Raw genomic sequence first — 55,836 nt, 5'->3', positions numbered from 1 at the left:
TGCTGGAGGGATTGTTGGCTCCAAATTTGCTATAAAAAAAGGGAGCGGGTATGTTCGTGCTCTTTTCATTACGGTAACTTGTTTATTGTTAGCGAAAAATCTGTATGACTATATTCAGTAAGTAATCAAAGGACGTAGAAAAGGTCAAGATTACATAAAATATAAGAAGAAATTAGGAGGAAATTCTTTTTAACATTTTTTAGATGCTACCTTATTTGAAGATAGCATCTAAAAAAGTCTTATTAAAAAGGAGAATCTAAGTGAAAAGAATATAAACTCATATTTTTCTATGTAAAATTTCATTTGTTTTGTTTACATAATATCTTTACAATCATTTGATAAAATATATGTAACTGCATATTGTGAGGGTGGATGGTTATCCCTTCTTTCTATTCGGAAGGAAAGGAGGTGATAATATGGAGTTTTTGTTTGACCTTGTAAAAGAGTTTGTCAAAGCGACTATGCGCGAAGTTTCAGCGTATTTTTTGCGGAAGCAACTTCTGGATAAGGACAACAAAAAACCCACTCCGCGCCGTCACAAGCAAAAGGGTGGGTTCCGCAAAAAGAAATAGCTTATAATAACCACCACCCTAAGCGGTAGCAGTTAAGGAAGAGATGTTAGCGCATCTCTTCTTTTTATTATATGCCATTTTATTTGATGTCATACTTATATAGTATTCTACGGAAAATATATCATATTCCTATTTTGTGGTCAATTTGATCCCGCTTTAACGGGCAGTAAGACCCCCACCTCAAAATTCAGTGGAAGCAAAGAAGTTAGGTGGGGGTCGGGCTGTCCGTTAAAGTCCGATTGGTGAGGGCTGATTAAAGTTTCACTTTATTGCATGATTGAAAAGGTGTAGTCTTATTCCTTTTCAAACTGAAAAATATCCCGATTAATGAGTTGGTGGAGGTACCTATCCATTTCAGCAGCAGAAACTTTTCTTTCATTTTGAAACCACCATGCGCTTAATGAATTGATTGCCCCAGAATAAAATTCAATGATTAAATCATTTGGTATCGTATGGTTTTTGCAAAGTTGATTTAATGCTTCTATTTCTTGTTTTCTCGTTTCGTGACTTAAATAATGTGTACGGGTAATAAATTGTTCATCAGACATTTGCATTTCTAATATTTTACCGAGTTCTTCATGATGTAGGAATTGTTCCATTACTTGAAATGGTTTACTTAATCGATCTGAAACCGGTATTTCAGCAATCATCTTGCCGTATCGTTTAAATCCAAATGTTAATAAAGCATCTTTATCTTCAAAGTGTTTATAAAAGGTTGTTCGGTGTACCATAGCGCGGTCACATATTTGGTTAATCGTAATCGTACTATATTTCTGTTTTGATTGCGTCATTAATTCAAATAAGGAATCCCACAGTAATTTATGTGTACGTCTAATACGTAAATCAAGTTGTTTTTCATTATCATTCATCTACAATTCTCCTTTTTTGTAGATTAAATATACAGTGGTTGAAAATTGATTCTCCCTTTTTAATCTACATATGTATATTATATTACATGTGTTTAGGTATATTTAAAGTTTTTTAAGTAAGAAACAGGAGGAGAATCTGTAAATGAATATGACAACTAAGAGCCCAGCAAGTGGCAAAGTTGATACTTCTAATATGAAACATACCCCTATTTTAATTGCATTACTTTTAGGGGCAATGGTTGCATTATTAAATGAAACATTACTTGGTAATGCGTTAACGGTATTAATGAAAGAATTTGATGTAACAGCTTCAACAATTCAATGGCTTTCTACAGCTTACATGTTAGTAGTTGGTGTTTTAGTCCCAATTACAGCGTTACTTCAGCAATGGCTCACAACGAGACAAATGTTTTTGATCGCTATGGTAACGTTTTTAGCTGGTACATTAATTGCGGGATTTGCGCCGACATTTTCCGTTTTATTAGTCGGCCGTATCGTCCAAGCGGTAGCGACAGGGTTAATTTCACCGTTATTAATGAATACGATTTTAATTATTTGTCCGCCTGAAAAACGTGGTGCGACAATGGGATTAATCGCACTTGTGATGATGGCAGCTCCAGCAATTGGTCCTACATTATCCGGAGTAATCGTAGACTCACTAAATTGGCGCTGGTTATTCTATATTGTTATTCCTGTCGTGATCATTTCCATTATGATTGGAATGAAGTACATTCAAAATGTTTCAGAGTTAACAAGGCCAAAAGTAGATTATCCATCTATCCTTTTATCGACATTAGGATTTGGCGGACTTGTGTATAGCTTTAGTGCATCAGGTGACTTAGGATGGTCTGATGCGAAAGTGTATGGCACTTTACTTGTTGGGCTTATCTCATTATGTATTTTTGTCGTTCGACAATTAAAAATTGAGAATCCAATTTTAGAATTACGCGCATTTAAAGTTCCGATGTTTACATTATCAGTTGGATTAATTGTCATTGTGATGATGTCGTTATTTTCAACGATGACTTTATTACCGATGTTCCTGCAAACAGTTTTACTCGTTACAGCGTTTAAGTCAGGGATCATTATGCTTCCGGGAAGTATTATTAGCGCTATAATGGGACCGATTGCAGGTAAACTATTTGATAAATTTAGTCCGAAAGTTATTATCGTTCCCGGCATTGTGTTAGTAGGGATTGCAATGTTCTTATTTAAAGGCATTACTCCTGATACATCAATGGTACAAATTATTGTTATGCATAGCGTATTAATGGTTGGACTCATGTTTGTCATGACAGCACAAACATACGGTTTAAATCAATTAACACCAGATTTATATCCACACGGAACAGCACTGTTTAATACGTTGCAACAAGTAGCTGGCGCAATTGGTACGGCTATCTTTATTTCGAAAATGTCTTCAGGAACTGCTAGCTATATGGAAAGCTCCGCAAATCCAATGGATCCAGTAGAGAAGTTAAACGGTTTAACTTCAGGATTCCAAGGTGCATTTACACTTGGGTTAGTCTTTATAATTGTTGCATTTATCGTCTCGTTATTCTTAAAAGAAGAGAAAGAAGGAGTAAAGGAAGCGAGAGTTTTACAGAACGAACATTAAGGTTTATAAAAAAGACATCTTTCCCTAGAAAAGATGTCTTTTTTATATTTTTTTCGTAACACTTGTTTTGGTTGGCTTCATACATAAGAATTGGTATGTACAATAATTATCCTTTTTGAGAATAAGGATGCAAAGCCGTACTAATAACCAATAGTTCACCAGATGATTTAGTGACATCGTATATAGATCCTGTTATGAGAATAGGCATAGTCATGATTGTCAAATTGTTATATTGGTATTAAATGATTTATACGTTTTTTATAGTAAAAATTAGAGACACTTCAATAAAGAGGAATTAAATATGGTATTCTTTAGTTAAGATATGTAAACGAAGACGGGGGAAATGAAGATGGATAAGAAGCTAAAGTATTGGCTAGCATCTATTATAGGGGGAGTAGTACTTGCAACTGGTATGACTTATGGAATATTACAGTTTGCTGAAGTCCCGCTTGAGAGTGAGGACCATGTTTTTGCAGAGGTTAATAAAGAAGACATACTATCGAATGAAGCAGAAGTGAAAGGTTCAAATGCACAACTTCACATTACAGTAACTTCTACTGAAGAAGAAGTTATTTCAGCTACGCATAGTATGACTCATCAAAAAGTAAAAGCGTGTGAAGGAAAGGGTGCAACCCCTATGTCCAAAAAGAATGCAGAGAAAGTAAGAAACATTCTAAACGGAAACAATTTCAAGAATAAAGAAGAGCTATTAGAAATTACTGAAAGATGGGCAAATAGAGATTTTAGTAAAATTTTAGAAGAACATAACTATTTTATTAAACTTCAAGGTGGCAAGATAGGTGAAGCTACAGTAATGGATAAGATAGACGAGAAAGTATTCTGTTCCAATACTTTCGGTGATGATGTAACGGCCGCATTAGTTAAATCAGGAGATCTTCAAGCGCTGTAAGGTGTTTTTTCTTTAATATAAAGAAAGCCTCAAGTATTCATATACTTGAGGCTTTTCCAATGGAAAGATAGGAATGATCCGAATTCCTTACATTAAGAACAAAGTGGAATTACTCCTAAACCAATTAATAAAGCTGCAGCAACTGCTGGAATTGGTACAGGAATTTGAATACCTTCTACAAATAAGAAATACTGACCACTTACTATTTTAAAACAAACTAATTGCATGGCTATTCCTCCCTTCTTTTAAAATTAATACATTATATTAGTTTATCTATTTATTTTTATAGTTAAATTATTCATTTTTAAAAATATAGTTAATATGTAAATAGTTTTCGAAAGGACCTGCTCAATCAATACGAAAAAACATAAGATGAAACGAATCCATTAAAATACATGAGTGAACCTTAGTTTTCCCCTCTTATCTAAAGGAGGAACTATTATGGGCTATGGTGGTAGTTGTGGCGGTTGTGGCTTTTCTGGAGGCTTTGCTTTATTAGTTGTGTTATTCATTTTATTAATCATCGTTGGAGCTTCTTGCTTCTGCTAAAAACTATTGGAAAAGACACTCATATAGAGTGTCTTTTCTTTCGTGCAAAATGATTCTTGATAATATCCAACTGTATATAGTATACGGTATATTTTTTCCTCATTAGACATATAAAAATGTTGGAGGGATGTTATGAAACTAGTAGGGAAGCACATTTATATTCGGTTTTATAAAACTGCTGATGCTAACGAGTTAGCTAACTTACATATTAGAAATCGCGAATTTTTTCAACGAGTTTGCCCGTTGCTCCCAGAAGTTTTTTATAAAGAAATACAGTAAAGAGCTAAATACTAATAGTTAATTTATGTTTTCTTTGGATGAGTATCTCGATAGTGAGGAGATACTCATCTTTTCTTATGAGGGATTCAACTTCTTTGTTTATAATACTTCGAATGTATACTTTTATTTTATATTTTGAGAGTATCAGAAGATTTGGTGTGAACTCAATGTTTAAGGTAATTTAAAAGTTTACTTTCAAGAATAACAAAAAAAGCGTCCTATATTAAGAGGACTTTTTTTCTATTTCCCTTATTTTTTTCCGCAACTGTTTGCCAAGTGAACATGCTCATTAAAAATGTTGTTGTTAATTTGTTTTTCATATTTCTTTAATTCTTCATTGATTTTACTGCCAGTTTTACTTTCAAAACTTTTCTCTAATTCTGCTGCTATATCTCTTAGACTTGTTTGTAATTCATGAAATGCCCCTATGTTTTTTTGAAGAGCATATGTATCTTCTTTTATAATATCTATTGATTTAAACCCTACTTCTGTTTTTAACATCATACGTTGCATTTCTCTTTCAATCTGTTTTTTAGCAGCTTGTAACTCCTCAACAACCTGATTCGCTAAATCTCCTGTAACACTTTCGATTTGCTTTTCTATCTTTTTAATTTCCCCCATAAAATCCATCATATAATTATCTCCTTATCTAAACTGAAAATTCCCCGCTAATTGATTATCTTTATCCCTAAGTGAATTTGCTGCATCACTAATTTCATCCCCAAATCTACTTAAACTTTTTTGTTCTTTTCTTAAAAGATGAATTAATTCTTCTGCTAGGTTTGCGTCATGGAAATAGTCATTTCCACCTTTTCTAATTTTAGCAATTTGTGAGATGGCTTCATCTACTTCGTGTTCTTCTAATAAATGATATCTTCCACCTGGCCCTGTTTCATGTTTTAATTGATTTTTTAACTTTTGAACTGCTTCAGCTTCGTTTCTTTGAAACTCTTCTATATTTTTTGCGATATCTGATAATCGATTGCTGAGTGTTTGAATTTTTTTTGCTTGTCTTATAATGTCTTCAGGTTCTAATTTTAATATGGGACTTCCATTTGAATGAAAGGATCCCCTAAATGTATCTCTGCCGTGTCCGTCCATAGTTAAACGTGTAAAAAGTCCTTGTTTTGTATCGTTCTGTCTCACTGTGTATTGCTTACCAATTAGAGGTGCACCGAATTGAGTGTGGTTACCAATCGGGTCATTTTCATGTGTATAATCAGTTGCTTTATTGTCCATTTTCCCTTCATCTACTCGTCTTTTTGCTTCAGGACTTAGTATACGATAGGGATTCGGTGCAGCCCATGTAGTTGCATAACAATCTAATTCTGCAGCGATAAGGTCTGCTTCTGCACCACCTTTACTATGTCCAGTGGTATGAAGAGAAGAAGGGTTATATTTTGCTACGATGTCATTTTTTGTCCATTTTAATCCAGTATCAAATGATGTTTCAGAATCAGGTTTTATAGTTTGACTGTTACTTGGAGTAATTACTTTAGAATGTGTTTTAATTCCAAACGTAATCTGATCGATATCTGTTTCGAAATCTGCTAATTGGTTAGGCTCTGTCCCACGAAATGCTAGAATTATCTCATCATAATGTGTTGCATTTTCATCATATTTGTCTGCTGGTACTACCGCGATAGCTTCTAATCCATTTTTTACTTTTTGAGAATCTGCATCTATTGATTCTATTACTCTCCATGTTTTTCCATTATTAGTTGTTATTAGTTTACCTTTTTCTAAAACTTGGTCATCATAAACTTGATCTGATAGTTCGAAATAATCTTCATCTGTTGCAATGGGATTCCTTTTAAATTCATTCATATGTTTCTCAACTCGTTTCATGGTATATTTTAACTATATTTAAATACAAGGGGATTTTAAATGAAAAAGAAATTGGTAATTATTTTATCCATTATTTGTATTATAGCAGGAGGTTATTTTACTATGGAATACTTAAAACAAAAAGACGAAGAGGAAAAGTTTTGGAAAGTGCAAGAAGCACGAGTAGAAAAGTATATTCGTTATAATATTCAGGATGTAAAATCTATTACGTTTACAGAAAAGAGTGTAAGTCCTATGGGAGTCCCAAGATTAAAAGGTTATATAAATAATAATAAAGAATTAGATTTCATAGCTCGTATAAGTACAACTGAAAACTTTGAAGATAAGTTTACATGTTCTGGAGAACTATATGATAACTACATGAAAAAACCAGCAAAGTCCGTATCTGAAATTGAAAAAGAGGAGAAGGAAAAGAAACAAGATTAGTTTTTGCACTACTCTTATTTTCTGTATCCCATTTTAAGAAGAATACATTGGTAGACTTTTTATAAGGAGATTTCCAATGAAGAAAGTAATGATTTTGGTTGTATCTGCTGTGATACTCATAGCAGGAGGGTATTTTACAATGGAATACTTAAAACAAAAAGAAAAAGAAGAAAAGTTTTGGAAAACACAAGAAACAAGAGTAGAAAAATATATTCATTACAATATTAAAGATGTGAAATCTATTACGTTTACAAAACAAGAGTTGAATCCGATGGGAATCCCTACTATAAAAGGATATATAAATGGTGATCAAGAATTGTGGTTTGTAGCAAGTATTAGTACCACAGAGAATTTTGAAGATCATTTTGGATGTTCTGGAGAACTATATGATAACTACATGAAAAAACCAGCAAAATCGGTATCTAAAATTGAAAAAGAAGAGAAAGCAAAAAACCAAGAGTAGTTCTTGCAACTACTCTTGGTTTCTGTACCCTATTTTAGAAAGAGCATATGTTAACTAGCTTTGAATATAAGGGGATTTCCAATGAAGAAAGTAATGATCTTGGTTGTATCTGCTATAGTGCTCATAGCAGGAGGATATTTTACTATGGAATACTTAAAACAAAAAGAAAAAGAAGAAAAGTTTTGGAAGGCACAAGAGGCACGAGTAGAAAAGTATATTCATTACAATATTCAAGATGTAAAATCGATTACATTTAAAGAACACAGTGTAAGTCCAATGGGTGTTCCCAGATTAAAAGGTTATATAAACAATAATGAAGAATTGTATTTTATAGCTTATATTAGTACTACAGAAAATTTCGAAGATGATTTCACACGTTCTGGAGAACTTGGAAAACTAATAAAAAACCCTAAAAAATCGGTATCTGAAATTGAAAAAGAAGAGAAGGAAAAAAAACAAGAGTAGTCTTTGCGATTACTCTTGTTTTTTATTATAGAAAAATAAAATATTTGAAAGTTTTTAACAATGGATTATAATATATTTAGTAAAATTAACCAAATACGTATTTTACTCATTATGTACTAAAGGGGAGATAAAAATGGCAGGGCAAATTCGTATGTCACCAGAGGAGCTTAAATCGAAAGCGGCTCGATATGGACAAAGTGCAAATCAAATTGAAGACATTTTACGTCAACTACAAAACTTACAAAATGAATTAAGAGGAGAATGGGAAGGACGTGCTTTTGAAGGTTTTGATCAACAGTTCAATCAATTAAAGCCAAAAGTACAAAACTTTGCACAGCTATTACAAGAAATTAATATGCAGCTTAATAAAACTGCAGAGGCCGTTGCTTCTCATGATGAAGAATTATCACGTAATTTCGGTTTGAAATAAGAAATTTTGTTATTTTTACATAAAATTCTTGGAAAATGATAGAAAGTAGACTAGTATTCATAAGTTTACATTCGAAGATACATAATAAAAAACAGTAGTGATTCTGAAGTGCACCCCAATTGTTAGACTATGTCTAACAATTGGGGTGCACTTCAGAAAATAGGTGGGCTTTTTAATGCAGAAAAAAAGACACCCAAAGGTGTCTTCTGACTTGAATTAACATTTTAGACCGGACGGTTCGGTCTAAAATAGGGTTAAGATATTAACAAATTAATTTTCTTAATATTCACCTGTAGCATATTCTCTCTTATTCTTTTAGTTAAAAATAATAAATAGCAATCACTGCTAGCGAATTATTAATCATGTGCATTATAATTCCCACATATAAACGCCCGGTTAACTTATAAGTACAACCTAAACCAATTCCCAAAAGGAAATATGGAATTGTTTCTAAAGAAAGAAGACTAACATGCATACCTGCAAAAATAGCTGAAGAAACAAGTACACCTAACCAGGAATTTTTAAAAATTCCATGCTGTATAACACCACGATAGACAATTTCTTCACCAATGGGTGCTACTAGAGCAATAGAAAATGCGAAGACTAAAATGGGTAACGTTACTTGGCTTTCTAATTCAACTTGATTAGATGACTGAAAACTTATAAAGTCTGCTAGTAACAGCGGTAGGGATTTACATACTACAGTTAGTACTAGACCTAAAAGTAAGCTTTTTGGCAAACTCATCGTAAAATTATTTTGATTTGTAAAAGGCTCTTTAGATCTACGATAATAAAAATAAATTATTAGAACAACTAACAAATCAATTGCGTCAAACGAAATGCTCATCCCGCCAAACTGTTCATCACTAATGAAATAAACTAGTGCGATAAGTTGCTTTAAAATCATATAAAACACAAAAATCCCTAACGATATTGCCGACATTTTATTGAATCGACATTGTTTTTTTAATATACCAAACACAAAAAATCCTCCTTGAAATAATTTTAATTCGTAGAACATGATAACAAAGTCTAACTTCTTTTGCACTACTTATATAATAAAAATACAATTTAAATATATCTAAATTATATAATATCAACTTAGGAATATTTAAATAAATGGTAATAGGGGTTACCATTTACTACACCTACGGAAATAGGCGTGCTTTCTATTCATAAAGAAAAGACACCCTAAGGAGCCTTCCTCCGACTTGAATCATCTTAATTTAAATAATATGGGGCCCGCTAACATATTAAAAAGTACACATTTACGAATCATGTCTGGACCAACTCTATCAATTTGCTATACTTATATTTGGAAGTTTTATACATATAAGTGAAGGAAGGAAATTAGTTGGGGCAAGTACGTGTTGATCCAGATAAAATGGAAGAGAATTTTTCACAGACAGAAAATATGAGCCGAATGATTATGTATGGGGAACTGTTTCTACAGTTGTAGGTGGCACTCCTAAAGTTATTGGTCGAGTATTTGGTAAATATGGAGAGTTAGAGCAAAAAGCGAAGGATTTAGGGAAAGTATCAAAGGTAACTGAAGAGATTGGATGGAGTATGCCAAGAGGTGGCGGCGTCATTGATGGGCGTAAGTATACTGAACATGCGCTTGAAAGAATGGCACCTGATACAATTCAGGTTCGAGCAGAACTTACAAAACGAGCACGTGAGCGAGCTGAAAGAAAAGGGTATACATTCGGATCAGATAAATACATGGAAGAATTAAAAAAGTTGATCCTCAAGGAATGACTCCAAATGTAGTTGAAGATATTATAAAAACGGGCACTCGCAAACCAGGAGACAATCCTGGTACTTGGAAATACGTTAGAGACGAAGGCTACGTAGTTATAAATGATAAAGGTGACGTTATCACAGTTGTTCCCGCAAAGAAAAAAGAATAGAATGAATAGCATAGTAAGTAATCTATGACAAAAAGGTTGAGGAATATTGGATATTAAACATGATAAGTATGAGTTACTAGAAATTTTCGAAAGCGAACCAGAAGATTACTATATTCCAGGTGCAGGTGCGTATCGATATAGTAAAATTGATAAACTTGGATTTGAACTGGTTATGAATATGTTCTATTATGATGCAACAGTTGAATTAATAATGCTATACGAAGACAAACGTATCATAGAAACCAAGATGGAATCAGTGAAAGAAATATATACTCGTAATGATTCACTATACATTATAGGTACAGAAGAAAAGAAAAAAATCGAAGTAAAATTCAAGCCACATTTTACAGTTACAATAAATGAGTTTTAAAAACTTGAAATCAATGTTCGTAAATATTCTGAACATGCTTTAGAAAGAATGGCTCCGGATACAATACAAGTTCGAGCTGAATTAGAGGCACATGCCAAAAGTAGAGGGCTTGTACGTAGTACACAGAAATTTAAAGAATTTGTTAATCCTAGAGGTATCACAACTTCTGTAGTAGATTTTCTGTGCCTTTCCATTAGAAAATCAAGACTGATATAAAAAATGAGTAGAAAAAACAAGGCTCTTACTTCGTGGATACCGCTACAAAGTAAGAGCCTTGTTTCATTATATTTGTTCATACAGTTTTCCTTGGAGTCTTCTGTTTTCATCCTTCAATCGCTTATTCTTTATCAATTTTTCGAACAGGTTGCTCCCAAAAGTTTTTTATACAAAATAACATCAAAAAATACGTCTTGAACAAGTATGAAAAAAGAAAGCTGAAGGGCAAGTAATCCTTTTGGAATCTTTTTAAGAGAAAATGATAAACTGATCGGAGACATTTCATTAACTCAAATTGTTAGGGGAGACCTCCAAAGCTGTTATACGGGATTTACTTTAGATAAGGAGCATAATGCTAAGGGCTATACAATAGAGGCTCTTCAACTTGTTGTAGATTTCGCTTTTAGGAAATTAAAGCTACATAGAATGGAATCAGGAGCAATGCTTGATAATATAGCATCTATTCGTGTATTAGAAAAAGTCCTACATAAGGGGACTTTTTCTAATACATATAGATTAAAATAATAATAGAAATTTTTTATTTTTTTCCACAACTATTAATTAAATCATATTGTTTAGAAATCATTTCATTTCGAATTTGATTGAGATGTTTATGTAATGTTTCTTTTATTGCACTACCTGTTTTGCTTTCAAAACTTTTGTTTAATTCAATTCCTTGTTCAGATAAACTTTTGCATACATCATGAAATGCTTCTTTATTTTTTTGAATGGCATGTTTTTGGCTTGCTACTATGCTATTTGTTTTGAATGCTACATCAGTTTTTAAAAGTGATTGTTGCAGTTCTTTTTCTAATTGCTTTTTAACAGCTTGCAACTCATCTATAATAGTTCCAACTGCACCAACTGTAGCTTTCTCTATTTCTTTCTCTATTTTTTGAATTTCCCCTATAAAATCCATCATATTATCTCGCCGCCAGTCCTTCAAAATTTGTTCCTAATTGATTATCTTTATCTCGTAATGAATTAGCTGCATAAGCAATATCATCTCCAAAATGAATCAATTCTTTTTGTTTTTTCCGTAAAAGATGAATTAGTTCTTCTGCTAGTTGTATATCATGAAAATAGTCTTTTCCGTTTTGGGATATTTTCGCAACCTCTCTAATTGCTTCATCTACTTCATGTTCTTCTAACAGATGATATTTTCCTCCAGGGCCTGTCTCATGCTTCAATTGACTCTTTAATTTCGCAACTTCCTCTTCTTCTTGTTGTTGGAATATTTCTATATTTCTAATAATATCAGATAATATATCGCTTATTTTTTGTATCTCTTTTGCATGACGAATGATATCATCTGGTTCTAATTCTAGTCGAACACTACCATTATTGTGGAACATTTCTAGAAATGTTGACATTGGATGTTGTCCCATAAATACAGCCGCGAGAATACTATCTGTTCCATTACTTTTTGTTGTAAATTGTTTACCAATCATAGGTGCTCCAAATTGATTGAAATTTCCTACAGCATCTTCTTTATGAGTATAATCTACTACTTTATTTTCCATTACGCCTTCATCTACTCGTTTTTTTGCTTTATCACTTAGTAATCTATAAATATTTGGTGCAGCATATGTTGTTGCATAACAATTCATTTCTGCTGCTACATATTGAGCCTCCGCAGCACCTTTACTATGTCCGGTAGTGTGAATAGATGTAGGATTATATTTTTTCTGTGAATTCTAATGCACTATCAAATGATGTCGGAGCTTTTCCGCCTGCTACACCAAGGTTCTTTTTCTGTCCAAGTGTAATTTGAACTATATCTGTGGTTTTATCTCCATCGAATCTATCAAATTCAGTACCACGGAATGCAATGATTACATCGTCATACTGTTTTTTACCAGGCTTATACTTATCTGCAGGTACTACAGCGATTGCTTGTAATCCATTTTTTACTTTTGTTTTATCTGCATCAAATGTTTCTATAACTTTCCATTCTTGACCATTAGATCCTTTGATTTTTGCCTCTTCGTGCAAAAAATCTTTATTATAAACGTTATCTGATAGTTTGAAATAATCTTCATCTGTCGCAATTGGATTCTTTTTAAATTCACTCATATGTCTCAACTCATTTCATGGTATATTTTAACTATATTCAAATACAAGGGGATTTTAAATGAAAAAGAAATTGGTAATTGTTTTATCCATTATTTGTATTATAGCAGGAGGATATTTTACTATGGAATATTTAAAACAAAAAGAAATTGAAGAAAAGTTTTGGAACGAGCAAAAAGAACGAGTAGAAAAGTATATTCACTATAATATTAAAGATGTAAAATCGATTACATTTAGAGAACATAAGGTAAGTCCAATGGGCGTTCCTCATATAAGAGGTTATATAAATGGTGATAAGGGATTATGGTTTGATGCTGGTATAGGTACTACGGAAAATTTTGAAGATGATTTTGGATGTTCTGGGGAATTAGATAAACTTATAAAAAAACCTGATAAGTCGGTATCTGAAATTGAAAAAGAAGAGAAGGAAAAGAAACAAGAGTAGTCTTTGTACTATTCTTGTCTTCTCTATCCCATTTTTAAGAAGAATGCATTGGTAAGTTTTTTATAAGGAGATTTTCAATGAAGAAAGTAATGATTTTGGTTGTATCTGCTGTGGTGATCATAGCAGGAGGATATTTTACTATGGAATACTTAAAACAAAAAGAAAAAGAAGAAGAGTTTTGGAAAGTACAAGAGGCACGAGTAGAAAAGTATATTCACTATAATATTAAAGATGTAAAATCGATTACATTTACAGAAAATAAGATAAGTCCAATGGGAGTTCCTCATATAAAAGGTTATATAAATAATAATAAAGAATTAGATTTTATAGCTAGTATAAGTACAACTGAAAACTTTGAAGACAAATTTACGCGTTCTGGAGAATTAGATGAAATGATAAAAAAACCTGCAAAATCTGTATCTGAAATCGAAAAAGAAGAGAAAGAAAAAAAACAAGAGTAGTCTTTGCGCTACTCTTATTTTCTGTATCCCATTTTAAGAAGAATACATTGGTAGGCTTTTTATAAGGAGATTTCCAATGAAGAAAGTAATGATTTTGGTTGTATCTGCTTTGGTACTCATAGCAGGAGGATATTTTACTATAGAATACTTAAAACAAAAAGAAAAAGAAGAAAAGTTTTGGAATGAACAAAAAGAACGGGTAGAAAAATATATTCACTATAATATTAAAGATGTAAAATCGATTACATTTACAAAAAATGATGTAAGTCCAATGGGAATTCCTTCTGTAGAAGGATATATAAATAATGATAAGGAATTATGGTTTGATGCAAGTATAAGTACTACAGATAAATTTGAGGATAAGTTTGGTTGTTCTGGGGAATTAGATAAAATGATTAAAAAACCAGCAAAATCTGTATCTGAAATTGAAAAAGAAGAGAAGGAAAAGAAACAAGAGTAGTCTCTTTAACTACTCTTGTTTCTTTATTCTAGGGGTACCGCCCATCACTGTTAAGCTCACAGAACAGGTTGCTCCTAAAATGAACTTCATTGCTATAAAAGACTCTAATTTTTCGTTTTGGGGCAAATATTATATAAAATAATAGCTATCTCTGAATCACTAGTTTCAAAAAAGCCTTCACGCAATGATGATTGCATGAAGGCTTTTGATGTTTTCTTATTTTTTTGTCTCGTTAACCCATGTAATAATGTCCTGGATGACGTATTCGGGAACGTTAGCAGGGATTTCGTATTCACTAGGAAGACTTAATTCACCGTCACCCTCCGTGAAGAAATGATTCAATTTCGGGTATTTTTTGAACTGAACATTCCCGCGGTTTGAAAGTCCTTTCTGCCATTTTGTATATTCATCTTTTACTGTTACTTGATAATCGCGTGCTCCTTGCAAAATGAGTAAAGGCTCTTTTCGTGATTTTGCTTCTTCAACTGGACGCCACCTAGAAACATCATACATAAAATGAGGTGACCCCAAATTGTAGCCAGCTGGAGGATGGTCAGGATTGAAAGCAGGATCCTGGATAAAAGCGACTTGTCTTTTTAATTCATCGATTACTTCCTTTGACTCCCCAAGGTATTGATACTGATCAATGGCAATGTCAGTCAAAGGCCGTGCAGGTGGTGCGAGTAAGATACTTCCTCGGACAAGTGAGGAAGGCGCTTTGCTCAGTATACGTGGCATTGTACCGGCTCCTAGACTATGTCCAAGAATGAAAATATTATTTGGATCAATGCCTTCCTGCTGCACTGCTGATTTTGCTGCATAGATAGCATCATCTGTAGTATCACGATCTAACGTAACAGGTTCTGCACTCATCTTTAATGCATGTTCTAGGGTACGTTTTTCATAGCGCAACACTGCAATTCCGTTGGATGAAAGTCCTACTGCGATGTCTCGTAAGATTTTTGTTCCCATGTATGTGCTGTCGCGATCATGGATGCCAGCACCATGAACAAGAACAACTACGGGCAGCTTTTCACCAGGCTTATGTTTCGGAACTGTTAATGTCGCTGGTAACGGATAGGTAGAATTTCCAATGACGATTTCACGTTCTTGATAGGAGTCAGGTTGATCATAGCTAGGATGGGGGATGGTAAAAGATTCCTCGGGTGGCCTTTCTCCAATTTCATCTACTTTCCCGCCAGGTGTGAATTTAAGAAGTAGCGGTATGGTAGTTCCTTCGGTAGCTGCTGGAATTTCTACCGTCTGATGGACCAAGTTTCTTTTTTTTATCACGGGGGTTTCCATGCTTTTAATCCCGCTCCAGCCACTTTTTGTCCACCAGTTTTGTAATGTGGTTGCTGTAAACTTGGATTGAAAAGCAGCAGACGTCAACTGTAGTGCCTCTGCATACTTACCTTTCTGGAGATATTCAAAAAATAATGATGTACGCTCCGTTAAAGAGACTAGTTTCTTTTCAGCAGATTGTTCTTCATGTGTATCTGCGTGAATAGTTGTTGTAAGCGGGAAAGATGAAACGCCTAAAGAAAAGAGTAGGGTAAAGGTAAGGACTGATTTTTGTATTTTCTTTTTTTTATTCATGTTTCAACCTCCAATATGTGATGGTACAAAACAGGTATGGTAATTAGAATTCTGGTGCGAAAACTTCAAAATATTTGCAAGCAATCTCCAAAACTTGGACATACTCATATTATTATTCTAAAAAAATGTAGATTTCTTCTCTTGTTACATGCATATTAATCCCAGAAATAATCTTTCTTCCTTCACTTTATATTTTGATTATACGAAGCAAAGCTCTCGTTTTTCTTACTTGATACTTACAAATTCCTTAAGTAGAGGATATTTTAAAATTTTGGCTGTATGAATATGTAGCGGTACTCCTATGTTAAGAGATAGCTTAAGGAATGAGGATTATATTGTTTTTATAAAGAGTTGATGTTATGTTTGTTTTGTAATATATGGTGTTTTATGCATGTAGGAGGATTTATTGAAGAAATTATTAATATTGTTTTTATTAGCTACATTTTGTCTACAGATTACAGGATGTTCTAATAATATGGGTACACTAAGGGAGAAGTCTAAAACTTTAACGACTGTGAAGTTTAAACGCATCAATAAAGGGTGGTACAAACATATGTAATAGTTTGTATCACCCTTTGTTGATGTTAAAAGTCATAAGAAAAAGGTTATAGATATTTTTCATAAAGAAAAGACACCCATATAAGAGTGTCCTTTCTAATAGTTTTTTAGCAGAAGCAACTGCATCCGATAATGATTAATAGTATAAAGAGTACAACAAGCAAAGCAAATCCTCCAGCAAAACCACAGCCTTCTCCGCAACTACCACCATAGCCCATAATAGTTCCTCCTTTAGGTAAGAGGATTAAAACTAAGGGCCATTCATGTATTTTAACGGGTTCACTTTACTTTATGTTTTTAAGAATGAATGGAGTAGGTCCTTTTGAAAATAAAGAAAAGCCCCCCTAAAGTGCCTTCCTTCAACTTGAACCATCTAATTTTAATAATATATTGGACTCCCATCCGAATACTATTTTACTATGTTAATTTTTTTGTTCATTGAGGGGTACCGCCACATTGCTATCAAGCTAAGGCTAAGAAAGGTCAGTTTCAGAAGGGATTTTTTCTTATTCTAAAAACCAGTGCAAATCATTGGGGATTCTGCATATCAAATAAATCCTAACGGGTTTCATTTTTAAAATTAAGCGGCTTAATTATCAGACATGGTCCAATTGTAAACGACACCTAATATATTAAAGACTGTTTTCTCCCTGTATCGATGGGGATTTTCGTCCGTTTCGCTGTAAGAGTTTCAGCAGGCGAAGAAAAATATTTGAAAATCTAATATTTTTTAGAATCGTAACCTTTATAGGTGGCGTTGTATTAGTAAATTCATGATAGCTATAATAAAAATTTTTAAACAATACCAATTAATTTTGTATTTTAAAATTAATACTTGCAAATCCAATACGCCTCGTATACAATCTGTATACGTAATGTATACGAATTGTATACGAATTGTATACAAAATGTAACGAGAGGTGAAAATGATGGCAGAAACATATCGTAAAGCTAAGGTATTAAAATTTCTAGACAAATTACGTGAAATGAAAGAGATGAATATAAAATATTCACAAATGTATTTGATAAACTTAAAAGAATTAATTCCTCATATGGAGAATGATATGTTTTTTCTGGAAAATGTAGAAGAAATAGAAGATATTTTAGAAAATCTACAGTTTAAGAAAGAGGAAGAAAATATTGTTTTATTAAGAGAGCAACTCATGTTTTTTAAGGAAGCAACTAATGCTATAACAACAATTAAAGATATCAATATTATTTTAGAAGAAGCTGGAGAGTTTTTTGACTTAGATATTCCTGAAAGAAAAGTGAAATCTGGAATGGTAAATTACAAAATTCAATCCATTGATCCAATGGATATGACTGGTATTAAAAAGCAATATTATATTATGTTAGGGGAAATTGGTGTATCATACCCTGATGGAACAGGCGATGAAGAATTTGTAGCGGCTGCAAATAAAGTATTTCTGGAGTATGTTACACATAATGATATTACAAAAGTAGATGATGGTTTTATTGTTTCGCTACCGGTATTTGCTTCTCATCAAGTGATAAAAGATTTAACGAATGCAGATTTAACAGTTCTTGCAATGATTCCTATAAAAGAAAAAGAATAAGAAGTCATAGAAAATAAGTTAATGGCTGAATTGAAAAATCAAGTATTAGAGAGTTTAGAGGAAATATGTGAAACCGATATAATAAAAGAAAATCCATAAAAAGCTTTGAATTTCTTGAGCAAATAGTTATAATTCATCAAATACAGAAATAGACATACAAAAATACCATCCTTTCCTATGATTCTACAGAAAGAATAGCGTATTTTTTATTTTAGGGGGATTTTTGAAGAAGGAATTAATACAATATGTAAAAATACTCTGCTATCTAGTGAACAGTTTTATACTTTCCTAATAATAGTCAAATAAATGGATGATACTATACTTATATAATCATTATCAGGAGAATCTGCAGATTTGCAGATTCTTTTTTATTTTATCGAAAGTAAACTTTTAGCCAGCAGTTTATTTTCATACTATTAATTTTTATACGTATTTGGTGAAAAATCAAGGAGCTGCAAAAAAATACTATACCGAAATTTAGTTCGGTAATAGTAACGTGCATATAAAAGATCCCACTTTGGTATATCTCCGAAAGAGTCATAAAAATCTATGTTTTTTTAATTCAGTTGCAAACTACAAAACTTCTTTTGAAAGAAATGTACATACAAATTATATTTTATTCCATAACTCTCTAACTTTTGTTCATGGTAGTCTGATATTGAAAAAATATAATATTTGGTACGACATCACTTTGTTTTTTTATAAAGTTTTGTAATTAAACTATAATATTGTATTTTTTTTGTATTATTGAAATTAGTAATAATAAAATGTATTATTGAAAAGCACAATTTATAATTCAAGTAATCAGGACTATGCGCCCATTATAATTTGAACATTCAGAAATTATAATATTGTCTAAAAACGAGGTGAGATTCATAGAAACAGTACATATTAAATGGTATGGAATGTATAGTATAAATGATTTTTATAATAGGGAAGAAGCTTCTAAGAAGGGGATATTTGCAATCTCTAGAGTATGTGCTAAGAGTGTAACATTGCTATATATAGGACAAACCAAAAGAAGCTTTATACAAAAGATAAGGGAACTTAATAAGGAGTGGCCTTTCGATGAGAGCGAATTAAAGATTACATTAGGAATAATAGAATTTCCTAGTGGTGAAATTTACTCTGAAAAGAAGGTAAAAGAGATAAAATCCCTTTTGATTTTACGACATACCCCATTAGAAAACGAAACATCTTTATTATACTATAGAGGGAAATTTAATTTAAAAATTATAAATAAGGGAAGAAGAGGTTTAATTGTTAAAAAGCTTTCTACAGGAGATCTAATATGGACATAATTGGAATCACCTTTGAATAAAATTGAAGGTTTCTTAAGTGCAGAAGCTTATCAATTTTTAATGTATTAAACTATTTTGAATAACATATGTCAGATACTTGAAAAAACACAAATTTTATTATGATATGAAATCCTGTATGGAAAGTGTAGTTTATTTCTATTGTTTAATAAAAATATTAAGAATTTTAGGGATAATACATAAAGAGTAGAGGAGAAAGTAAACACGGAGGTTTGAAGAATGGGACAAGTAAGCAGATTTCAAGAAAAACAACAGAATCGTCGTCAAAAGGCAATTTTTAATATTGCATTTACTTTGGTATTAGTGACAGTTGGTATAGTGACATACCAATTGTTTACCCCTTCTAATACATCAACGAAAGCAATTGCTCAAGAAAAGAAAGTAAAAAAGATAGAAGAGAAGAAAAATGAAGATAAAGAAACAGCAAAGATAGAAGAGAAGAAAGCTGAAGATAAAGAAACAGCAAAGATAGAAGAGAAGAAAAATGAAGATAAAGAGGCAGCAAAGATAGAAGAGAAGAAAAATGAAGATAAAGAGGCAGCAAAGATAGAAGAAAAGAAAAATGAAGATAAAGAGGCAGCACAGCTAGAAGAGAAATCAAAAACAGAAAAATTGGTAAAAACGAACGGAACTGAAAATAATGAGGAAGAAAAAACGGCATCTCAAGAAAAGGGTTCTCAAACTAATCCTTCTTGGAAGCCAATTGGTACCGAGCAAGGAGCAAAACCTGAAATGAAATTTAAAGAAGGAACAGTAGATTGGAGTGAGATGAAAAAAGCAATTTCTTATGCTGTTGATGTTCCAGAGAGCCAATTGATTTTCGATTTTATTGGGAATAATGGTAATAATAAAGCCTACGGTAATGTACGAGATAAGCAAAATAATAAAAAATATAAGGTTAATATTGATTGGGTAGAAAATCAGGGGTGGAAACCAGTATCTGTACAAGTGGTAAGATAAATAATAGAAATGTAATGATGTAAATCAGCTGTCCATATGGACAGCTGATTATTTTTTTTGCTTAGCGTATTTTTTTGAAAATGCTGGTGGTACCTCGTTGAGAAACATGAATTAAATCTATATTTTGTTTTATTTACTTTACTACTTTATCTATAACTTCTTTATATTTATGATAGTAATTAGTTTCAAATAAATAGTTGTACGGAAGAAAATGTTCCTTGTAAGTAGTAAGCATCCTTTGCAATTTTAATTTATAATTATTTATAAAAAAGAAAAGACACCCTAAGGTGCCTTCCTTCGACTTGAACCATCTTAATTTTAATAATATATTGGACTCCCATCCAAATATTATTTTACCATGTTAAATTGTTTTATTCATTGAGAAATATAGTTTCATTTTATATTTAAAAGAATTTTATAGGCTAGAACCACCTATTAATTAGGGGGAACTGACATGTTAAGCTAATATTATAATACTTCTAGAACGGAAATTTTTTAAATATGTATACGAGCCACATATTAAAAAAAAGACACTCTCAAGAGTGCCTCTCCTTAGCAGCCGAATCCGCCGCCCCAACAGCTAGCGCCAACGATGATTAATAAGATGAAGAGCACAACAAGTAAGGCAAATCCGCCGCCGAAACCACAGCCTCCACCACAACTACCGCCATAGCCCATATTAACTCCTCCTTCCATAAAGACCATTTATTAATGGATTTAATTTACTTTATGTTTTTAAGGATGAATGGAGCAGGTCCTTAAAAAAATAAAAGGATTTTAGAAGTTAAAAAGAGTTGACGACCTTATTTTTGTCACCGGTATCCCGCCTTCTACATATTGTATTTTATTCTGTGTATTGGGGGAAGGAGGATCTTATGGCTAATTCTGAGATGATTTTACGTTTACTTACGGATTTAAAGATTGAACAACAATTGTTGAAAGAACAGTTAGAGAAAATGCAAACAGCTGTGACTATTCTTGAAGAAAAATCAGTGACGCTTAAAGAAAAACCAGCGACTCTTAAAGAAAAAACAATGACTCCTGAAGAAAAACCATCTGTTACAAAGCAAAGAGCTTTTTCTGGACGCCCAACATCTTTTCGTGATTGGAGAGCATCTGCTCAAAAAAATTCATAAAACTATAAAAAAAGAAGACATCAATTAAGCTGTCTTCTTTTCTTATCCAATCCAAATGAGTTAAGAAGGTATATCCATATTGCTTTAAAAATAAGAAGAAAATAACGATTGTCGACTCCTATTTTAGTTATCTATTATTTGTTTTAATTCATTTATTCGTATTATTTTTTGAGAGCCCCAGTAATGAGGCCTTTTTTATAATTGTGTTAAAGTAGAAACCCCTCAAGCATAAGGAGGGGTTACATAACTAGGAAAATAGTTATTTGTGTTTAATGAGAGGAAGTTCAGGGTATTGTTTCTGAATTTCTTCTAAATGATTTTCGCTTTTGCCTTTTAAAGTTTGATCGAAAAAGTTAGTTACTAGTTTATTAATCAGTTTATAGTTTGTGGCTACATCTTCGCCAGGTTCATTAATAATAGGTGAAAATGCTGCTAAATCTGTAAAACTAGTATGGTTTGTTTTTGGAATTACCACTGTGTACACGCCCGGTTTTTCAATAGCTTTATTTCTTGAATAGACTATTTCCAATAATTCATTTTGGATTCCGGTTGTCTTTGGATTCTCAGCCTCTTTCATAAAATGAATCGTAGCTTCAGCATTCATCAACATGAATGGTTTTTGAGGACCGTCTTTAGGTAGTGGATCGCCATATAATCCGCCATCCATATCAATTGCAGCTTTAATACGCGTATCCTTCACTAACATTTGTGCGGCAGTTGCTCCACCAAAAGAGTGACCGAACATTCCAATTTTGTCATAGTCAATTAAGTCTGCAATAGTTTTAAAACTTTTATCGAAATTGCCTTCTATTACTTCATTTAAAACAAAAGTAGTATCCTGTTCCCATTTTTGAACTATGGTATTTAAGGCGGTAGGTGTATATTCAATTGGTATAGAGTCTACACGGTTTCCATTAGGGAAAATCGTTGTTGCTGCATATCCTGTGAAATTAAGAGCGATTACTACATAGCCTTGACTAGCTAATTCCTCTAACTGGAATGTATTTTGTTGACCATATAATCCCATCCCATGGCCGAATAAAAGGAGGGGGAATTTTTCTTTAGCTTGAAGTGGCTTAGCATTTTGATAAGAATGTGTTTTTGTCAGCCCTAAATGTGTCGTTACGATATACGGAGCACCGTTTGTTACTGCCAATTGTTCGGCCAGTTCGTTTATGTTCTCAAAATAGACAGAAGGCTTCCCTGATCCTTTTGCGGCAGGATAGTATACTTGTATCATTAACTCACGATTTCCCTGACTATTTGGTACAGTTGTTTCTTTTCGATTTGTATCAATTAAATGAAAAGCTTTCGTTCCTACTGTATATTTTCCAGTAGGCTCCGGGAGTGTTATGATCGGAAAAAGTAAAGGTAATGTAAACATTGCGATAGCAGTTACGATAATTCCTAAACCTTTTAAAACTTTCATCACTAACTTTTTAGAAACGGCTGTAGTTTTTGGTTTCAAAAAAACTTGTAATGTTAAAACGAACAATAAGAAATAGGCGGGAATCATACGCCAGTTTGCACCAATTACAATGATGGTGGCAAATAATAATGCATAATTTATTAGTAAAAGGACTCCATTTTTTTTCGTCAACCCCCTTTTGATAAAGATGGGAATGATACTAGATAAAAGTAATACAGCAACAAAAATGATTTCTAACATTTTTAGCTCCTTTCCTAATCAATATAGATATAGATTGATAATTTACAACCTTCCCAATTATATAACTATAATTGTATGCATGTAAGTAAGTTTAGAATGTTTTTATATGACATTTAAAAAAGTACTCATACGAGTACTTTTTCTTAAATGAATTATTATTTATTTTTAAACCGTTCCCCATAAATGATAAACCATACCGATAACAAAAAATGCTAGTCCTACAAATAAAACAATTAAAGCAAGCACTCCATTTTTATTATGTTCCATAAAATTATCTCCTTTTCATTTACTTATCTACAAAAAGCCTTTAGTCGTAATTATGTCTAAAGGCTTTGATCTTCATACTTTGTAGTTTATAAAAAAGTTGCACTGCTGTATTAATTTGGAATATGATTATTTAAAGAGAAGGTGATGAGTACATGCAGGACAAAAAACAATTCCCGCTTATATCTGGAAATCTCTCATTAGATTTAGTAAATACAGAGCTAGTTAGGCGTGGACAACGTTATGATTTATTAATAACAAATGAAGATGTATTAGAATGGCTACATGTAATAAAGGTTAATCTTCCTTTTTGGAATGAAAAAACATTTATAAGGATTCAAGAGCGCACCAATCAAGTTACATCTAGTATATTAGAGGTAAGAGAAGTACTGAGAAAACAGTTTGAGGCAATTGCTGATCAGCAAAAAATTTCTAATGATTTTATTATGTATTTAGAAAAACAAATTGAGAAGGCACCATTTACATATAAAATCATTGAACAACAGCTAGTATCTATCCCGGTTGGAGAAATCGAGGATGTACTCGCATCGTTAATTGCATTTGATGCTTTAACGTTAATAGCAGAAAATAAGCTGATTTCCCTTAAAAGGTGTTCAAATCCTGAATGTGTTTTATTATTTATAGATAAGAGTGGGAAACGAAAATGGTGTTCTATGAAAATATGTGGGAACCGGAAAAAGGTAGCAAAATTTCAGGATCGAAAATTTGAGGAAGTTTAGAGAATCAACTTATAATAGTTGATTCTTTTTTTGTATTCTCTAACTAACCCCTAAAATTAATATTTACAGGTTAGTTATTGCCGAGTTATAATGGTTGGTAAATAAAGGAGGAGAACGATGAATAATATAACAGCAACTAAGCAAAAAGACCCTCAACCAATAAGTGTACGATATTTTACAAAAATGAAAGGGAAAGGAAGAAGTCCATTACAAGTAAATGTAAAGGACTCTTTAACGGGACTATTAGGGGGATTTTTAACAATTCTTACCTTAACATATTTAACGAGCATAACCTCTACAGAATTATTAATGGCTCCATTTGGTGCGAGTTGTGTATTAGCGTTTGGAGTTTGGAATGCGCCATTATCTCAGCCGCGTAATATTATTGGAGGACATTTGATTTCAACTTTCATTGGTCTATCAATATATCATTTGTTTGGGAATGAATATTGGACAATTGCTTTAGCGGTGGGGATGGCAATAGCCGTTATGATGTTAACGAGAACGACGCACCCTCCGGCAGGCGCCGATCCGATTATCGTTATTTTAGGGGCAAATAGTTGGAGTTATTTAGTAACACCAGTTTTAATTGGCTCCGTAGTTATTGTAGTTATTGCTTTATTCATCAATAACATGAGTAGTAAAAGAAGTTATCCAACTTTTTGGATGTAGTTTGTGAAGTGAAAAATAATTTAAGTGAGTATTCTATTCTTACTATGTTTTATTTTTTATATAGTAAAAGCCTTAGTCGCAATTGCAGCTAATGGCTTGGGGCCTCATACTTTGTAGTTCATAAAGAAAAGACACTTTAAAGTGTCTTCTACAGATTTGAATTATTTAATTCATGTAATTAATATTCGTTAGCATAAAACTCTTTTATTAATTTTATTTCATTTGTATCTGGATTAAACTTAAATATTTTAATTTGATTCGATTCGTCTTTGTATGCAAATGTATTCTCACCAACTTGGGTCATATTGCTGGTGTTTAAGATAGGATCGCTACCGTGATCAGTAATTTCCACAGTTTTCTCACGATCCCAGAATGCAATGACAATAATCAAAATGATAAGACATACCCGTATAAAACGTAATTCTCTTGCAACAGGATGTTCCATCTGTTAGTCTCCTTTACTGTTTGATAGAGTTTGTTTATAAAAGAGATAATTGCAATGAATATAAATAAAAAAGACACCGTAAAGTGTCTTTTTTATTTTAGTTATGCGCATTACTTAATAAGACGCTAGTTCCTCAGTCTGGCTATGAGTAACTATGTAGGGTGATTCCATTATAACATTTTAACCAGTAATGGGTCTATATGGAATTTGATTGATTTTCTTTTTGATTATTCAGAACGATTAATTGGGTATTTGGATGAAGGAAGCAGTGAGGAAGAAGGGACTTAACTTGTTTTAGAAGAGTGTCTTCTTTTTTGTATCATTGTGAGTAAAGTGTAGCGTTATGTTTCTCTTTACACGAAGATAACGGTATACTATAGTTAAGTTAAGTAAACTTAACTATCAAACGGAACGGAATAAAAGCATGGAGGAATAACGCTATGACTAGAACGTATAAAGAAGTAATTAATGAAATGAACCGAGCTTATAATGAATTCTACATTTTACTATTCCAGGAGTTAAAAGATGAGTTCGGTCTTACAGGACAGCAAGAGAGCATGCTATTTCATATTAATTTAAATGAAAACACGACAGCAAATCACATTGCGACTACCTTTAATGTATCCAAAAGTGCCGTTAGCCAAGTTTTATCTAAATTGGAGAAACAGAAGATGATTTCAAAACAAGTAAACCCTAATAATAAACGGGAGTATTTTCTTACACTTGGTCCAAACGGTAGTAAGTATATAGAGCGGTTGTCTGAGTTAGATGATGTATTAATTGAGAAATATTTTTCTAAAATCGATATAAATGCCCTTGAGCAAATGACCGAGACGTTAACGAAAATAAATAAAGTGATATTGGAAGAAAAACAGAAGGATTTTAATTGTAATGAGTAAGAACGTAGATGAAGCAATTAGTAGAAAGGAGGAGAAGCGTGTTATGAGTTACATACCAAATATGATTACGATAGCAAATTTTGTATGTGGACTTTTAGCTATTTACGCTGTTTTCGTTCACGATATTTATTTGGGAGCAGTTTTTATTATTACGGGTATGTTGTTTGACTTTTTAGATGGCATGATCGCTCGGAAACTTGATTCTGTTTCAGAAATTGGTGGAGAGTTGGACTCATTTGCCGATTTAGTTACTTTTGGTGTGGCACCATCTATTCTTGCATATAATGCCTCGTTAAAAGATTTGCAGTCTATCGGGATGATATGCGCGCTCGCTTACAGTATTTGCGGAATGCTTCGGCTTGCGAGATTTAACACACAGCAAAGCAAACTCCCAACCTTTATCGGCATGCCCATTCCATTCGCGGCAATGTGTCTCCTCATTTTATGTTTTTTAAAGAATCCAGTTTCCGTGGCGTTTGGTACATGCGTACTCGCTTATTTAATGGTAAGCAAAATCAAATTCCCTCATTTTAAAAAAGATATAGCTGAAAGCTTGAAGCCTGGAAGAGTGGATTGATGATACGGAATTACAATGAGAAAGATAAAGGAGAATAACATGGTTCGTATGGCATTAAGATCATTCAACATACAAATGTATTGTTTGCTAGGCGTAATGTTATTGGGATGGCTTGTGACACCTTTTTCAGCACAGTTCGTAGGGATAAGCATTGGCCTTTTAGTAAGTATGTACTGCGCCTGGATTTTAGGAAGACGTATTGAAAAGTTCGGAGATAGCATTGTAAAAAAAGAAAAAGCACCAATGCTCGGAATGATGAACCGGTTCGCAGCCGCAATTCTCGGCGCAATTATTATGTATGAAATTGAACATCATGAATTCATGTGGACATTTGCTGCTGGAATTATGAGTGGGTATTTCTTGGTTATTATTAATTTAGGGTATTACAGTATGAGGGATGAGAAGGAGTAAAGTGAAAACTAAGTTTAAGCATACTGTTGCCTAACAACGAATAGCGGATTGGTAATAATAAAACCCAACATAAGATTTAAGAAAAATTTTATATTTACCCCACTTTTTATTTTAAAAGTTTTTCCTATCCTATAAACAAGTTACATCAAGGAGGAGACTGAAAATGAAGAAGTGGGGATTTTTTATTTTTAATATATTCCCTATATTCGAAGACAAAGTAGAAGATTAAATATATGAACAAAGTACCGATTCTTAAACTATGTTCTAAATAATAGATGAAAATGTAAAGTTAGGGGATTCCACATGCATACAGGAGTTTTGATGAGTTATTTGTATACTTATTTTTTTACTATTATGTTTTGTGTTGTGTTTCAAATTGGATTTTATTTTAAAGCGAAAAGAACTATATCTATTCTGCATTTTTTGTGGGTGTATGTTTTTCTGTTCTATCTTTCGCTAGTGTATAAGGTGACGCAAATCGCGACTGTATGGGATATAAGTAGATATGAAACGTGGATTCGTGTAAGTCAAATCAACTTGACTCTATTTGATACGGCAGGTAGTACTACGTATCTTTTGAACATTGTACTGTTTATGCCATTAGGTTTTTTATTACCGACTATTTGGCCTCAGTTTAGAAAAATGAAAAACACGGTATGCGCGGGATTCTTTTTTTCATTGGCTATTGAGTTAAATCAATTACTAAATAATAGAATTACAGATATTGATGATGTATTTACGAACACCCTCGGGGCGATTATTGGGTATTTATTATATAAAGCATTATTTAAAATGATATATAAAAGAGAGGAAAAAAAGCTGGATACAAACTCTTCTCTAGTTATAAAATACGAGGCTATTTTTTGTTTAGTGTGTTCATTTGTAGGGGCGATGTTAATTTATCATCCAGCTTTATTTGGAAGACCTGTCATCATTCAGTGAGGTGATTACGAATTTTTTTAACGCTCGTACGATATTTCAATTTGTAAAAAGCCTTTAACTTGTTATAGTTAAAGGCTTTTATCATCATAATTTTTACTTACCAACTACCCACTCGAGTATCCGCCTTTAACCAATTCACCCAATCCAACTCCTCTACTTTAAGCAAACTAAGCGAAACACCCTTCATATCTAAAGAAGTTAACAGCGTACCAATCTTTACGAATGCCACTTGCAATCCTTCAAGTTCACACAAACGGCGAATGTCGTTTGCGAAAATGTATTGTTCCATTAATGGAGTTGCGCCGAGTCCATTAATGAGGATAGCGAAGTTGTCTCCTTTTCTCCAGCGATAAATGCTTTTTAGTTTGTTCATTAGTTCGATCGCTAATATTTCAGAAGAGGATAGTGCTTCTTTACGGTAACCTTTTTCGCCATGGATGCCGACGCCATAAAACACTTCATCGTCATTTAATGTGAATGAAGCTTTTCCTTTCACTGGATCGTTGGCAGGGGAAAGGGCAACTCCTAATGTGTGTAAGTTTTCAGTTATAGAGTGGCCAAGTGTTGTTAGTTCTTCTAAAGAATGTCCACTCTCAGCGGCCGCACCTAATATTTTTTGGACGAAAACAGTGCCAGCTACGCCGCGTCTTCTTTTATTAAAAGAAGCATCATCTTCAATTGAAACATCGTCATTTACGATGATATGGTCAACTTTTCTTCCTTCTTCTTGAGCAATTTGCTTTGCTGCTAGAAAGTTTTCTACGTCATCTTTAAAGTTTTTGATGATGAATAGTATACTTTTATCTTTTGGTATGAGGCGAGTTGCCGCTACAATTTGTTCCACTGTAGGCGGAGTGAAAATACTGCCGTTTACTGCCGCTGTAAGCATACCTTTTCCTACATAACCAATATCAGCAGGTTCATGTCCGCTACCACCGCCGCTTACAATAGCGACGTCTTGCTCCAGTTTTTCGATATTTTTTACATAAATGATGTTATTTGTTTCGTCGTAATTTACTTTGTCATTATGTTCAAAATAAAAGCCGTGCAGCATATCTTGAACGATATTTTGTACATCATTCATAATCTTTTTCATTGCTTTTGCCACCCTTTAATTACTTTGCTGATTGCTCAAGTAATAGTAGTAATTGATTGTTTATCATATTTTTCATAAGAGAAGACATAACGGATGGATCTACTTCGCACTTGCTTTCAATCCAATCTTTTATCGTTCCAACGAAGCCGTGACTATAAAAGGAGGCAATCGTATTTTTTGTCTCATCAGAAAGGCTGAATCCACAGCTCACAGATAGTTCATCGATAATCTTCATATATAAGTTTTTCGTATGCTCAAATAAATAGTGATTAAACGAGTTTTGCTCAATGACTTTAAAAGCATTTCGGTAAAATTTTTGATTTTCATAAAAGTAATCAAATAATAAATCGAAAATGTTTTCCCATGTTTCATAATCGAGAAAGTCTATAATATTTTCTTTCGTTTCTTCTCTATAAATCCAGCTTAGTAGTTCAAATTTATCTTTAAAATGATAATAAAAAGTTTGCCTACGCATTTGACAGTGTAACATAATATCGCTCACTGATATTTTATGAAACGACTCTGTTTCCATTAAATATTTCAATGAGTTCGCGATTATCTTTTTAGAAATTATAGAAGAGGTCATCTCAATCATCCCTAGAATGTTATTAATATGAAAATCCTATCTATAAATGAGAGCGGTGTCTTTAGACAGATTGTCCATTTTGTCCGTTTACTATAAAACGCTTTCATTTTAACATGAGTAGTAAGAAGAAGATTTCAAATATATCACAATATATTAAAGGAATTGAGGGAGAACTACAATGAAAAAGATTATAAACAAACCAGAAACATTAGTAATGGAAATGTGCAATGGAATGGTTATGGCTCATCCAGAGCTTGAGCTTTTGAAAAAATATAAAGTGATTAAGAAGAAAGAAATGAACGAAAATAAAGTAACGTTAATTAGTGGAGGCGGTAGTGGTCACGAGCCGGCACATGCAGGATTAGTCGGAAAAGGAATGTTAGATGCGGCAGTGTGCGGAGATGTGTTTGCGTCACCTTCACAAATTCAGGTATACCAAGCGATTAAAGAGACAGCTAGTAAAAAAGGTACGTTATTAATTATTAAAAATTATAGCGGCGATATTATGAATTTCAAAAACGGTGCGCATTTAGCGACGGAAGATGGAATTGAAGTCGACTACGTAAAGGTGGACGATGATATTGCGGTAGAAGATAGCCTGTACACAGTAGGACGCCGCGGCGTTGCGGGAGTTATTTTAGTTCATAAAATTGCCGGCGCAGCAGCGGAAGCAGGTATGGATTTAGGAGCGGTGAAAGCTGTAGCAGAAAAAGCAGCGGCTAACGTGCGCACAATCGGTTTAGCGTTAACGTCTTGTACAGTTCCAGCGAGTGGATCACCTACTTTCACACTTGCGGAAGATGAAATGGAATACGGTGTAGGTATTCACGGCGAACCAGGAATTAAGCGTGAAAAAATGCTGTCAGCAGATGAACTAGCGAACCGTATGACAAATGATCTTGTAAAAGATTTAGGAGTAAAAGATGGAGAAGAAATTGCGCTTCTAGTTAACGGTTTTGGCGGAACACCACTGCAAGAACTTTACTTATTTAACAACGCAGTTACGAGAGAACTAGCTGCAAGAAACATTAAAATTAATAGAGTATTCGTCGGTAACTATATGACAAGTATTGATATGGCTGGTATGTCTTTAACGGTAATGAAGTTAGATGAAGAGCTAAAAACATTACTATCAAAAGAATGTAATACACCAGCGTTTAAAGTAGATGGACCAGTTGAAAGTGTAGAGTACGTGAATGTACTTGAAGAGGCAGAAGAGAAGGAAGTTTCTTTTGAACTAGAAACTGCGGAAGAGCACGCTGTTATTAAAGATAATGTCATTACATTAAACAACATGATTTATCTCGTTGATAAAATGAGCGATATTATTATTAAAAATGAAGTACCGTTTTGTGAGTTAGATACACATGCAGGTGACGGCGACTTCGGAATGAGTGTTGCAAAAGGATTTAAGCAATTAAAACGTGAGTGGCATTCTATTGTAGAACAAGAAAACGTAACGATCGGATCATTCCTTGACGGTTGCTCCATGATTATTATGGAACATTGCGGCGGCGCATCTGGTCCAATTTGGGGCGGAGCATTCCGCGCAGCTAGTAAAGCAGCGGGCGAAAAACGTGAGCTAACAGTGAAAGAATTCGCTGAAATACTGCAAGCAGCACTGCAAGGCATACAATCTATCGGTGAAAGATCATTTGGCAGAGGAGCGGTAGTTGGTGACAAAACATTAGTTGACGCACTTGCTCCATGTGTAGATTCTTGGTTAGCTAGCGCCTCAAACGAAGTAGACGTAAAAACTGCCTTTGAAAAAGGAGCAGAAGCAGCAGTTAAAGGCGCAGAGTATACGAAAGAAATCGTAGCTCGCATGGGCCGCGCTGGTACAGTTGGCGAAAGAAGCTTAGGATATCCAGATGCAGGTGCACATGCACTTGGGGTTATCTTTACGAAGATTGCGGGTAGTTTGAGATAGTAATTGGAAAGTCCCTCTGCCTTAAGGTGGAGGGATTTTTATATAGTTGATATGTAGAAGACTTCTTTCGGTGCTCTCCCTGTAAAATATGAGTTTGTTACTATTTTTGATAAAATCTTATTTCAAAAATACAACTAATTTTTCTCAACATTAATATATTGAAAATAGTTAGAATATTTAAGATAATCATTTGTGAAGAAGTAAATTAGAAAAAAGGGGGAATTTATTTTGTTACGTCGTTTATCTATTTGTACAGTACTAACAGCTTTTATATTTACTTTATTTACATTTAACGGCTCTGCTTTCGCGGCTACGAATACTACTGAAAATGAAACAGTAGTAGCGGCTTGTGCAAAGGGAGGTACGGTAGGTGTATATGGTGCAAAGATGCGCAGTGGTTATACTGTCAATTCACCTGTCTTACATACATTTAATGATGGTACGAAAATTACTGGAACATGGGTAACTGGTGAATATGTTCAAGGTCATTACAGTAATTCTAAACAGTGGTTAAAAGTTACATATAAAGGGATGACAGGTTATGTATCCCATACAACACTATATAACGTTTGCTCATAAAACTATGTACCATAATAGCTTTGGATATATTGAGCTAATCTCTTCTAGAGATTAGTTCTTTTTTATCTCTTAGTTTTTAATGGGGCATTTTTTGAAAAAGACCAACGATTCATTAAATCGATGGTCTTACGTTTATATAGTATTCATTTGTATATATATTAAATTTTTCATTGTTTTTTGCTTATTTTAGACTTAGTTTGTTTGTGATTGCAGCTTATCAATTTTCCAGTATGTTTGTAGAGGGTCTAAAGAGCTTTCAATATAAAACATATATTCATCTGCGGTACGTGGTACTTCAAAAGCTATTTTCAATTCTAACGTTTCATTTGGTTTAACTTGTATATCAGAAGGGTTTTGATCAAGCACCTTTCCTTTATAGATCTTTCCGTCTTTTTCATCTTTTAAGTTATATTTTAATTCTGATAATCCAATCGTTTGACCTCGTACATTTTTTACAGAGACATTAACAATGACGGAATCGTTGCTAGCATTTAAATATGCACTTTGAACAGCGGTTAAGTAATAGCCTCCCTTAACACTCTCACCAACTAATAAAATACCTTGTTCCAAGCGGCTTATCTCTTCTTTTTCTTCAAAATTTATTAATTCTTCATTTTCATTTTTTGCGGTTGGTTCTTCTATTGGACCATTTTCAACGGCACTATCTGTTTTATCTTGTGTGCAAGCAGCCGTAATACTGACTAATACTAGAATGAAAGTAAGTAATATAGATAATTTTCTCATAAAATTTATCTGTCTCCTTAAGTTTCTCAATTTTGTGCAACTATACATATAAGATTAACATAATGTCTCATTATTGGCTCAAAATAGGGGATCTTTTAGACATCTTATTCTTTTTACTTTTCATATACATTCGATTGGTTCTCGCGATATTTGTTAATCTTTAAAAACATTGGCTTAGTAATACCGAGGGTTATTATAGATATATTAATCATATAATTTGTCCATATCAAAATGAACGTTTTTTGCATCTAATATATTGTAAATATATTTTATTTTGGAAGGATCTGATTATATGGCTCATAAATCTACTGGAGTGTTTCGAGTTCCAGTTTCTGAAAATGGGATTATTCCAACTGCTCTCAACATTATGTTAAACAATGATTCACGCTGCCATACTAGTAATGTAACGGTAACTGTTAAGAGAAGTCGAAACACCTTTTTCCCAACTCAAAATGAATTAGTTGAAATCTCTCGTACTTTTGTTTCTTTAGAACCAAACAGAACAACTAAGATTGTGTTGTTTACTCCAGAGTTTCAAGTAGAAGATTTCCTTGATGTCATCATTAGTGGAAATAAAGAGGATGTTAAGGATGTTCTTGTATATTCTTTCTTAGCAGATTCAGTAGGTCACAATCTGCCATCTACTGTTTTCAGAAATGCAGAATACACTTTTGCTTGCTGACACCGTGATGATGTATTCTTTACTGTCGTATATCTGAATTGAAATGTTACAAGTAGCACTTCACGGCATACAATCTATCGGTGAAAGATCGTTCGGCAGAGGAGTGGTAGTTGGTGAAAGAAGTTTAGGATATCCAGATACACATGCGCTTAGGGTACCTTTACGGAAATTTCGAGTAGTTTGAAATAGAAATTAGAAGATCCCTTCTACCTTAAGATGGAGGGATTTTCTTAATATTATTTTTTGATATATATTGCTAAGTATGTTCCCATAATTCATTCTATTGTATTGAGAATAATGTCATCTACATCAAAAAAACGGCTTATAAAAGGAGCTAGTATTTGAGGTGGGTTTATTAACGAATTTTATATATAGCATGAATGAAAATGAGATAAATAAAACAATATTCCCTATTATGTTTTTAAAAATTAATTGAGCAGGTCCTTGTAAAAATAAAGAAAAGACACCTAAAGGTGCCTTCTGCCGGCTTAAATTATTTTAATATTATCGATCTAAGTTTAAAAGCTATAGAGATTTTTTTGTAGGATTTGTAAGTAGTTTTTATGAAATTATGAGTGTTTTTTATTTTGTAATTCAATAAGTTCATCTGGTATCACTTTTGTATAATATTCTTTTTCTGTTAGTTCAAATATAAATAATGCTTTTTTCCAGTTATAAATAACATCTTCTACATTATGTTGTTTCATTTTTAATAAACACTGACCTTTTAAATAGAATAGTTCACCTAGTAGGTATAAAGTATGTAGATTAATTGCTAATTTGATGCCCTTATCAATGTACTTTATTGCCTCTTCATATTGATATGTGAAGTCGAAACATTTTGCTAAATTTAACATGAGTTTTAATTTAATTTCTTTATCTCTAGGAAAATCTAATTTATTAAAATTAGTTAAACATCTTTTGAATATATTAATACTTTTTTCATATTCTTTATTTTCTGCATAAAATATAGCCATTGTTTGCATAATATCTATTTCTCTTTCTGATAAAAAATCAGAATTAGTTAAAGTCAGTTTTAATGCATTATTTAAAAAATCTAAAGCAGTTTTTATTGATTTATCCACCATAAATACAGCAATTGCTTCATGCCATATTAGGAATTGTTTCTCATCTTTTGTTTGAAAATTATTTAAGTTTTTCTCTTTTTTTACTATTTCATAAAGTTCTTTATATTGTTTTTGCTTTAAGCAATCTTTTATTACGTATTTTACATTTTCTACATATTTTAATCTTTTGTTTTGAGTTAGTGCAAATATGTTATTCGGATCAATACCAAGTCTTTCTGATAATTGATATAACAATATACTAGATGGATAAATCATACCTTTTTCAATCTTGCTAATTTGACTTTGTGAACATATTCCATGACATAATTCGGATTGTGATATATTTTTTTTGATTCTAAGTTCTTTAATGGTAATACCCAAATCGTTAAATTCCATTTTGCCACCTACTATTTAGCACTTTATTAATATAAGAACATTCTCTAACCTTAATGTAATGTAAAGTTAATATAGTTGCAATTATTGTTTTAAAGGGCTTATCGTTTCTATAAGATGGTGAGATTTTTTATGTACAAAAAAGACACCAAAAGGTGCCTTTCGCCGACTTGAACCACGTTCATTTAATATAAACCTATCTGTATTTTCACATGCTTCTCTAATCCCTCTATTTTCCATTTGATAAAATAAAATCCTAATATTACCAATAATTAAATAAATATTTCTACATATTCAAGATATTTACATAAATTACAAAAGTGATACATTTAAGTTGTAATCTATAAAAACTATTAAAGGGGGATTTATTATGTTCAAGAAATTAGTAGTAGGAGCGTTAGCAACAGGTATTGCATTAACAGGAGGAATTGGTGCAGCTTCAGCTGATACACAAAAAGCTGTGAGCTCTCCGAAGCAAGCAACATGCTCAATTCCTTATGAGTATTCTAATGGTAAATTCAAAAGAACTCTTTATTACTCAAATGGAGTATATGCTAATAGTTTTAATGAAAATGTTTGTGGCGGGACGATTACGTGGTATTTAAAACATGTTCAAAATGGAGTTGCTTTTTACGAAGGTAATTTAAAATAGTAGATTTTTTGAACCTCATTTATTGAGGTTCTTTTATTTTTAGTTTTTAAACTGATTCTCTATAAAAAAGACACCCTAAGGTGCCTTCTTGCGATTTGCTCCATTGTAATATGGTATTGGATGCCAGTCCAATTATTATTTTACCATGTTAAATAGTTTCGGTTATTGAGAAAAAAGACAACTCATTATTTGAATGCAAAAAGTCCTAGGGGGACTAGGACTTTTTGCTAGAATGAATATGATTTAAAAAAGGACTTGTATAACGTAACATATGAATGTTTCGTAAATGTATCAAAAAAGTGAACAAAAGCGTTAATTTAAATAAAAAAAGCTCCGCGATAAAAGCTGCGGAGCTTCATAAGGTCGAGTTATGTCGTACTCACAAGGGATTCTAACATGAATGTTGTGGTGAAAATACTGGTAAATTTATCCCGTAAAACCCCCACTGATTAGAGTTTCACTTCATTCAAAGGAATTCATGTTTTATAAATTAGATTATGAGAGTTGATATTCTCCATATTGACCAGAAAAGAACTAAAAATTCTAGTGAAATTCCAAGTGTTCGTTTCCTAGTTTTTTGAAATTCTTTTATTAAATAGCCAACAGCACTAATTGCTATAAGAATGAAAAGAATAAGTTCGAGTGTAACTGGCATTTTATCTACCCCTAATACATTAATTTATTATATAAAGATTATAAGATATTTTTGTGGCTAGTAGTGAAAAATTTAATAAAACTATCTCTAAATAGTTATTTTAAAAAGAAGAGAAACTAGCAAAAATTAGATACTTTTGTATAAGAAAGGAATAGATTAATAATTTAATATAAAAAATACAAGATATGCAATATTGCATATCTTGTATTTCATATTACATTGAACCCAATTATGCCTTGAATAGAGAGGGTTTAAAAGAAATATAATAATCTAAATTGTTTACCAATTAATATAGTAAATTATAGATAAATAAAGAAATTTATGTTAATGTACTTATGGTAATATACTGTTAAAAAAAGGAAGAGGTGAAAAGTTTATATGTTTAAAAAAGGCGTATCATTGCTATTAATTTTCATTTTATCTATTTCTACATTTAGTATAGTAACTCACGCTGCTAGTAGTTCAGAATATGTGAATCAATCATTCTATGGGTATAAGGAGCCATCTTTTAATTCAGTTAAAACAAATGGCGGATCAGAGTATGGTGCTCAAAATGTAGGAGTCGTGGAAAAAAGAGATAATGGTTGGTGGAAGATTGAAACATGGGAAGGTCCAGTTTGGATTAACTTAAATGGGGAAGAACGTGTCATGGGAGATTTCTATGCATATGATGAACCTTCTTTCTCATCAAAGGTTGCGAATGCTGGAGCGAAGTACGGGCGACAAACATTTAGAATAGTAGATGGAACAACAGATGGTTGGCTAAAATTTAAGACGTGGGAAGGCGACAAGTGGATGAATCCTACGGCTGAACAAATTACTGTCAACAAAACAATCTATGCGTATAATGAACCTTCATTTAATGCACAGAAAGCAAATTATGAAGCACCATTTAACCCGCAAAATTGGGGAGTAGTAGAAAAAAAAGAAAATGGCTGGATGAAAGTAAGTACTTATGAAGGTTATAAGTGGATCAATCCAGATGGAGAAGAAAGGTTCATAAACAAATCATTCTATGCGTATAACGAAGCTTCATTTAATGCAGCTAAAGCAAACGCTGGAGCATTATATAGTCCACAAAATTTTAGAGTTGTGGATGGAACACCTAGTGGATGGTTGAAGGTTAAAACATGGGAAGGCGAGAAATGGCTGAATCTAGATGGAGAAGAAAGATTCATAAACAAATCATTCTATGCGTATAACGAGCCTTCATTTAGCTCAGGCAAAGCAAACGCTGGAGCATTATATAGTCCGCAGAATTTTAGAGTTGTAGATGGGACAACTAGTGGGTGGTTGAAGATTAAAACATGGGAAGGCGACAAGTGGATGAATTTAAATGCGGAAGATACAGGCGTAGAATTCTACGTGGAAGCTACTGCATATAGTGTAGAAGGTAGTCCACCAAATGAAAGGATTACGGCGTCTGGAATAGACATAGGAAAAAATCCTAACATCAAGTTAATTGCAGTAGATCCTAAAGTTATTAAACTAGGAACGAAAGTTTGGGTTGAAGGATACGGTGATGCAATTGCTGGAGATACAGGTGGGGCTATTAAAGGCAATAAAATTGATGTTCTGTTTCCTACAGAAAAGCAAGCACGTGAATGGGGACGTAAAAAAGTGAGAATTAAAATAATGAAATAGGATATATCTATTCTTTGCTTCGAAAATTATATATTAGACAAAATAAAAGGGAGGATATTTTTATGTTTAAGAAAAGTATAGGAATCTTATTGTTTTTTATTCTATCTATCTCGACATTCAGTATGGTAACTCACGCTGCTAATAGTTCAGAATACGTGAATCAATCATTCTATGGGTATAAAGAACCATCTTTTAATTCAGCTAAAACAAATGGCGGATCAGAGTATGGTGCTCAAAATGTAGGAGTCATGGAAAAAAGAGATAATGGCTGGTGGAAGATTGAAACATGGGAAGGTCCAGTTTGGATTAACTTGAATGGGGAAGAACGTGTCATGGGAGATTTCTATGCATATGATGAACCTTCTCTCTCATCAAAGGTTGCGAATGCTGGAGCGAAGTACGGGCGACAAACATTTAGAATAGTAGATGGAACAACAGATGGTTGGCTTAAATTTAAGACGTGGGAAGGCGAAAAATGGATGAATCCTGCGGCTGAACAAATTACCGTCAACAAAACGATTTATGCATATAATGAGCCTTCATTTAATGCAAAGAAAGCAAATTATGGAGCACCATTTAACCCACAAAATTGGGGAGTAGTAGAAAAAAAAGAAAATGGCTGGATGAAGGTAAGTACTTATGAAGGTTATAAGTGGATCAATCCAGATGGAGAAGAAAGATTCATAAACAAAGCATTCTATGCGTATAACGAAGCTTCATTTAATGCAGGAAAAGCAAACGCTGGAGCATTATATAATCCGCAGAATTTTAGAGTTGTGGATGGGACACCTAATGGATGGTTAAAGGTTAAAACATGGGAAGGCGAGAAATGGCTGAATCTAGATGGAGAAGAAAGGTTCATAGAAAAAGCATTCTATGCGTATAACGAGCCTTCATTTAGTTCAGGCAAAGCAAACGCTGGAGCATTATATAGTCCGCAGAATTTTAGAGTAATAGATGGGACAACTAGTGGATGGTTGAAGATTAAAACATGGGAAGGCGACAAGTGGATGAACCTAAACCAAACAGATTCTGGTTCTTCTGGAGTAATTGATTTAGCTTTAAAACAACTTGGAAAGCCGTATGTTGAAGCTGGGACAGGACCAAATGGATTTGATTGTAGTGGCTTTATTTATTACGTATTTAAAAATAATGGATATAACATTGTGAGAACAAGTGTTGCAGGATACTGGGGAATGGTTACAAAAATAAGTGATCCTCAACCAGGAGATTTAGTATTCTTACAGAATACATATAAAGCGGGTCCTTCTCATTTAGGAATATATTTAGGGAATGGTGAATATATTCATGCTGCTGATGAAACAACAGGTGTAATTAAAAGTAAGATAAATAGTTCATACACACAAAAGCACTTCTTGGGGTATGCTAGATTTTCAAAATAATTAAATTGGATTCAATAAAAAGACAGTTATCTATGGATAGCTGTCTTTTTATTATTTGTGTTGACTTGACTACTTATATATATTCACAAGCAAAACAACATAATATTAATACGGAAAAATATATTAATATGAATTTTTGCATATTTTAAAATTCAATATATCCCTTGAAAACTTTTAATTGTATAATATATTTTGTCATATTTTTAGATTTTTCGACATAAACCAACAAAAATAGAGAACGTATTGGGAGAAGACATTATGTACACAAAACTATTAAAATCAATTACATCATTATCACTGATTGGTGGTGCGTTGTTATATACAAATGGCAGCGATGTAAAAGCTGCTGAAGTGGGTGTTTTTTCTGATGTGCCGACATCACATTGGTCATATCCTGCAATTAAAGATTTAGCGAGTAAGAATATTATTTCCGGTTATGGAAATGGGATATTTGGTTTTGGAGATGTTGCGACAAGGGAGCAAGTTGCGGCTTTAATTTATCGAGTGTTAGTACCGAATAAACAAGGCGGTTCGTTTAGTAATGATGGAACTCGTTACGTATTAAAGGATGGATCTACGTTTAAAAATCCTTACGGTGATATTAATCAAAGTTCTACAATGTTCCCAGAAGAGGTATTAACTTTAACGAATTTAGGAGTTTTTAAAGGTGATGAAAATGGCCAATTTAGACCGAAAGCTTCTGTGAGTCGTGCGGAAATGGCACAAATTCTTACAAATGCTTTCCATCTTGCGGCAAAACAAAAACATACCTTTAAGGATGTTCCAAATCCATTTTGGGCAGAAAATGCAATTAGTGCGGTGCAGTCAAATGGAATCGCAGATGGCACAGGGAACGGGAATTTTGAACCGTATGGCACAGTAACACGTGAACAGTATGCGCAGTTTTTATATAAAACTTTGAAATATAAAAATGCCGATGTGAAAGACACAGGAGATGCGGCATTATTAACAGCTTTTAAAGAGGAAGTACAAAAGCGTATTAATACATACGAGACAAATATTACACTTCCATATAAAACGAAAAATAATAATACAGAAGAAGTGATGAATACACTTTTTAACGCATATAAAGAAGTTGCAAGTAAAAATGAGTATACAAATAATAATAGATCGAATGTTTCATATGGACTTTCTGGATCACCTGGAAATTATACGTTTACGCTTAAGATTACATATCGTGAAACGAAAGAACAGACGGAATATGTCATGAAACAAGCGAAAGCAATCGTTTCTTCTATTACTCAAGTTGGAATGGATGATCACGAAAAAGTGAAGGCGATTCATGATTACGTAGTAAAGCATGTTTCTTATGATACGTCTTATAAAGCTTACACAGCATATGAAGCACTTGTAAATCGTTCTGCGGTTTGCCAAGGTTACGCACTATTAACTTATCAATTATTAAAAGAAGCAGGAATTGAAAATCATTTTGTGACAGGAACTGGGGACGGACAACCTCATGCTTGGAATTTAGTGAAAATCGAAAACAAATGGTATCACCTTGATACAACATTCGATGATCCGGTTCCAGATGAGCAGGGCCGCGTCACGTATTCGTATTTCAATTTATCAGATGAACAAATCGCAAGAAATCATGAGTGGAACCGCGGAGACTACCCGCAAGCTACAACGAATTATTATAGTACACTGACAAACAAAATTGCGGCAGGTAGTACAAAAACGCCTGCATATCAACAAATATTAAAAGATACAAAGTTAAACTATTTAGGAAATGAATATATCGCAAATAACTATACCGAATTAAAAAATAAAATGCAGCAACGCTATAGTGCAAAACCAGAGAAAATTGAAGTGCTATACAAGCAATCAATGAATGGTGCACTGCAAGATGTGAAGAAGGCAATTGGCGAAATCGATTATCCGCAAGGGGCAAATCGAGTTTCTTATAAAGCGGAGCCTTACAATGCGAAAGAAGGGTATTCTTTAGTAACAATTACGTTTACGTATTAAGAATGAGAAAAAGCATCTGTTTCAGATGCTTTTTTTTTTATTGTATTAATTCGACAAAATATGACAGGGGAACGCGAATTGGTCTGTTATGATAATTTTTGAAATTTTACATTTTGGAGGATTAATCATGAACAAAAAGAAGATTTTCGGTGCGTTAATAGGAATTGTAGCCTTATTTGTAATTATTAATGTAGTTGTTATGAAAGAGAAAACGACATCAACTAGTGAAAAAATGTACTCTGAGAAAGAATATAATAAATTAGTAGATGAACATTTTGAAGAAACGCAAAAGTTGAAAAGTGATATGAGTGTGTTAGAAACTGAAAAAAAATCTCTTGATGAGCAAGTGAAGAAGTTAAAAGATGAGTTAGCGAAAAAAGAGCAACAAGTAGCGCAGCAGCCGGTTCAACAAGAACAACCAAAGCAGGAACCACAACAACCAGCACCAGCGCAACAGCCGGAAAAGAAAGAAGAGCCAAAACCAGAACAACCTACTGGAGCATTCGAAAATCCAATGAAAAGCATAAACAAAACAGAGGCAATGAATAAAGTAAAAGAAAAGGCGAAGAAAGACTTCCAAGATGATTATATGACACAAAACTTTGTTGCGGAGGAACAATCAAAAGCATTTGATTTCTTAAACAGTATTGAAATTAAATCACAAGAAGAATTAAATGTAATGAAGAATGCATTGAAAGATTTTTCTAACGACTTTATGACCGCGAAGTTTGTTTATGAAGAGCAAATGAAGGCGAAGAATAAGCAAGGGTAAAACAAAAACGCTATCTTTTAAAAAGGTAGCGTTTTTGTTTTGGGTTATAAAGTTATTCCTACATTTGACATATACAGTCTAACTATATATAGTTAAACTATACAGTCTAACTATATATAGTTAAACTATACAGTCTAACTATATATTTATCGTTACATTGGAGGTCTTTATGAATAGAGATAAAAATTTACCATTAACGGAAACAACGTATTACGTTCTTTTAGCTTTATTAGAGCCAGCTCATGGATATTTAATTATGCAAAAGGTGGAGGAACTGAGTAATCATCAAGTGAAAATCGCAGCGGGTACATTGTATGGTGCGGTTGAAAATTTATTAAAACAAGGGTTAATTGAATCGGTAAAAAGTGAAGATAAACGAAGAAAAGTGTATGTCATTACGGAACGCGGGAAAGAAGTATTGCATTTAGATTTTATGAGAATGCAGCATATTATTGCGGTTACAAAGAGTTTATTACGCGTATAGTTAGGGGGAAACGATGATGTGGAGATTGAAATTCTTTTTAGATTTTGAGAAAGAGGAAAAATGGTTAGAAGAGATGGCTTGGAAAGGCTATCAACTGAAAAGCACTACATTTGGTTATACATTTAGATATACAGAGCCGGAAGATGCGACGATTAGAATAGACCATAGAGTATTTAGTAGAAAAAGTGAATTTATTAATTACTGCACGTTATTTGAAGATAGTGGTTGGGAGCATATAGCCGGTAATCGTTGGTCAGGTACGTACTATTTTAAAAAGGTAAATGAAGAAAGTGAAGATGACATTTTTTCAGATCCAATGTCACGAGCAGGGAAGTATAAGCGTCTATCTAAAACATTTTTAGAATTAGCGATCTGTTATTTGCCGATATTATTTTTATTTGTGTATAGTAATACAATGAATTTAGGAGCCTTTGTAAATCCGAAAGAACTATACTTGACGCCAGGATTATGGGATAAGCAAGGTGCATCATTTCTATGGTCATTCTTATTTGAAACGCCATTTGCATTAATGAGAGGACTTTTTTTGACATTTATCCCCGTTGCGACATGTATGTTTTTCGTTTGCTCGTATAAAGCAAATCGATTGTATGAAGAGAGAAGATAATAGGATGGATCCCCTGAAAGCTTAAACTCTTGGGATAGATGGGCATCTAATTAGCTAGGGTCTATAATGACACCTTTCAAAAGAATCAGCTTTATAGAGCGTACCCATAGTTTATAGTCTACTATATACCTTTTTATGAATATGTATAATTACATGAAATTTCAGTGGAAAAGAGAGTATACTTTCGTATTGTGTAATAAAGATAAAGCCCGCCTACGGAAATAGGCGGGCTTTTTTTACTTATAAAGAAAAGACAACCTTTAAGGTGTCTTCCTTCGATTTGAAACATTTTACTAGGTTAAGTTTTTGTGATAATAAACTTTTTTAATTGGAATGAACCTACGCAGTACATCACTTTATTCTTAAGCATCATTCTCAACAAAAGTGAAGATTTTCATTATCTTTTTAACTACAAAGGGTAATAATTTAGAAGCTAAAAATGCAAGTACGAAAGCAATTCCCCATGTTTTCATCCATGATTTGAGAAATAAAGCTGTATATCCAACATTCATTGAAACCATGACGAAAGAGATAATACTAGATATGCCTAAAATCATAAAGATATTAAAAATTAATGGTTCAAATTTTTTATTGATTTTCAACATTAACACCTATTTTCTATATATGCTTTGCTGCCCGATTTCACCAATATCTAATCTTACAGTTTGAAATCTAGGTTGTCCAGTTTGTTTTACTTTGGTGCAATAGCGATATTGTTTGGAATAAAGTTTCACTTTATTATTTAAGAGCGAATAAATGAAAAATAAAATATCTAATAATATAGATAGAAATCCGCTTTTATACCTTTCAATAAAAGAATAATAGCATTATATATTATAAGGAATACTTGTCCTTAATTGTAAATGAAAGGGGGGAATTGGTATGAGTTATGGCTATGGTCACCCTCCAAAAAAATGCTTTGAACATCATAATGAAACTTTATCAACGGGTGTATTACGTAGACATTCCGCTACGTTATTTCTTACTGTTGAAGCTATGAATGTTGATCCAGATGATACTCGTAGAGTAACAGTTGAAATGTTTGATTGGTCATCGGGTTCTCCGGTATTGTTACCATTAATAGACCCTTCAACACAAACATTGCCACCTAATCGATATGTTACTTTTCGTTCAGCAGCTCTTCCTCCAGCACTCTTTGCTTATGAAGTAAGAATCATTCGTCCGAAAGATAGAGATGTTGTTACGAATGTTTTTGGTCTTAGTGCAATCGTATTTAACCCACAAGAAGGAAATAATGTTTTACAACATGATTTAGCAAAATTAGACCTTAAATAGATTTTATAAAGTTCTATTTATTGAGCATGATTAAACAAAAGAGTAGGGTGTAATCCTACTCTTTTTTTAACGTTAACTAGAATTTTAAAAGAAATCCTTCATCATTTTAGCATCTTTAATATTTACTATCACACCTTCTACCTTATCTTTCTTCTCATCTTTAGCAATTGTAATTTGTTCCTTATTATCAACCCAAACAAGAAATTCTTCTTTTGCGTCATCTTTATATGTAATGGTAATAGTAGAATGTGCAGATTCTCTCTTTTTTGGATCTAAAGTGATAGTTTTAGGTGTTCCATTTTGAATTGCTGGAACGATAGATTTTATCATTTCTTCATTATCTGTTTGAGATTTGGAAGTAGTATGATTTGTTGTTTTTAGTATTTCAATGTCTGAAATATTTGCGGAGTTTAATTGAAAGGTATATTGTGTATGTTCTTGCTTAACTTGTGAAGCTTTATCTGTAGCCGAGGTGCTTGTACAACCTATTAAAGTGAAAGATAGAGCGGTTAGTGCGCATATAGATATGATTTTTTTCATAGTATCCCTCCTTAAGATCAATTGTAACAATATTCTGTTAATTTAGGTAGTTATTGTAAGGGGAAGATGTTTTAAAGTGGTAAATGACGTTGTTCATTTTCTATTAAAATCAAAATTCACATAACTTTTTTCATATTTTATGTTTAACATTTCGAAAATAGGTGTACTACATATAATATAACAAATAATTCATTTTAAAGGAGGAAGTTAAAGATGGAAACGAAGTATAGTAAACCTTTTGTATATGAATTTATTACGGAGAAAGAGGTCATGAATGCGGCGAATGATCTAGTGAAGAAAGGAATAGAACAAAAAGATATTTACGTGTTAACACATGAGAAAGAGAGGACAGATAGAATCGCAGATAATGCAGACGTGAACACGATTGGAATAAAAGAGGAAGGACTTGGGACAAGCATTATTAATGTCTTTCAAAAAACGGGAGATCAGTTAAGAAATAAAATGCAGGAGTTAGGGCTTAATGAGGAAGAAGCAAACTTCTACGAAGAAAAGCTAGATGAAGGGAAGATCTTGTTATTCGTTAAAGATTTAGAAAGAGTCGGTGAATGGTTACACGAAAGAAGATGCATGTATTCTATTTAAATTTGTATCCTGTAAATCTATAAATCTATTACGAAAAGGAGATGGGAAATATGAGTGAGAGCGGACTAAAAGAACAAATTACGGGTAAAGTGGAAAAGACAAAGGGACAAGTAAAAGAAGGAATTGGTGAAGTTACAGAAGATAGAAAGTTGAAAAATGAAGGGAAGTGGGACAAGACGAAGGGAACGATAAAAGAAAAAGTCGGAAAAGTGAAACAAAAGATAAGTGATGGGTTGGATAATAAAGAATAATACATGTTTATCAAGCTTTGGTTACATACCAAAGCTTGATAAATCCAATATAAAACGAATATAGGAGGTTTAATTGTGGGACTTATTATTACGTGTATTGTAGGTGGACTTATTGGTGCGTTAGCTGGAATGATTACGGGAAAAGACTTTCCTTTAGGTATAGTTGGTAATGTGATTGCCGGATTAATTGGATCTTGGGTAGGTAGTGCGTTATTTGGTCATTGGGGTCCTGAATGGGGAGGCATTTTCGTTCTTCCAGCGTTATTAGGTGCAATCGTCTTTATTTTAATCGTTACATTCTTCTCTAGAATGCTACGGAAAGCGTAAGTATGATAATGAATAGTAATCTTAAGTTTATTATATATAGCTATAAAATTAATGAACTGATAAATATACATAAAAAAGCATCCAATTAAACTAATTTGGATGCTTTTTTATGTATTTTACATAGGAATGAGTGGAGGATAAAGAACCCCCCACTCATTAACATTACACTTTCTATTATGTATTAAGCCATCGTTACCTTTTTACAATTATTTATTCTTACGACTTGCCTTGGTTCTATATGAGATAAGTCCTCGCTATTACTTATATCAACTACAATTGTATTCGTTAGTATGTTAATAATGGAACCAACTAATTTTGTAGCATGATCGTGTCGATAAGAAAATTGAACAAAATCTCCCTTTTTAAAGTTGTGCTCTTCCATAGATAGATCCCCCTAAAAATAATGTTTATACATTATACATACACAAAATTATAAGTTTTAAACATTTATTAGTACGATTTAAGTGTTAAGCCGAGAAAGGTGTAGAAAATTTATTTATAATGAAAATAAAAAAATATGTTTAAAACTAATTTTTATGGGTAATTAAATAGTAAAAGTTCGAGATAAGGGGGCGGAAATGATGAATTTGGCAATAAATATTTTGCAAAATGATGTAGGTTATACGGTACAACTTAATGGTGAGATTGATGCGTATACGGCATCAGATTTAAAAAATAAGGTAATGCCTATTACAAGCGAAAAAGAGGTTCATATTGTAGTAGATTTTCATAACGTAGATTATATGGATAGTACAGGCTTAGGTGTTTTTATAGCGCTATTAAAAGCGGTTAAGAAAAATGATGGAAAACTAGAGTTTATTGGTGTATCTAAAAGGTTAAAAAGATTATTTGATATTACAGGGTTAACAGAAATATTAAATTTGAATTCCGATTTTGAAAAAGTAGAAAGAAGGTGACTAGGGATGATGGAGAGATTTGAAAAGATAGAAATGAAAATTCCTGCAAAGGCAGAATATGTGGCTATTATTCGTTTAACAATGGCTGGTGTTGCGAATCGAATGGGCTTTGCTTATGACGATATAGAAGATATGAAAATTGCTATTAGTGAAGCATGTACAAATATTGTACAACATGCATATAAAGAAGACGTTGGAGAAATTGCAATTGTCTTTGGACTATATGAAAATCGATTAGAAATTATGGTTGCGGATAATGGGGTTAGCTTTGATTTTAATAACTTAAAAAGGAAAGTTGGTCCGTATGATATTAGTAAACCAGTAGAACATTTGCCGGAAAATGGTTTAGGTTTATATTTAATTAATACGTTAATGGATGATATACAAATCATGCATGATGAGGGCATGACAGTTTTAATGACAAAATATATACAAAGAGAGCAGGTGGAGAATGATGGAAATCCAATCTCAACCTACGAATCTTACTAAAGAAGACGTTATTAAACTAATTGCAGACTTCCAACAAAACCAATGTGATGAAGCGCAGGAAAGGTTAGTTGAGCATTATAAAAATCTTGTCTATTCCATTGCATATCGCTATTCAAAAGGCGGACCGATGCATGAGGATATTATACAAGTAGGCATGTTAGGGCTCTTAGGCGCAATAAGAAGGTATGATTATTCGATAGGGAATGCCTTTGAGCCTTTTGCAATACCTACAATAGTAGGCGAAATAAAGAAGTATTTACGTGATAAAACTTGGGGCATTCACGTTCCAAGGCGAATTAAAGATTTGGGCGGGAAAATTAAGCTTGCGATAGAGGAGCTAACAGATCACCTACAACGTTCACCGAGGATAATAGAAATCGCAAATCATTTAGGACTATCGGAAGAGGAAGTTCTAGAGATTATGGATGCGAAAAATAATTATCGAGTATCTTCCTTAGATGATGTAGTTGAAAATTCATCTGATGGAAGTTCGGTAGCGAGAATTGAATCTGTAGGTGAAGTAGAGCAAGGATATGAAGAGACAGAAAGGCGTCTCGTTTTAAAGGATATTTTTAACGTATTAAATGATACGGAAAAGAGTGTTATTCATTATATATTTGGAGAAAATTTAAATCAAAAAGATACAGGGGAACGGTTAGGTATTTCACAAATGCACGTTTCTCGTATTAAAAGACAAGCGATAAGTAAATTGAAGCAAGCCGCATTTTTAGATACATAAAAAATTTAAAATCATTATGTTTAAAACATGAGAAAAGGGGTACTTATTAAGTATAGGAGGAGATATGAAAATGTCACACGATGTGAAAGAACTAATCGAAGGATTGAATGAAGATTTAGCAGGAGAATACGCAGCAATTATTATGTATAACCATAATGCAGCTACAGTTTCTGGTATATATAGACAAGTGTTAAAGCCTTTCTTTGAATCTGAAATTAGTGATGAACAAGGACATGCCCTATATTTAGCGGAGAAAATTAAGACGTTAGGTGGTACACCTACTACAATCCCTTTACCAGTGAAACAAGTAGAAGATGTTAGAGAAATGTTAGAGTCCGCTAGACAATCAGAATATGAGACAATTAAGCGTTATGAAACGAGAAAAGAACAGGCAGCGAAATTAAATATGACAGAGTTAGTTGTAAAGTTAGAAGATATGATTGCAGATGAAACAAATCATATGGAAGAATTAGATCGTCTTTTAAAAGACAAAGCAATGGTATTAAATTAATAGTGGAAATTTATAGAATGAAAGAACAAACTCTCATTTCTGGGGGTTTGTTCTTTTGCTGTATAAAAATTATGTTAGAGTAGGAAATTTTCATTTTGTAACTGAGTATGCAATACTAGAAAAATAGAAAATGATAATAGATTTACATTTTAAATAAGAAAAGGGGAAATAACTTGTGTCCATTTTAATTGTCGATGATAATCCGGTTAACATCTTTGTAATTGAAAAAATTTTAAAACAAGCCGGATATCAGGATCTTGTATCGCTGAATTCTGCACAAGAGCTTTTCGAATACATTCAATTTGGAGAAGATTCTTCCAGGTATAATGAAATTGATTTAATACTGTTAGATATTATGATGCCTGAAATTGATGGACTTGAAGTTTGTAGGCGATTACAAAAAGAGGAGAAGTTTAAAGATATTCCTATTATTTTTGTTACAGCTTTAGAGGATGCCAATAAATTGGCCGAAGCTCTTGATATGGGGGCAATGGATTATATTACGAAACCTATAAATAAAGTTGAACTATTAGCACGTATGCGTGTAGCGTTACGCTTGAAATCGGAATTAAATTGGCATAAAGAACAAGAAGAAAATCTTCGGAATGAACTAGATTTAGCTACGCAAGTACAAAGAAACTTATTAAGTAGCCCATTAAGAGAAGATTATATAAAAATTGAAGCAAGTTACTTACCTTCATTTAAATTAGCTGGAGATATGTATTATTGGTATAAAATCGATGAAAACCGCTACGGTATTATATTATTAGACGTGATGGGACATGGTATATCTGCTTCATTAGTTTGTATGTTTATTTCGTCTGTATTACGTGAAACGATTAAATCTTTAATCGATCCAGAACTTGTCATTAAAGACTTAAATAAATATATGACTCTTTTACATAATGAGAATGACGATATTCCATATTATTTTACAGCGATATATTTAGTAGTAGATACAGAAAAGAGAACGATTGAATATGTAAATGCAGGGCATCCTTCTGGATACGTTTTAGTTGATGAAACAAATATGGTTGAACTAAATCGCGGGAGTTGTGCGGTAGGATTTTTTGATGAAATAAAAGTTAAAAAGACAGTTATACCTTTTGAAAAGAACGCTCAAATCGTATTGTTTACAGATGGTGTTCTTGAAGCAATTGCAAATGATGAATTTGAGGCTGAAGAGAAATTACGTACTTTTACAGAAAGAAAATGGGGAGATTTAGAAGGCGAGATAGAAGGGTTTTACAAGGAAGAACAAAAGAAAGCGCAATCAGATGATATGTGTCTCATTATGATACAAACGAATGCGAAATAAAAAGCGTATGAAATCCAAACAGAGGATTTCATACGCTTTTTATCCCGCATTAACGGGCAGTAAGACTCCTACCAAAAAATTAGTCTGAAGCAAAGAAGGTAGGTGGGAGATCAACTGCCCGTAAATGCCCGATTGGTGAGGGCTGATAATCAGTGGGGGATACCCCCACTGATTAAAGTTTCACTTTATTGTATTTTTTGATAAATTTGTTCGCTAGGATTAAATTGCGTATAATGCGGCATTATATTTGAAAAACGAAGAGTTTCTTTATTCCCTAAACATAGAAAACCATTGTGACCTAAGCTTTCATAAAATAGTTGCTGCACTTGATTTTGAAGTTTACTTGTAAAGTAAATTAAAACGTTACGACAAAGTATAATATGAAATTCGTTAAAAGATTGATCGGTTACTAAATTATGCTGTGCAAAAATAATGTTTTGTAAAAGTGATGGATTAAAATAAGCAAAACGATTATCTGTTGAATAATAGTTAGAAAATGCTTGTGTACCGCCAGCTTGTAAATAGTTTTTCGTATAAGTTTGCATTTTATTTAACGGAAGGATAGCTTGTTTTGCTTTTTCTAACACATTTGTATTCATATCTGTTGCGTAAATAACCGACTTTTCACTTAATCCTTCTTCGTGAAGTAAGATGGACATCGATAATACTTCTTCACCAGTTGCGCATCCAGCATGCCAAATTCTAATTTCAGGTTGCTTTTTTAATTCAGGAATAACATGCTCTCTAAGCGCTTTAAAAAAGGCAGGGTTACGGAACATCTCAGTTACATTAATCGAGAAATCATTTAATAACTGTTCTAAAACCCCTTCCTCGTGAATTACTTTTTCAATTAATTTTGAAATGGTAGGGATATTAGAGAGCTGCATTCTATTACAAATTCTTCTATAAATAGATGTGCGAGCATATTGGCGAAAATCAAATCCTGATAGTTTAAATACTGCTTCTAATAGTAATTCAATTTCTAAATTCGTGCGCTCATCCGTATCTACTGATGGATCAAAATTATAATACTTATTTTCCACTCCAACTAAACCTCACTTATTTTATTAACCATACACTCATTACCGAATAGAGTTGATGTAGATTTAATGGTTTACTTATATAATCCGAAGCGCCAGCAGATAAACATTTTTCCTTATCATTTGGCATTGCTTTAGCAGTTAATGCGATAATAGGTATTTCATTTAACCCTAAGTTCATTCGGATATTTTCCATCGTTTCATAACCGTCCATATTAGGCATCATAATATCCATTAAAATAAGGTCAATATTTGTATTACTTTTTAGTATTTCTAAACACTCTAAGCCGTTTTGGGCAGTAATAATGTTGGCATTTTGTTTTTTTAATGCGTTTTGTAACGCAAATATATTTCGATGATCATCATCGACAATTAAAATTGTTTTCTCTTGGAAGACGTTATTTGTTTCGGTAGTAACAATAGTTTCTTCAACAACTTCAGCAGGAATAACATCTTCTATCGTTGCTGCGACTTCTAAATTGGATAACTGTATATCTGGTAATCCATTTGGAAGGTTAGGAATATATACCGTGAAAGTACTACCTTCTCCTACATTACTCTCTAACGTAATCCAACCACCTAACAATCTAGCATACTCTTTACAAATAGATAAACCTAATCCTGTACCACCATACTTCCGAATCGTTGCGCCATCTGCCTGTTGAAAGGCTTCGAAAATAAGTTGATGCTGTTCTTTAGCGATACCAATACCAGTATCTTTTACTGAAATTGTAATCCAATCTTTACTTATAGACTGCATATCATGACTTAAATTACTTGTTTCTATCGAATCGAAATGTAAAGAAACGGATCCTTTTTCTGTAAATTTAAATGCATTGGATAATAAGTTTTTAATAATTTGCTCAATCCGTTTTGCATCTGTATAAAACAGATCAGGAATCGTATCACTGTCTTCAATAGTAAATTCGACATTTTTTTGTGCAGCTATATGTAAAAAGTTTTGATGCATATTGGCTGCCATGTCACTTATGTTCGTTGCTTCAAAAATGATGTCTAGTTTGCCTGCTTCTACTTTAGATAAATCTAGTATGTCATTAATTAAAGTAAGTAAGTCTTTCCCTGATGAATGAATGACAGTTGCTAATTCAATCTCATCGTCGGATAAATTGTTATCATGATTTTCTCTTAACATTTCAGATAATAGTAAAATACTATTCAACGGTGTGCGTAATTCATGTGACATATTTGCTAGAAATTCAGATTTGTATTTTGAGCTGCGTAACAACTCACTTGCTTTTTCTTCTAATTCTGATTTAGTAATTTGTAAGTCAGCTGTCTTCTGCTCAGCCTCTTCAGTTCTAGATTCTAATTGTTCATTCGTTGTTCGTAATTCCTCTGCTTGCATTTGTAGTTCTTCCGCTTGCGTTTGCAATTCTTCTGATTGAACTTGCAACTCTTCTGTCATTGCTTGTGATTCATGTAAAAGAGTTTGAATTCGCATACGTCCCATAATACTATGGATTGTTAAACCTAGATTATCAACGGTTTGTTGAATTAAATCTTGATGTAAATCTGAAATCTCAGTGACACTTACTAACTCCATTACTGCGATTACTTCATCCTCAAATAAGATAGGGATGATTAATAGATTTTTAGGACGTATTTCTAATACTCCGCTAGTGACATAACGAAACTCTTCGGGTATATCCCTGAGAATAAAACTTTTCTTTTCTAAGGCAGACTGTCCAATGAAACCTTCACCCATTTGAATGGATTGTTTTCCAATATCAGCACCTTGATCGGCGAAAGAAGCTTTCTTCACATAATAGACAGTGTCTTCAATTTCTTCACGTACATAAAATGCACCGCAAGAAGTTTGCGTTTTTTGTATCACTCCACTAAGAATTTTGTTACCTAACATCTCAATAGAAGATACACCTTGATACATTAAAATTAATTCTGCAAGCTCCGTTTGTAACCACTCTCTTTTCGATATTTCGTCTAGTAGGTGATTCGTTGTATGAGCAAGATCTTTTATTTCATCACGTGTGTTTACATGAATTCTTTCCGTGATTTTTTCTTTAGAAGAAATGGATTTAATAGCTTGAATTACATTTTTAATCGTTTTTGTAATGGAATTCGAAATATAGAGTGAAATGATAATAGAAATACAAGAAAGTAAGAACAATAAACTGTATAACCAAATCTCTAATTTATTATTTTCAGTATCTAATTGTGCTGCTCTTTTTTTCGTTAATTGCTCCTCAGTGCTACGGAAGTTAGTTACCTGTGACTGTAATGACTGAATTTGAGTCGTGTCGATTGTTTGTACATTATTACTATTATGATTTGTAATGAGTGGGTGAATCTCTTTATTGATCCAACTAGTAATGTTTTCGTTAATCTGTTTTAATTTTTCTTGCTGAGATGGGTTATCCTCTAATAATGAGAAAAGATTTTGATAATGCTTTTCGTAATCCTTTTCCGCAGAATTAAGAGATTGTACGTAATTTGGATTATTAGAAATGATAAACCCTTTCGCTTTATTTTCAATTGTTAGTAAATCTTTCTCCACTTGATTTGTTAAATTGAGAACTTTAAAATCGTGATCAATAATAAAATTACGAGATTTTTGTAAATTAGAAATCTCATTGTTCAACATAATGAAAGAAACAAGTAAGAACAAAATGATAACTAAATAACCAGCCATAATTTTGTAGCGAATACTAAATTTTGCTTTCGAGTTCATTAAAAATTCCTACCTTCAAGGTTATTAAAACTTTTCTATTTTAAAGAATGAAAAACGTAATATATATTATATCAGTTTTCATAAGGCTAAACTAGAAATCCCCCTATTGTATTAGGGGGTTCTTTTTTAATAGAGGAAATCATTTTGAAATATAAAACTATATATGAAAAGTAACAATCGAGGGAATAGGGGATAACAAAACTTTTAAGAAGGAAAGAGTGTTCTTAAAGCTCTTTTTGCATCTATTCCTTCAAAGATAAATAATACAAGCTCTCTCTTTTTTACAGTAAGGAAAAAGGATACTAGAGTGCTTAAGTTTTTAATAGAAGTAAGTGCTCCGTGTTTACCTATAAATACATTCGTTTGAAATGTTGTCATTAAAGCATAAAAATGATGAATCTGCGTTATTGTAGGTATTTCATTATAAGAAATAGTAGTAGAGTGAATGGCGTTCATCGTAATATTCCTTTCCATATAGTAAGCATAACAATATAAACATACCCGTTTTAAAAAATGTTAAACATATAAATAAGAAAAAATATAATTATAGTTTTTTACGTTTAGAAAAGGTTAGGAAGGGTATACATATACTACAAAGAGATTGACTGAAGATGAATTGTAAGATGTCTATGTTTAATAGATTAGTCTATCAAAATATACTTTTACTTTAAATAAAAAGGAGCCTGGTATACATGAATGAAATGATGATTAATATTACATTTGATTTAATTTACTTGTTAAGTAGTTCACTTGTAGTGCTTTTACTATTCGCTTTTTTCGTAAATGGTTATGTTAATAAGAAAATTAGTGTATACAGAAATGAAGAAAAATAAAGATACATTATATAAAACTTTAGGAGGTTAATAGTTATGAATGTAGATAGAAAAATAGTAGGTGTTTTTAGAACCATTGATGATGCGGCACTCGTTATTAATGAATTAAATGAAAAAGGATACTCAGCAGATAACATTTCAGCTATTGCGAAAGATCAAAAGGAAATTGAACATCTAGAAGAAAAATCGGGTGAAAAAGTGAATAGCGAAACTGCACATAAAGCAGATATCTTTTCAGCGACAGGGCTTGTAGCTGGAGGAGTAGCAGGCGGACTCGGAGGTTTATTAACAGGTCTTGGTATACTTGCCGTTTCTGGAATGGGTCCAATTGTAGCAGCAGGACCAATCGCAGCAGCTATTGGAGGAGCCGGTATTGGCGGAGGAGCTGGAAGTTTAATAGGAGCATTTATCGGCTTAGGAATCCCTGAAGACCATGCTAAAAAGTATGAAGAATATATTTACGATGGAAATATATTAATTTTAGTAGATGCAAAATTAGATGATAAGTTAGAAATCTATAAAATATTTGATAAGCATAATGCTTATAACTCTGATTTCTTTAAATAAAATGTAAACAAAGTGAATATCGTTTTTGATCTTACAACTTTGGCGCGGCCGAGGAGTCGTATGACTATAAGAGAGGAAGGGCTTATAGTAAAAGATCAAGTTCTATTATGATATTGAGAAGGAAGAGGTGTCTTTTCGTGATCGTAAAAATATTAAAGGATAGTAGTAATAGTTTCCTTTGCACAGTTCAAAATAAAAATGGAGATCAGTATGTGAAAAAATGGTTTAGTAAACATGAAAATAATAAAGAATTAGG

Annotated in this window: 67 protein-coding genes and 5 pseudogenes (2 of these 72 cut by a window edge); 50 read left to right on the top strand and 22 right to left on the bottom strand. The window is 32.8% G+C overall.

Annotated features, from left to right (window positions below; translation table 11 throughout):
* Both MKY38_RS17210 and MKY38_RS17205 read left to right on the top strand, forming a co-directional pair.
* Positions 1-121: the 3' portion of a TSUP family transporter gene (locus tag MKY38_RS17210; RefSeq protein WP_070179784.1), read on the top strand. Its footprint begins 647 nt before the window's first position; 121 of the gene's 768 nt are visible here — the last part of the coding sequence; the start codon falls outside the window, past its left edge; the stop codon is at positions 119-121.
* Between the two features lie 295 nt (positions 122-416).
* Complete coding sequence (locus MKY38_RS17205; protein ID WP_070179785.1) at positions 417-572, top strand: hypothetical protein; 156 nt, start codon at positions 417-419, stop codon at positions 570-572.
* A gap of 293 nt (positions 573-865) precedes the next feature.
* On the opposite strand, the gene MKY38_RS17200 is transcribed toward MKY38_RS17205, so the two are convergent.
* Entirely contained in the window at positions 866-1,441 is a 576-nt protein-coding gene (locus MKY38_RS17200; protein WP_341049232.1) for a TetR/AcrR family transcriptional regulator, read from the bottom strand.
* Between the two features lie 142 nt (positions 1,442-1,583).
* Here MKY38_RS17200 and MKY38_RS17195 point away from each other — a divergent pair, with 142 nt between their 5' ends.
* On the top strand, positions 1,584-3,059 hold the full coding sequence (locus tag MKY38_RS17195; protein ID WP_341049230.1) for an MDR family MFS transporter: 1,476 nt from the start codon (positions 1,584-1,586) through the stop codon (positions 3,057-3,059).
* A gap of 349 nt (positions 3,060-3,408) precedes the next feature.
* Positions 3,409-3,969, top strand: coding sequence for a PRK06770 family protein (locus tag MKY38_RS17190; RefSeq protein WP_341049228.1), 561 nt, complete (start codon positions 3,409-3,411; stop codon positions 3,967-3,969).
* Between the two features lie 92 nt (positions 3,970-4,061).
* Here MKY38_RS17190 and MKY38_RS17185 read toward each other — a convergent pair whose 3' ends face one another.
* Positions 4,062-4,196 carry a hypothetical protein gene (locus MKY38_RS17185; RefSeq protein WP_001177693.1) on the bottom strand — a complete coding sequence of 45 codons (135 nt, stop codon included), beginning with the start codon at positions 4,194-4,196 and terminating at the stop codon, positions 4,062-4,064.
* Positions 4,197-4,410: 214 nt separating this feature from the next.
* Between MKY38_RS17185 and MKY38_RS17180 the strand changes: the two genes are divergently transcribed.
* Positions 4,411-4,518: a YjcZ family sporulation protein gene (locus tag MKY38_RS17180; RefSeq protein ID WP_000540375.1), complete on the top strand. Its 108-nt coding sequence runs from the start codon at positions 4,411-4,413 to the stop codon at positions 4,516-4,518.
* Between the two features lie 132 nt (positions 4,519-4,650).
* Positions 4,651-4,788: pseudogene (locus MKY38_RS17175) on the top strand (GNAT family N-acetyltransferase); the annotation flags it as partial.
* Between the two features lie 258 nt (positions 4,789-5,046).
* Here MKY38_RS17175 and MKY38_RS17170 read toward each other — a convergent pair.
* Both MKY38_RS17170 and MKY38_RS17165 read right to left on the bottom strand, forming a co-directional pair.
* A complete protein-coding gene (locus MKY38_RS17170; RefSeq protein ID WP_000968641.1) occupies positions 5,047-5,430 on the bottom strand; it encodes a hypothetical protein in 384 nt (127 codons plus the stop codon).
* Between the two features lie 12 nt (positions 5,431-5,442).
* Entirely contained in the window at positions 5,443-6,624 is a 1,182-nt protein-coding gene (locus MKY38_RS17165; RefSeq protein ID WP_341050319.1) for a cytoplasmic protein, read from the bottom strand.
* A 60-nt stretch (positions 6,625-6,684) separates the two neighbouring features.
* On the opposite strand from MKY38_RS17165, the gene MKY38_RS17160 reads away from it, so the two are divergent.
* The 4 genes from MKY38_RS17160 to MKY38_RS17145 all read left to right on the top strand — a co-directional run bounded on the left by MKY38_RS17160 (position 6,685) and on the right by MKY38_RS17145 (position 8,429).
* Positions 6,685-7,071, top strand: coding sequence for a DUF1433 domain-containing protein (locus MKY38_RS17160; RefSeq protein ID WP_065224632.1), 387 nt, complete (start codon positions 6,685-6,687; stop codon positions 7,069-7,071).
* A gap of 76 nt (positions 7,072-7,147) precedes the next feature.
* The gene (locus MKY38_RS17155; protein ID WP_114556269.1) at positions 7,148-7,534 is read left to right on the top strand and encodes a DUF1433 domain-containing protein; all 387 of its coding nucleotides are present in this window, start codon (positions 7,148-7,150) and stop codon (positions 7,532-7,534) included.
* Between the two features lie 81 nt (positions 7,535-7,615).
* Positions 7,616-7,999, top strand: a complete 384-nt coding sequence (locus tag MKY38_RS17150; protein ID WP_251199693.1) for a DUF1433 domain-containing protein — start codon at positions 7,616-7,618, stop codon at positions 7,997-7,999.
* Between the two features lie 133 nt (positions 8,000-8,132).
* On the top strand, positions 8,133-8,429 hold the full coding sequence (locus MKY38_RS17145; protein ID WP_065224629.1) for a WXG100 family type VII secretion target: 297 nt from the start codon (positions 8,133-8,135) through the stop codon (positions 8,427-8,429).
* Between the two features lie 319 nt (positions 8,430-8,748).
* Here the strand turns inward: MKY38_RS17145 and MKY38_RS17140 are convergent, their stop codons facing one another.
* Positions 8,749-9,411, bottom strand: coding sequence for a CPBP family intramembrane glutamic endopeptidase (locus MKY38_RS17140; RefSeq protein WP_000467045.1), 663 nt, complete (start codon positions 9,409-9,411; stop codon positions 8,749-8,751).
* Positions 9,412-9,812: 401 nt separating this feature from the next.
* Here MKY38_RS17140 and MKY38_RS17135 point away from each other — a divergent pair.
* The 3 genes and pseudogenes from MKY38_RS17135 to MKY38_RS17125 all read left to right on the top strand — a co-directional run.
* Positions 9,813-10,342, top strand: a pseudogene (locus MKY38_RS17135) (hypothetical protein); the annotation flags it as partial.
* A 46-nt stretch (positions 10,343-10,388) separates the two neighbouring features.
* Entirely contained in the window at positions 10,389-10,712 is a 324-nt protein-coding gene (locus MKY38_RS17130) for a hypothetical protein (protein WP_061113210.1), read from the top strand.
* A 361-nt stretch (positions 10,713-11,073) separates the two neighbouring features.
* Positions 11,074-11,453 (top strand): annotated as a pseudogene (locus MKY38_RS17125) (GNAT family N-acetyltransferase); the annotation flags it as partial.
* A gap of 13 nt (positions 11,454-11,466) precedes the next feature.
* Here the strand turns inward: MKY38_RS17125 and MKY38_RS17120 are convergent.
* Positions 11,467-11,850, bottom strand: coding sequence for a hypothetical protein (locus MKY38_RS17120; RefSeq protein WP_044796009.1), 384 nt, complete (start codon positions 11,848-11,850; stop codon positions 11,467-11,469).
* A gap of 1 nt (position 11,851) precedes the next feature.
* Positions 11,852-13,004, bottom strand: a pseudogene (locus MKY38_RS17115) (hypothetical protein).
* 58 nt (positions 13,005-13,062) lie between these two features.
* On the opposite strand from MKY38_RS17115, the gene MKY38_RS17110 reads away from it, so the two are divergent.
* The 3 genes from MKY38_RS17110 to MKY38_RS17100 all read left to right on the top strand — a co-directional run bounded on the left by MKY38_RS17110 (position 13,063) and on the right by MKY38_RS17100 (position 14,367).
* Complete coding sequence (locus tag MKY38_RS17110) at positions 13,063-13,446, top strand: DUF1433 domain-containing protein (protein ID WP_000728343.1); 384 nt, start codon at positions 13,063-13,065, stop codon at positions 13,444-13,446.
* Between the two features lie 77 nt (positions 13,447-13,523).
* Positions 13,524-13,907, top strand: coding sequence for a DUF1433 domain-containing protein (locus MKY38_RS17105; RefSeq protein ID WP_065223419.1), 384 nt, complete (start codon positions 13,524-13,526; stop codon positions 13,905-13,907).
* Positions 13,908-13,983: 76 nt separating this feature from the next.
* Positions 13,984-14,367: a DUF1433 domain-containing protein gene (locus MKY38_RS17100; RefSeq protein WP_341049219.1), complete on the top strand. Its 384-nt coding sequence runs from the start codon at positions 13,984-13,986 to the stop codon at positions 14,365-14,367.
* A 216-nt stretch (positions 14,368-14,583) separates the two neighbouring features.
* On the opposite strand, the gene MKY38_RS17095 is transcribed toward MKY38_RS17100, so the two are convergent.
* Positions 14,584-15,966 carry an alpha/beta hydrolase gene (locus MKY38_RS17095; RefSeq protein ID WP_070179787.1) on the bottom strand — a complete coding sequence of 461 codons (1,383 nt, stop codon included), beginning with the start codon at positions 15,964-15,966 and terminating at the stop codon, positions 14,584-14,586.
* A 406-nt stretch (positions 15,967-16,372) separates the two neighbouring features.
* On the opposite strand from MKY38_RS17095, the gene MKY38_RS17090 reads away from it, so the two are divergent.
* Positions 16,373-16,525, top strand: a complete 153-nt coding sequence (locus MKY38_RS17090) for a hypothetical protein (protein ID WP_170965453.1) — start codon at positions 16,373-16,375, stop codon at positions 16,523-16,525.
* Positions 16,526-16,631: 106 nt separating this feature from the next.
* Here MKY38_RS17090 and MKY38_RS17085 read toward each other — a convergent pair whose 3' ends face one another.
* Complete coding sequence (locus tag MKY38_RS17085) at positions 16,632-16,742, bottom strand: YjcZ family sporulation protein (RefSeq protein ID WP_000540371.1); 111 nt, start codon at positions 16,740-16,742, stop codon at positions 16,632-16,634.
* Positions 16,743-17,450: 708 nt separating this feature from the next.
* Between MKY38_RS17085 and MKY38_RS17075 the strand changes: the two genes are divergently transcribed.
* From MKY38_RS17075 to MKY38_RS17065, 3 genes are all read left to right on the top strand, one after another.
* Positions 17,451-18,101 carry a hypothetical protein gene (locus tag MKY38_RS17075; RefSeq protein ID WP_341049216.1) on the top strand — a complete coding sequence of 217 codons (651 nt, stop codon included), beginning with the start codon at positions 17,451-17,453 and terminating at the stop codon, positions 18,099-18,101.
* A gap of 866 nt (positions 18,102-18,967) precedes the next feature.
* Positions 18,968-19,402: a hypothetical protein gene (locus tag MKY38_RS17070; protein ID WP_002100802.1), complete on the top strand. Its 435-nt coding sequence runs from the start codon at positions 18,968-18,970 to the stop codon at positions 19,400-19,402.
* Positions 19,403-19,639: 237 nt separating this feature from the next.
* Positions 19,640-20,380, top strand: a complete 741-nt coding sequence (locus tag MKY38_RS17065; protein WP_341049215.1) for a YrrS family protein — start codon at positions 19,640-19,642, stop codon at positions 20,378-20,380.
* Positions 20,381-20,932: 552 nt separating this feature from the next.
* On the opposite strand, the gene MKY38_RS17060 is transcribed toward MKY38_RS17065, so the two are convergent.
* Positions 20,933-21,058, bottom strand: a complete 126-nt coding sequence (locus MKY38_RS17060) for a YjcZ family sporulation protein (RefSeq protein WP_000540377.1) — start codon at positions 21,056-21,058, stop codon at positions 20,933-20,935.
* 197 nt (positions 21,059-21,255) lie between these two features.
* On the opposite strand from MKY38_RS17060, the gene MKY38_RS17055 reads away from it, so the two are divergent.
* Complete coding sequence (locus tag MKY38_RS17055; protein WP_000013693.1) at positions 21,256-21,516, top strand: hypothetical protein; 261 nt, start codon at positions 21,256-21,258, stop codon at positions 21,514-21,516.
* A 259-nt stretch (positions 21,517-21,775) separates the two neighbouring features.
* Here the strand turns inward: MKY38_RS17055 and MKY38_RS17050 are convergent, their stop codons facing one another.
* Positions 21,776-23,185 (bottom strand): alpha/beta hydrolase family protein, encoded by a 1,410-nt coding sequence (locus MKY38_RS17050; protein WP_341049212.1) that lies wholly within the window; start codon positions 23,183-23,185, stop codon positions 21,776-21,778.
* A gap of 419 nt (positions 23,186-23,604) precedes the next feature.
* Between MKY38_RS17050 and MKY38_RS17045 the strand changes: the two genes are divergently transcribed.
* Together MKY38_RS17045 and MKY38_RS17040 are read left to right on the top strand one after the other, a co-directional pair.
* Positions 23,605-24,189: a CGNR zinc finger domain-containing protein gene (locus tag MKY38_RS17045; protein ID WP_070179790.1), complete on the top strand. Its 585-nt coding sequence runs from the start codon at positions 23,605-23,607 to the stop codon at positions 24,187-24,189.
* 117 nt (positions 24,190-24,306) lie between these two features.
* Positions 24,307-24,861: an HPP family protein gene (locus tag MKY38_RS17040; RefSeq protein ID WP_001059994.1), complete on the top strand. Its 555-nt coding sequence runs from the start codon at positions 24,307-24,309 to the stop codon at positions 24,859-24,861.
* Between the two features lie 178 nt (positions 24,862-25,039).
* On the opposite strand, the gene MKY38_RS17035 is transcribed toward MKY38_RS17040, so the two are convergent.
* On the bottom strand, positions 25,040-25,306 hold the full coding sequence (locus MKY38_RS17035; RefSeq protein WP_000400965.1) for a YmzC family protein: 267 nt from the start codon (positions 25,304-25,306) through the stop codon (positions 25,040-25,042).
* Positions 25,307-25,746: 440 nt separating this feature from the next.
* Between MKY38_RS17035 and MKY38_RS17030 the strand changes: the two genes are divergently transcribed.
* From MKY38_RS17030 to MKY38_RS17015, 4 genes are all read left to right on the top strand, one after another.
* Positions 25,747-26,205 carry a MarR family winged helix-turn-helix transcriptional regulator gene (locus tag MKY38_RS17030; RefSeq protein WP_341049208.1) on the top strand — a complete coding sequence of 153 codons (459 nt, stop codon included), beginning with the start codon at positions 25,747-25,749 and terminating at the stop codon, positions 26,203-26,205.
* Between the two features lie 43 nt (positions 26,206-26,248).
* The gene (gene pssA, locus MKY38_RS17025) at positions 26,249-26,782 is read left to right on the top strand and encodes a CDP-diacylglycerol--serine O-phosphatidyltransferase (RefSeq protein ID WP_065223421.1); all 534 of its coding nucleotides are present in this window, start codon (positions 26,249-26,251) and stop codon (positions 26,780-26,782) included.
* 39 nt (positions 26,783-26,821) lie between these two features.
* Positions 26,822-27,193: an ATP synthase subunit I gene (locus tag MKY38_RS17020; RefSeq protein WP_065223412.1), complete on the top strand. Its 372-nt coding sequence runs from the start codon at positions 26,822-26,824 to the stop codon at positions 27,191-27,193.
* A gap of 303 nt (positions 27,194-27,496) precedes the next feature.
* On the top strand, positions 27,497-28,135 hold the full coding sequence (locus tag MKY38_RS17015; RefSeq protein WP_078385070.1) for a VanZ family protein: 639 nt from the start codon (positions 27,497-27,499) through the stop codon (positions 28,133-28,135).
* 97 nt (positions 28,136-28,232) lie between these two features.
* Here the strand turns inward: MKY38_RS17015 and dhaQ are convergent, their stop codons facing one another.
* Positions 28,233-29,231 (bottom strand): DhaKLM operon coactivator DhaQ, encoded by a 999-nt coding sequence (gene dhaQ / locus MKY38_RS17010; RefSeq protein ID WP_070179794.1) that lies wholly within the window; start codon positions 29,229-29,231, stop codon positions 28,233-28,235.
* 19 nt (positions 29,232-29,250) lie between these two features.
* Positions 29,251-29,817, bottom strand: coding sequence for a dihydroxyacetone kinase transcriptional activator DhaS (gene dhaS / locus MKY38_RS17005; protein ID WP_078385069.1), 567 nt, complete (start codon positions 29,815-29,817; stop codon positions 29,251-29,253).
* Between the two features lie 178 nt (positions 29,818-29,995).
* On the opposite strand from dhaS, the gene dhaK reads away from it, so the two are divergent.
* Entirely contained in the window at positions 29,996-31,747 is a 1,752-nt protein-coding gene (gene dhaK, locus MKY38_RS17000) for a dihydroxyacetone kinase subunit DhaK (RefSeq protein WP_341049204.1), read from the top strand.
* 228 nt (positions 31,748-31,975) lie between these two features.
* Positions 31,976-32,326, top strand: coding sequence for an SH3 domain-containing protein (locus MKY38_RS16995; RefSeq protein WP_065223407.1), 351 nt, complete (start codon positions 31,976-31,978; stop codon positions 32,324-32,326).
* A gap of 192 nt (positions 32,327-32,518) precedes the next feature.
* Here the strand turns inward: MKY38_RS16995 and MKY38_RS16990 are convergent, their stop codons facing one another.
* Positions 32,519-33,070 carry a DUF4352 domain-containing protein gene (locus tag MKY38_RS16990; protein ID WP_065223406.1) on the bottom strand — a complete coding sequence of 184 codons (552 nt, stop codon included), beginning with the start codon at positions 33,068-33,070 and terminating at the stop codon, positions 32,519-32,521.
* 292 nt (positions 33,071-33,362) lie between these two features.
* Here MKY38_RS16990 and MKY38_RS16985 point away from each other — a divergent pair, with 292 nt between their 5' ends.
* Positions 33,363-33,752: a hypothetical protein gene (locus tag MKY38_RS16985; RefSeq protein WP_000940662.1), complete on the top strand. Its 390-nt coding sequence runs from the start codon at positions 33,363-33,365 to the stop codon at positions 33,750-33,752.
* 40 nt (positions 33,753-33,792) lie between these two features.
* Positions 33,793-33,879, top strand: a pseudogene (locus tag MKY38_RS29335) (dihydroxyacetone kinase, ATP-dependent); the annotation flags it as partial.
* A gap of 442 nt (positions 33,880-34,321) precedes the next feature.
* Here the strand turns inward: MKY38_RS29335 and MKY38_RS16975 are convergent.
* Positions 34,322-35,215 (bottom strand): helix-turn-helix domain-containing protein, encoded by an 894-nt coding sequence (locus MKY38_RS16975; protein WP_078439229.1) that lies wholly within the window; start codon positions 35,213-35,215, stop codon positions 34,322-34,324.
* Between the two features lie 367 nt (positions 35,216-35,582).
* Here MKY38_RS16975 and MKY38_RS16970 point away from each other — a divergent pair, with 367 nt between their 5' ends.
* From MKY38_RS16970 to MKY38_RS16940, 7 genes are all read left to right on the top strand, one after another.
* Positions 35,583-35,864, top strand: coding sequence for an LCI fold-containing protein (locus MKY38_RS16970; protein WP_000473814.1), 282 nt, complete (start codon positions 35,583-35,585; stop codon positions 35,862-35,864).
* 1,033 nt (positions 35,865-36,897) lie between these two features.
* Positions 36,898-38,163 (top strand): 3D domain-containing protein, encoded by a 1,266-nt coding sequence (locus tag MKY38_RS16965; RefSeq protein ID WP_061113028.1) that lies wholly within the window; start codon positions 36,898-36,900, stop codon positions 38,161-38,163.
* A gap of 62 nt (positions 38,164-38,225) precedes the next feature.
* A complete protein-coding gene (locus tag MKY38_RS16960) occupies positions 38,226-39,566 on the top strand; it encodes a C40 family peptidase (protein WP_065223404.1) in 1,341 nt (446 codons plus the stop codon).
* A 258-nt stretch (positions 39,567-39,824) separates the two neighbouring features.
* Positions 39,825-41,558 carry an S-layer homology domain-containing protein gene (locus MKY38_RS16955; protein ID WP_017673389.1) on the top strand — a complete coding sequence of 578 codons (1,734 nt, stop codon included), beginning with the start codon at positions 39,825-39,827 and terminating at the stop codon, positions 41,556-41,558.
* 127 nt (positions 41,559-41,685) lie between these two features.
* The gene (locus MKY38_RS16950; protein ID WP_001035208.1) at positions 41,686-42,330 is read left to right on the top strand and encodes a hypothetical protein; all 645 of its coding nucleotides are present in this window, start codon (positions 41,686-41,688) and stop codon (positions 42,328-42,330) included.
* Between the two features lie 169 nt (positions 42,331-42,499).
* A complete protein-coding gene (locus MKY38_RS16945) occupies positions 42,500-42,814 on the top strand; it encodes a PadR family transcriptional regulator (protein WP_017673390.1) in 315 nt (104 codons plus the stop codon).
* A gap of 13 nt (positions 42,815-42,827) precedes the next feature.
* A complete protein-coding gene (locus tag MKY38_RS16940; protein WP_025710240.1) occupies positions 42,828-43,439 on the top strand; it encodes a DUF2812 domain-containing protein in 612 nt (203 codons plus the stop codon).
* Between the two features lie 362 nt (positions 43,440-43,801).
* Here the strand turns inward: MKY38_RS16940 and MKY38_RS16935 are convergent, their stop codons facing one another.
* A complete protein-coding gene (locus MKY38_RS16935; protein WP_000700224.1) occupies positions 43,802-44,041 on the bottom strand; it encodes a DUF2798 domain-containing protein in 240 nt (79 codons plus the stop codon).
* Positions 44,042-44,321: 280 nt separating this feature from the next.
* Here MKY38_RS16935 and MKY38_RS16930 point away from each other — a divergent pair, with 280 nt between their 5' ends.
* Positions 44,322-44,735 carry a hypothetical protein gene (locus tag MKY38_RS16930; RefSeq protein WP_000120217.1) on the top strand — a complete coding sequence of 138 codons (414 nt, stop codon included), beginning with the start codon at positions 44,322-44,324 and terminating at the stop codon, positions 44,733-44,735.
* Between the two features lie 84 nt (positions 44,736-44,819).
* Here MKY38_RS16930 and MKY38_RS16925 read toward each other — a convergent pair whose 3' ends face one another.
* Positions 44,820-45,275: a hypothetical protein gene (locus MKY38_RS16925; RefSeq protein ID WP_341049197.1), complete on the bottom strand. Its 456-nt coding sequence runs from the start codon at positions 45,273-45,275 to the stop codon at positions 44,820-44,822.
* Positions 45,276-45,488: 213 nt separating this feature from the next.
* Here MKY38_RS16925 and MKY38_RS16920 point away from each other — a divergent pair, with 213 nt between their 5' ends.
* The 3 genes from MKY38_RS16920 (at position 45,489) to MKY38_RS16910 (ending at position 46,456) form a co-directional block, all read left to right on the top strand.
* Positions 45,489-45,878, top strand: coding sequence for a general stress protein (locus tag MKY38_RS16920; protein WP_016125605.1), 390 nt, complete (start codon positions 45,489-45,491; stop codon positions 45,876-45,878).
* A gap of 50 nt (positions 45,879-45,928) precedes the next feature.
* Positions 45,929-46,129 (top strand): CsbD family protein, encoded by a 201-nt coding sequence (locus MKY38_RS16915; RefSeq protein WP_000004269.1) that lies wholly within the window; start codon positions 45,929-45,931, stop codon positions 46,127-46,129.
* Positions 46,130-46,204: 75 nt separating this feature from the next.
* The gene (locus MKY38_RS16910) at positions 46,205-46,456 is read left to right on the top strand and encodes a GlsB/YeaQ/YmgE family stress response membrane protein (RefSeq protein WP_000522903.1); all 252 of its coding nucleotides are present in this window, start codon (positions 46,205-46,207) and stop codon (positions 46,454-46,456) included.
* Between the two features lie 181 nt (positions 46,457-46,637).
* Here the strand turns inward: MKY38_RS16910 and MKY38_RS16905 are convergent, their stop codons facing one another.
* Positions 46,638-46,838, bottom strand: coding sequence for a hypothetical protein (locus MKY38_RS16905; RefSeq protein ID WP_000391011.1), 201 nt, complete (start codon positions 46,836-46,838; stop codon positions 46,638-46,640).
* A gap of 196 nt (positions 46,839-47,034) precedes the next feature.
* Here MKY38_RS16905 and rsbV point away from each other — a divergent pair, with 196 nt between their 5' ends.
* From rsbV to MKY38_RS16880, 5 genes are all read left to right on the top strand, one after another.
* Positions 47,035-47,373 (top strand): anti sigma b factor antagonist RsbV, encoded by a 339-nt coding sequence (gene rsbV, locus MKY38_RS16900; RefSeq protein WP_048656404.1) that lies wholly within the window; start codon positions 47,035-47,037, stop codon positions 47,371-47,373.
* Positions 47,374-47,379: 6 nt separating this feature from the next.
* Positions 47,380-47,862 carry an anti-sigma B factor RsbW gene (gene rsbW, locus MKY38_RS16895; protein WP_000970576.1) on the top strand — a complete coding sequence of 161 codons (483 nt, stop codon included), beginning with the start codon at positions 47,380-47,382 and terminating at the stop codon, positions 47,860-47,862.
* Positions 47,825-48,601, top strand: a complete 777-nt coding sequence (sigB, locus tag MKY38_RS16890; RefSeq protein WP_002164611.1) for an RNA polymerase sigma factor SigB — start codon at positions 47,825-47,827, stop codon at positions 48,599-48,601. The genes rsbW and sigB overlap by 38 nt, the downstream gene beginning before the upstream one ends.
* Positions 48,602-48,671: 70 nt before the next feature.
* Entirely contained in the window at positions 48,672-49,112 is a 441-nt protein-coding gene (locus MKY38_RS16885) for a ferritin-like domain-containing protein (RefSeq protein ID WP_070179799.1), read from the top strand.
* A 175-nt stretch (positions 49,113-49,287) separates the two neighbouring features.
* Positions 49,288-50,430, top strand: a complete 1,143-nt coding sequence (locus MKY38_RS16880; RefSeq protein WP_000025538.1) for a fused response regulator/phosphatase — start codon at positions 49,288-49,290, stop codon at positions 50,428-50,430.
* A 185-nt stretch (positions 50,431-50,615) separates the two neighbouring features.
* On the opposite strand, the gene MKY38_RS16875 is transcribed toward MKY38_RS16880, so the two are convergent.
* The 3 genes from MKY38_RS16875 to MKY38_RS16865 all read right to left on the bottom strand — a co-directional run bounded on the left by MKY38_RS16875 (position 50,616) and on the right by MKY38_RS16865 (position 54,636).
* Positions 50,616-51,473, bottom strand: coding sequence for a CheR family methyltransferase (locus MKY38_RS16875; protein ID WP_000429042.1), 858 nt, complete (start codon positions 51,471-51,473; stop codon positions 50,616-50,618).
* Between the two features lie 16 nt (positions 51,474-51,489).
* Complete coding sequence (locus tag MKY38_RS16870; RefSeq protein ID WP_341049192.1) at positions 51,490-54,180, bottom strand: ATP-binding protein; 2,691 nt, start codon at positions 54,178-54,180, stop codon at positions 51,490-51,492.
* A gap of 204 nt (positions 54,181-54,384) precedes the next feature.
* Positions 54,385-54,636: a hypothetical protein gene (locus MKY38_RS16865; RefSeq protein WP_000991346.1), complete on the bottom strand. Its 252-nt coding sequence runs from the start codon at positions 54,634-54,636 to the stop codon at positions 54,385-54,387.
* 236 nt (positions 54,637-54,872) lie between these two features.
* On the opposite strand from MKY38_RS16865, the gene MKY38_RS16860 reads away from it, so the two are divergent.
* The 3 genes from MKY38_RS16860 to MKY38_RS16850 all read left to right on the top strand — a co-directional run.
* Positions 54,873-55,013: a hypothetical protein gene (locus MKY38_RS16860; protein ID WP_001004571.1), complete on the top strand. Its 141-nt coding sequence runs from the start codon at positions 54,873-54,875 to the stop codon at positions 55,011-55,013.
* Positions 55,014-55,049: 36 nt separating this feature from the next.
* Positions 55,050-55,580 (top strand): general stress protein, encoded by a 531-nt coding sequence (locus MKY38_RS16855; RefSeq protein WP_001100100.1) that lies wholly within the window; start codon positions 55,050-55,052, stop codon positions 55,578-55,580.
* A gap of 137 nt (positions 55,581-55,717) precedes the next feature.
* On the top strand, positions 55,718-55,836 hold the 5' portion of the coding sequence (locus MKY38_RS16850) for a DUF4028 family protein (RefSeq protein WP_065223399.1). 85 nt of this gene lie beyond the right edge of the window; only the first 119 of its 204 coding nucleotides appear in the window; the start codon lies at positions 55,718-55,720; its stop codon lies off the right edge, out of view.

Source organism: Bacillus sp. FSL R5-0585 (assembly GCF_038004545.1).
Classification (GTDB): Bacteria; Bacillota; Bacilli; order Bacillales; family Bacillaceae_G; genus Bacillus_A; species Bacillus_A cereus.
The sequence above is the reverse complement of the archived record's forward strand: the minus strand, read 5'-3'. Positions and strand labels throughout refer to the sequence as shown.

Coding starts and splice junctions, on each gene's coding strand:
- MKY38_RS17100 (WP_341049219.1), top strand. CDS start 13,984: ATGAAGAAAGTAATGATTTTGGTTGTATCTGCTTTGGTACTCATAGCA.
- MKY38_RS17035 (WP_000400965.1), bottom strand. CDS start 25,306: ATGGAACATCCTGTTGCAAGAGAATTACGTTTTATACGGGTATGTCTT.
- MKY38_RS17015 (WP_078385070.1), top strand. CDS start 27,497: ATGCATACAGGAGTTTTGATGAGTTATTTGTATACTTATTTTTTTACT.
- sigB (WP_002164611.1), top strand. CDS start 47,825: ATGATGGAAATCCAATCTCAACCTACGAATCTTACTAAAGAAGACGTT.
- MKY38_RS17170 (WP_000968641.1), bottom strand. CDS start 5,430: ATGATGGATTTTATGGGGGAAATTAAAAAGATAGAAAAGCAAATCGAA.
- dhaK (WP_341049204.1), top strand. CDS start 29,996: ATGAAAAAGATTATAAACAAACCAGAAACATTAGTAATGGAAATGTGC.
- MKY38_RS16945 (WP_017673390.1), top strand. CDS start 42,500: ATGAATAGAGATAAAAATTTACCATTAACGGAAACAACGTATTACGTT.
- MKY38_RS17165 (WP_341050319.1), bottom strand. CDS start 6,624: ATGAATGAATTTAAAAGGAATCCCATTGCAACAGATGAAGATTATTTC.
- MKY38_RS17195 (WP_341049230.1), top strand. CDS start 1,584: ATGAATATGACAACTAAGAGCCCAGCAAGTGGCAAAGTTGATACTTCT.
- MKY38_RS17030 (WP_341049208.1), top strand. CDS start 25,747: ATGACTAGAACGTATAAAGAAGTAATTAATGAAATGAACCGAGCTTAT.
- MKY38_RS17020 (WP_065223412.1), top strand. CDS start 26,822: ATGGTTCGTATGGCATTAAGATCATTCAACATACAAATGTATTGTTTG.
- dhaQ (WP_070179794.1), bottom strand. CDS start 29,231: ATGAAAAAGATTATGAATGATGTACAAAATATCGTTCAAGATATGCTG.
- dhaS (WP_078385069.1), bottom strand. CDS start 29,817: ATGACCTCTTCTATAATTTCTAAAAAGATAATCGCGAACTCATTGAAA.
- MKY38_RS16970 (WP_000473814.1), top strand. CDS start 35,583: ATGTTCAAGAAATTAGTAGTAGGAGCGTTAGCAACAGGTATTGCATTA.
- MKY38_RS17075 (WP_341049216.1), top strand. CDS start 17,451: ATGATGGCAGAAACATATCGTAAAGCTAAGGTATTAAAATTTCTAGAC.
- MKY38_RS16940 (WP_025710240.1), top strand. CDS start 42,828: ATGATGTGGAGATTGAAATTCTTTTTAGATTTTGAGAAAGAGGAAAAA.
- MKY38_RS16925 (WP_341049197.1), bottom strand. CDS start 45,275: ATGAAAAAAATCATATCTATATGCGCACTAACCGCTCTATCTTTCACT.
- MKY38_RS17200 (WP_341049232.1), bottom strand. CDS start 1,441: ATGAATGATAATGAAAAACAACTTGATTTACGTATTAGACGTACACAT.
- MKY38_RS17205 (WP_070179785.1), top strand. CDS start 417: ATGGAGTTTTTGTTTGACCTTGTAAAAGAGTTTGTCAAAGCGACTATG.
- MKY38_RS17120 (WP_044796009.1), bottom strand. CDS start 11,850: ATGATGGATTTTATAGGGGAAATTCAAAAAATAGAGAAAGAAATAGAG.
- MKY38_RS17180 (WP_000540375.1), top strand. CDS start 4,411: ATGGGCTATGGTGGTAGTTGTGGCGGTTGTGGCTTTTCTGGAGGCTTT.
- MKY38_RS16905 (WP_000391011.1), bottom strand. CDS start 46,838: ATGGAAGAGCACAACTTTAAAAAGGGAGATTTTGTTCAATTTTCTTAT.
- MKY38_RS16870 (WP_341049192.1), bottom strand. CDS start 54,180: ATGAACTCGAAAGCAAAATTTAGTATTCGCTACAAAATTATGGCTGGT.
- MKY38_RS17045 (WP_070179790.1), top strand. CDS start 23,605: ATGCAGGACAAAAAACAATTCCCGCTTATATCTGGAAATCTCTCATTA.
- MKY38_RS17065 (WP_341049215.1), top strand. CDS start 19,640: ATGGGACAAGTAAGCAGATTTCAAGAAAAACAACAGAATCGTCGTCAA.
- MKY38_RS17040 (WP_001059994.1), top strand. CDS start 24,307: ATGAATAATATAACAGCAACTAAGCAAAAAGACCCTCAACCAATAAGT.
- MKY38_RS17185 (WP_001177693.1), bottom strand. CDS start 4,196: ATGCAATTAGTTTGTTTTAAAATAGTAAGTGGTCAGTATTTCTTATTT.
- MKY38_RS16930 (WP_000120217.1), top strand. CDS start 44,322: ATGAGTTATGGCTATGGTCACCCTCCAAAAAAATGCTTTGAACATCAT.
- MKY38_RS17160 (WP_065224632.1), top strand. CDS start 6,685: ATGAAAAAGAAATTGGTAATTATTTTATCCATTATTTGTATTATAGCA.
- MKY38_RS16885 (WP_070179799.1), top strand. CDS start 48,672: ATGTCACACGATGTGAAAGAACTAATCGAAGGATTGAATGAAGATTTA.
- MKY38_RS16965 (WP_061113028.1), top strand. CDS start 36,898: ATGTTTAAAAAAGGCGTATCATTGCTATTAATTTTCATTTTATCTATT.
- MKY38_RS16865 (WP_000991346.1), bottom strand. CDS start 54,636: ATGAACGCCATTCACTCTACTACTATTTCTTATAATGAAATACCTACA.
- MKY38_RS16990 (WP_065223406.1), bottom strand. CDS start 33,070: ATGAGAAAATTATCTATATTACTTACTTTCATTCTAGTATTAGTCAGT.
- MKY38_RS16915 (WP_000004269.1), top strand. CDS start 45,929: ATGAGTGAGAGCGGACTAAAAGAACAAATTACGGGTAAAGTGGAAAAG.
- MKY38_RS16975 (WP_078439229.1), bottom strand. CDS start 35,215: ATGGAATTTAACGATTTGGGTATTACCATTAAAGAACTTAGAATCAAA.
- MKY38_RS17060 (WP_000540377.1), bottom strand. CDS start 21,058: ATGGGCTATGGCGGTAGTTGTGGTGGAGGCTGTGGTTTCGGCGGCGGA.
- MKY38_RS17190 (WP_341049228.1), top strand. CDS start 3,409: ATGGATAAGAAGCTAAAGTATTGGCTAGCATCTATTATAGGGGGAGTA.
- MKY38_RS16855 (WP_001100100.1), top strand. CDS start 55,050: ATGAATGTAGATAGAAAAATAGTAGGTGTTTTTAGAACCATTGATGAT.
- MKY38_RS16860 (WP_001004571.1), top strand. CDS start 54,873: ATGAATGAAATGATGATTAATATTACATTTGATTTAATTTACTTGTTA.
- MKY38_RS16960 (WP_065223404.1), top strand. CDS start 38,226: ATGTTTAAGAAAAGTATAGGAATCTTATTGTTTTTTATTCTATCTATC.
- rsbV (WP_048656404.1), top strand. CDS start 47,035: ATGATGAATTTGGCAATAAATATTTTGCAAAATGATGTAGGTTATACG.
- MKY38_RS17150 (WP_251199693.1), top strand. CDS start 7,616: ATGAAGAAAGTAATGATCTTGGTTGTATCTGCTATAGTGCTCATAGCA.
- MKY38_RS17105 (WP_065223419.1), top strand. CDS start 13,524: ATGAAGAAAGTAATGATTTTGGTTGTATCTGCTGTGGTGATCATAGCA.
- pssA (WP_065223421.1), top strand. CDS start 26,249: ATGAGTTACATACCAAATATGATTACGATAGCAAATTTTGTATGTGGA.
- MKY38_RS16985 (WP_000940662.1), top strand. CDS start 33,363: ATGGCTCATAAATCTACTGGAGTGTTTCGAGTTCCAGTTTCTGAAAAT.
- rsbW (WP_000970576.1), top strand. CDS start 47,380: ATGATGGAGAGATTTGAAAAGATAGAAATGAAAATTCCTGCAAAGGCA.
- MKY38_RS17155 (WP_114556269.1), top strand. CDS start 7,148: ATGAAGAAAGTAATGATTTTGGTTGTATCTGCTGTGATACTCATAGCA.
- MKY38_RS17095 (WP_070179787.1), bottom strand. CDS start 15,966: ATGAATAAAAAAAAGAAAATACAAAAATCAGTCCTTACCTTTACCCTA.
- MKY38_RS17085 (WP_000540371.1), bottom strand. CDS start 16,742: ATGGGCTATGGTGGTAGTTGCGGAGAAGGCTGTGGTTTTGCTGGAGGA.
- MKY38_RS16955 (WP_017673389.1), top strand. CDS start 39,825: ATGTACACAAAACTATTAAAATCAATTACATCATTATCACTGATTGGT.
- MKY38_RS17055 (WP_000013693.1), top strand. CDS start 21,256: ATGGCTAATTCTGAGATGATTTTACGTTTACTTACGGATTTAAAGATT.
- MKY38_RS16950 (WP_001035208.1), top strand. CDS start 41,686: ATGAACAAAAAGAAGATTTTCGGTGCGTTAATAGGAATTGTAGCCTTA.
- MKY38_RS17050 (WP_341049212.1), bottom strand. CDS start 23,185: ATGTTAGAAATCATTTTTGTTGCTGTATTACTTTTATCTAGTATCATT.
- MKY38_RS17145 (WP_065224629.1), top strand. CDS start 8,133: ATGGCAGGGCAAATTCGTATGTCACCAGAGGAGCTTAAATCGAAAGCG.
- MKY38_RS17110 (WP_000728343.1), top strand. CDS start 13,063: ATGAAAAAGAAATTGGTAATTGTTTTATCCATTATTTGTATTATAGCA.
- MKY38_RS16920 (WP_016125605.1), top strand. CDS start 45,489: ATGGAAACGAAGTATAGTAAACCTTTTGTATATGAATTTATTACGGAG.